Consider the following 57,671-nt stretch of genomic DNA (forward strand, 5'->3'; position numbering starts at 1 on the left):
CATTCCGAACCCGGAAGTTAAGCCTCACAGCGCCGATGGTACTGCACGGGGAGCCGTGTGGGAGACTAGGACGTCGCCGGTCATACACATTTCAAGGTCGACCCCCAATTTTGCGGGGTCGACCTTGAAATGTTTTTGCGTTCCTTTGGGGAAACGCTCCCTGAGCCTGTCGAAGGGCAAAGCCTGAATGTGGCCTTGCCCTTCGACAAGCTCAGGGAGCGTTCTGGTTTATGGCGTATCAGGCTGCGGTCTGCGGGAAGTTGCGGTGCAGCAGATCCACATAGCGCTCACCGAGTTCGCCGGCCGCTTTGACCTCGGTCGAGTCTGGCTCGTGCTGGCCGAGGACGGGAACCTCCCACTCGGGCCATTCACCGGTCGACGCCCAGGCGGCCTGGCGGGCGGCTCCCACGGCGACGCTCTCGAACGGCTCGGTGAAGGCGATGGGCAGGCCGAACACGGCCGGCGCGATGGCGCGTACCGCGGCCGACTGGGCGGCTCCACCGGTCAGGGTGATCCGGCCGATGTCGCCGGCCTCCCGCCGCAGCACCTCGATCCCGTACGCGAGGCTCCACAGGACGCCCTCGACGGTGGCGCGGGCCAGGTTCGCGGGTGTGAGGTTCTTCAGCGTGAGGCCGAGCAGCTGGCCGGTGGCATCCGGCAGCGGGGGAGTCCGTTCCCCTTCCAGGTAAGGAAGGTAGCTGACTCCCTCGCTTCCGGGCGGCGCGCTCTGGGCGAGCTTGTCGAACTCGGCCAGTTCGACGCCGAGCAGTTCGGCAGTGGCGACCAGGTTGCGGGCGCCGTTCAGCGTGCAGACGAGCGGCAGAAAGGCGCCGGTGGCATCGGCGAACCCAGCGACGGTGCCGGTCTCCTCGTGGGTCTGCCGGTCGGACCGGACGTAGGCGGTGCCACTGGTGCCGAGCGAGACCACGGCCTCGCCAGGGCGGAGACCCAGCCCGAGCGCCGCGGCCATGTTGTCACCGGTGCCGGGCGCGATCACCGCGCCCCAGGGCGTCTCGCCGACCACCTCGTTGGGCGCGGCGACCCGCGGCAACTCCAGGTCCCGTCCCATGGCCATTCGGACCAGGTCCTGCCGGTACTCGTTGCCGGTCGGGTCGAAGTAGAGCGTGCCTGAGGCGTCGCCGCGGTCCGTGACGGGCGCGAAGCTCCGATCACCGAGCTGCCAGGTCAGCCAGTCGTGCGGCAAAACGACGCTGTGGGTGCGAGCAGCGTTGTCCGGCTCGTTACGGGCCAGCCAGCGCACCTTCGACACGGTCATCGACGCCACCGGTACGGAACCGGTGGCCTCGGCCCAGGCGTGCGCCCCGCCGAGCTCGGCGATCAGGTCGACGGCGTCGCCGCCGGACCGGTTGTCGTTCCAGAGCAGGGCATCGCGGACCAGTTCGCCGTCCTCGTCCAGGGTCACCATCCCGTGTTGCTGACCGGCGACGGCGATCGCCTCGACCCCGTCCAGCAGGCCCGGATCCGCGGTGGCTGTTCGGTACGCGTCCAGCCAGGCCTGCGCCGACACTTCGGTGCCGTCCGGATGGGGCGCGCGGGCCGTGCGGACCACGTCGCCGGTGTCGGCATCGCAGACCACGATCTTGACCGATTGGGTGGACGAGTCGACGCCGGCGACGAGTCGCATGTGAGCTCCCGGGCACATAGAGGGATCAGGGGTTCAGCCAGAACGCTCCCTGAGCCTGTCGAAGGGCAGACCACCTGATCTGGCTGGCACTCTCGACAGGCTCAGCGCACGCTACTTCAGGCTCCGACGATAGCGCCCGCGCCCGCGTCGTCGGCGGCCTGGTCGGCCGTCGGACGCGGGGTGATGATCTTGATCCCGGCCTCGCGGTACGGACGCAGGGCCCGCTCGGGTACGGCGCCGGCGACCGCCAGCGCGTCCACTGCCTCCAGCGAGGCGAACCGGACCAGCGCTGTGCTGCCCAACGATTCCGGAGCCGTGAGAGCGACCACCGCGGTCCCGGCCGCCACCTCCGCCTCCGACACCGCCGCGGCGGCCGGCGTCTGCTGAGTCAGCCCGTGATCAGGGTGGAGACCGGCCGGGCAGATCACGCTGACGTCGGTGTGCAGCCGGCGCAGCTCGGTGAGCGCCCAGTCGCCCTCCTGGGCCCGGGTGCGGGCCGAGACCGTACCGCCGAGGTTGTAGACCGACAGCCCGGGGGCACGGGACAGTACCAGCGCGGCGTCCAGCGAGTTCGTGACGATCGTCAGCTCGGTCAGGTCGTCGGCCTCGGTGACGATCAGTTTGGCCAGGGTCAGCGTCGGCTCACCGGTGCCCAGCAGCACGGTGCCGGTCCGCGGCAGCAGGGCCCAGACGTCGGCCGCCCAGTCCAGATCTGCCGGGTCCACCGTGGCCGGCCGGCCGAGCGCGGCGATCGGGTCTGAGTCGGCGGTCACCGCCCCGCCGTGGACCCGGCGCAGCAGCCCGGAACGTTCCATGACGCGCAGGTCCCGCCGGATCGTCTCCGGCGCGACGCCGAGCCGGTCGGCAGCGGTGATCACGTCGATCCTGCCTTCGGCCGCCAGCCATTCGGCCAGCGTGGACTGCCGGTCCTCCGCCCGCATCGGATCGCCCGCCTCGCCCGGACTCACGATACGGCGGCCGGGGCGGGGTCGGTCAGCTCGATCGTCCGGTCCAGCGCCGGCCGCAGCTGCAGCTTCCGTCCGGTGCCGGCGCGGAACGTGTCCAGCGCGGGCCCGTACTCGGTGAGCGGGAAGGCGTGGCTCACCATCGGTGCCGCGTTGAGCACTCCGGCGGCGAACAACTCGACCGCACGCTCGTACGAGTTCAGTACCGCCATCGATCCGACCACGGTGATCTCGTCGTTGTAGACGCGGAACGGCGAGAAGCCGGCCCGGGCGTCCGTCGGCGCGACCCCGAACTGCTGGAAGGTGCCTCCCCGGCGCACCCTCCCGAGTCCGTCCTCGATCGCGCCGACGACCCCCGTACAGTCGATCACCACGTCCCAGCCGCCGGGCCGCTCGACCTGGTCGGCCGCCTCGGCCACTCGCTCGATGCCGACCTCCCGGGCCACCTGCAGCCGGTCCGGGTTGCGGTCGATCACCGTCACCGAGGCGGCTCCGGCTCGCGGCGCCAGTTGGGCCATCATCAACCCCATGGTTCCGGCGCCGTACACGAGATAGTGCTCGCCGAGCCGGCGGGGCAGCAGGTCGTAGCCGTGGATGGCGCAGGACAGCGGTTCGATCAGCGCCGCCAGCTCGAGGTCGACCCCGTCCGGCAGCCGGTAGACGTTGCGCACCGGCGCGACCATGAAGTCGGCCGCTGAGCCGTTGGTCCGGGCGACGCCGGCGCCGTCCCAGCGCTGGCACAGGTTCGGCCGCCCGTTCCGGCAGTACGTGCACTCGCCGCAGGTCAGCGTCGGATCGACCGACACCCGGTCGCCGGGGGAGAACTCGGACACCTCGGAGCCGACCGCGACCACGATGCCGGACGTCTCGTGTCCTGGCGTGATCGGGAAGACCGTCGGTTCGAACTCGCCGTCGAGGACGTGCACGTCGGTCCCGCAGATCCCGACCGCGGACACCTCGACGACGACCTCGCGCGGACCGGGGCTCGGGTCCGGCACCTCGACGAGCTCGAACGCGCCGGGCCCGGTGAAGACGATCGCCCGCATTACTTGACCGCCCCCATCGCCAACCCCCGGACCAGTCGCTTCTGGGCGATCCAGCCGGCCGCGATCACCGGAAGGACGGCGATCGTCGCGGCCGCCGACAGCACCGCCACGAACTGCCCACGGCCGTCGACGAAGCTGCCCAGGAACGGCGGCGTCGTGCGGGCCACCACCGCGGTCAGCAGGTTGGACAGGAAGTACTCGTTCCAGGCGAAGATGAAGCAGATCAGGGCCGCCGCGGCCGCGCCGGGCGCGACGATCGGCAGCGAGATCCGCCACAGTTCCCGGGAGTACGAGGCGCCGTCCACCTGGGCCGCCTCGACGACCGCCCGCGGCACCTCGGCGAAGAAGGACCGCATCATCCAGATCGCCAGCGGCAGGTTGATCCCGAGATAGAGGGCACCGAGCCACCACAGGTTGTCCAGGCCGCCGACGATCCGCAGCAGCAGGAACACCGGGATGATCGACGCGGCGACCGGCATGAACCGGGTGGAGATGAAGAAGAACAGCGCGTCCTGCCACTTCCCGATCGGCCGCACCGACAGGGCGTACGCGGCCGGGATGGCGAGCGCCATCACCACGACAGTGGACAGGATCGAGACCGCCGCGGAGTTGGCCAGATAGAGGCCCATTCCGCGCTCGAACACCTGGCCGTACCGGTCGAAGCTGAAGTCGGCGACGATCTGGGGCGGGAACGCCGCCGCGCCGGCCTCGGACTTGAAGCTGTTCAGCACCATCCAGAGCACCGGGAAGAAGAACAGGAAGACCAGCACCCAGGTGATGCCGGTGACGATCACGCCGCCGACCTTCCGCCGGGTGAACCGGCTGCCGCCGCGCGGGACCGCGGCCCGGGGTTCGGCGGCCTGCGGCGCGGTTGCCGTCGCGGTGGCCATTAGCGTGCCTCCTCGGTGAAGACGCGGAACAGGGTCCGCAGCGCGATCGTGGTGACGATGATCGTCAGGATGACCGTGACGACGCCGTACGCGGCGGCCTCGCCGATCTCCTGGCCGATGAAGGCCCGTTCGTAGAGCAGGTACGGCAGCGTCTTGGTGCCGCCGGTGCCCTTGGTCATGATGTTCACCGGGTCGAACACCTGGATCATCATCACCGTGCCGAGCAGGGTGGCCAGCTCCGCGTACGTCCTCAGGTGCGGCAGCGTCATGTAGCGGAAGGTCTGCAGCGGACCGGCGCCGTCGACGTCGGCCGCCTCCAGCACCTCACCGGACTGGGACTGCAGGCCGGCCAGCAAGATCAACATCATGAACGGCGTGTACTGCCAGGTCAGCGTGAAGATGATCGTCAGCATCGGGAAGTTCGTGTTCCAGGCCACCGGATCGACGCCGAAGAAGGACAGCCCGTAGTTGATCATGCCGGTACCGACGTCCAGCATCGAGTACTTCCAGATCAGCGCGGCCGCGGCCGGCATCACCAGGAACGGTGTGATCAACAGCGTCCGAGCGATCGCCTGCCCCTTGAACTTGCGGTCCAGCAGGACGGCGAAGACCAGGCCGAGGATCAGCGACAGGATCACCGAGCCGCCGACGATCAGCACCGTGGCCAGGGCCGAGGGGAGGAAGGCGCCATTGGCGACGACGGCGATGTAGTTGTCGAAGCCGGCGAAGCCGCGCTGCTCGGGCCGGGCCAGGTTCCAGTCGGCGAACGAGTAGACGATGGTGGCGATGAACGGGACCTGGGTGATCACGATCGCCACGACCAACGCGGGCAGGATCAGCTTGCGCGCGAAGATCCGCTCGGCGAGATCCTGACCGGTCAGTTTGATCTTGACCTTGGCCGGCTTGGCCGGCTTCGGACCGGTCGCGGCCGGGACCCGGTCTGCTGCTGTAGTGGTCATCGCGCCCTCACTGGTTCTTCTGCTTGTCGCCGGCTCGCTGGGCGATCGCCTGGCCGTCCCGGAGCGCGCCGTCGAGGTCGCGCCGGCCGGCGATCACGTCCGCGATCAGCTGCGAGGTCTGGTTCCCGACGTCCTGGAACTCGGGGATCGTCACGTACTGGATGCCGATCCACGGTTGCGGTGCGACGCCCGGCTGCTTCGGGTTGACCTCGCTCATGATCTCCGCGGTGAGTGGGGCGAACTCCTCGCCCGAGGCCACGTAGTCGGGGATCTCGAACGTCGAGGCCCTGGTCCCGGAGGGTACGCGCGGCCAGCCCATCCGCTCGCCGGCGAGCTGGACGTACTCCTTCGACGTGGCCCACTTGACGAACTCCCAGGCCGCCGCCTGCTTCTCCGGATCGTCCTTCACGCTGGCGTTGATGCCGAGGTTCCACGACCACAGCCAGCCGGAGTCCTTGGTCTGTTCGACCGGGGCGCGGACGTAGCCGAACTTGCCCTTGTTCGGTCCCGATTCGAGCGAGCCGGCCGCCGAGGTGGCGTCGTACCACATGGCCGCGTTGCCGCCGCCGACCAGGTTCAGGCATTCGGTGAACCCGTAGGAGACCGGGTCGGCCTCGCCGCCGGCCTTGAGCGTGTCGAGGTAGAACTGGATCGCGTTGCGGAAGCCGGGCGCGTCGACCTGGGCCTGCCAGTTCTCGTCGTACCACTGCCCACCGAACGTGTTCACGATCGTCGTCAGCGGCGCGAACATCTCGCCCCAGCCGGGCTTGCCGCGGAGGCAGATGCCGGCCCGGTCATCGGTCTTGAGCTGCTTGGCGAAGTCGGCCACCTGCTGCCAGGTCGGACGCTCCGGCATCTCCAGCCCGGCCTGCTCGAACAGATCCTTGCGGTACATGAGGAAGGAGGACTCGCCGTAGAACGGCATCGCGTAGTACCGGTCCTGATAGGAGACGCCGTCCAGCACCGGGGTGAAGATGTCGTCGACGTCGTAGCTCGGGTCCTGCTTCGCCTGATCGGTCAGGTCGACCAGCCAGCCGTTCTGACCCCAGATCGGCACCTCGTAGAGGCCGACCGTCATCACGTCGTACTGCCCGCCCTCGGTGGCGACGTCCTTGGTCGCGGCGTTGCGAAGATCGTTCTCCTCCATCATCAAGGTGTTGATCTTGATGTTGGGATGGGCCTTCTCGAACTCGGGGATGAGCTGGGCCAGGTCCTGCATCTGCGGGTTGTTGACGCTGGCGAAGGTCACCGTCGTCACGCCCGGTTGATTGCCGATGTTGCCGAAGCCGGCACAGCCGGTCACCGTCAGGCCCAAAAGGCTCAAACTCAGCCCCGCGAGTTGCACCGGTGCTGTGCGCCTGGCTCTGGAGCGCTTGGTCGTGGTCATCGAAGGCCGGCCTCCCTGCCGCTTGATCGCCGTGGCCAGCCTCCGCATTCGGCTGCCCGTTTGTGACCATAACCCATCAAAGCGTGCCCGGTCCAGACCGAAATGGACCTGTAGTGGTACAAATGGTGCCCGAATGTGTGTTGAAACGATCCGTTCGTGTTTGAATGGGCGTCGTGGGCAGCGCTGACACCTTGCCGATGTATCCGCCGCAGCGGCAGCAGGCGATCGCGGAGTTCCTGCTGACCGTGCCGGGACGGGACGTGAGCGTCGCCGAGATCGGTCGCCGGCTGGGGGTCGCCGCCGAGACCGTACGCAGGGATCTGGAGGTGCTGGCCCGGCGCGGAACGGTGCGCCGGGTGCGCGGGGGCGCTCGGCTGGTCGACTCGACGCCGTTCGAGCAGGCCCTGGCGGCGCGGCACGCGGAGCAGCGGGCGGAGAAGCTCGCGATCGCCGACCGGGTCGCCGAGGAGTTGCCGGCCGACGGCGTGATCATGCTCGACTCGGGCTCGCTGACGTTCAGCTGTGCGCAGGCCATGGCGCGGGACGGTGGCGCGGCGGTGGTCACCAACAACCTGCCGGCGGCGCAGTATCTGGCTCAAGCCACGACGCTGACCGTGCTCACGCTGCCCGGGTTGATCCGCGGCCTGACCTCGGCGGCGGTGGACGCCGCGACCAGCCGGCGGTTGGAGAGCCTTGCCGTCGACGTCGCGATCATCGGTGTCAACGGCCTGACGGCCGCTCGCGGGCTGACCACGACCAATCCCGAGGAGGCTGCGGTGAAGCGGGCCATGCTGCTGTCGGCCCGGCGGCGGATCGTGCCGGTGATCTCCGGCAAGGTCGGCCGGGACTCCTTCTGCGCCTTCGGTACGTTGAGCGAGGTCGACCTGATCATCACCGACTCGGGCGCCGATCGCGAGCTGCTGGCCGAGCTGACCGCCGCGGGTCCGGAAGTGATCATCGTCGAGCCGTGATCCCCGGATCGTCCACGTGCCCTGAGCCTGTCGAAGGGCCAGGGCTGATGTGGCTGCCCTTCGACTGGCTCGGCGAGCGTTGGTGGCTCAGGGCGGCATGATCAGTCTGGATACCGCGGCAGCTCGATGTCGTTGGCGTAGTCGTCGGTCAGCTTCATCATCAGGCCGAGCAGGAACCTGTTGGCGAACGTCAGGTCGCGCAACCTGATCTTGAGGTTCGAGGTCGGCGCCAGGAACGGCCCGGCGTTGCCCTTCCGGGCGATCTTCGCGTAGCGATACATGATCGACGTGTAGCGGTCGAAGGCCACCCGATGATCACCCTTGGCCGAGGCCAGCTCGCCTGCCAGCACGTAGCCGCCGACGAGCGCCAGCCCGGTGCCGAAGCCGCCGAGGGTGTTCGCGTAGGCCGCGTCGCCGACCAGGGCGAACCGCCCGGTGGTGTAGCGGTCGGTGACCACCTTGCTGATCGAGTCGAGGTAGAAGTCCTGCTGGTCGGGCAGGGCGGCCAGCAGTCGTGGGGTGCGCCAGCCGGCGCCGCGGAATGCGTCGGTGAGAATTCCCTTCTGGGCCAGGACATTCGAGCGATCGTAGTCGAGCAGGGGAGAGGCGAACACGTACAGTTGGGGAGCCTTCGACCCGCCGTCGGTGATCATGCGTCCTGGCTCGTTGTACATCGCACCGACCGAGCGGCCCGGCTCCGCGCCGCCGGCCCGGATGGGTGAGCCGCCGACCACCGCGTAGTAGTAGCCGAGGTGCCGGACGTAGTCGCGCTCAGAGCCGAAGGCGAGTCGGCGGACACCGGAGTGGACGCCGTCGGCGCCGATCACGAGGTCGTACCGCTCCGCGTCGTGGTGGGCGAACGTCGCCTCGACGCCGTCCGCGGTCTCGGTCAGTGCGGTCAGGTGATCACCGAACAGGTAGCGGCAGGAGTCCTGGGTGCGCTCGTGCAGCAGTGTGGCCAGGTCGCCACGCAGGATCTCCACGTCGCCGCCGGAGAACTCGCCCGGGATCACCGCCTTGACCCGATCATGATCATCGACGAGCTGAAGATCGGTCCGCCCGGTCTGGCGATCATGAATCGCGTCCCACAGATCCATCCGCTCCAGCACGATGCGATGCGTGGTCCCCTTGAAGTCCACCGCCTGCCCGCCACCGCGCAGCTCCGGCGCGCGCTCGACGATCGTGACGTCGTAGCCGTAACGGGCCAGCCACCACGCCGTCGCCGGCCCGGCGATGCTGGCACCCGAGATCAGAACCTTGCGAACGGACATCCGTACCCCCTGAGCATTAATTGTGTCCAATGGACACAGAAACCGTATGGTAGACACTGGGCCGGGTCAAGCCAGTAGGGGAGGTGTGATGGATCACCGCGAGGCGTTCGCCCTGCTGTGGCCCGAGGAGCAGCGGCCCAAGCGCGGGCCGAAGCCGCGGATCAGCCTGGATCAGATCATCGAGACCGCGATCGGGCTGGCTGACGCCGACGGCCTCGATGCCGTGACGATGCAGCGAATTGCCGACCGGCTCGGCGTCACGAAGATGTCCCTCTACCGCTACGCGCCCGGGAAGGATGAACTGTTCGCCCTGATGCTCGACCGCGGACTCGGTGTCCCTCCCGAGATCGGCGACGAACTGGACTGGCGAGCCGGCCTACAAGCCTGGGCACTCGCCCTGCACGCCGAGATGATTCGCCACCCGTGGACCCTGACGCTCTCGGTCGGCATCCGCCCCTTCGGCCCGAACGAACTCGCCTGGACCGAAGCCGGCCTGCGCGCCCTCCGTACGACCTCCCTTGGCGGAGCCGCTCGCCTGGACGCCATCGCAATGATCGTCTGGCACGTGCGCGGAGCCGTCCAGCAGGCGGTGGGGGACCCCTCCGTCGATGTGGAAACGGGAGTCGCCCAGCTGATGGCCGGTGTCCTGACCAAGCACGCCGACCGCTACCCGGAAACCGCCGCCGCCTTCACCGCTGCGGCAACCTCCGGAGGCCAGAACGAAGCCCTCGTCTTCGGCCTCGACCGCCTCCTCGACGGGCTCGCGCACCACGCCGAACCGCAAGATCATCAGTGATCAGGTTCCATGATCGTTTGGCTGTGGGGCTGCAGTCCAATCATATAACGGAAAGATAACGATCCGTACGTTTCAGGGTTTTCCTTTCGATCCCGGCTGAAAGTTATGCCACTCAGCGGCGACGGGGCTGCTTCATCTGCGGGTCGGAGGCGTGCGGGTGTTTACTCGGGGTTGTCATTTTTCGGTTTTCCTGGTGTTGGTGTGCCTGATTGCTACGGCCGCGGTGACGCCTGCGTACGCGGATCCGGACGGGCGTCCGCCGGACGGCGGGTCGGACTTTCAGGACGTTCCTCCTGAATCGGGAGAGCTGACCGAGGCACAAGCCATGGCCAAGGCGATGGCGGAGAATCGACCGGTCGAGGTGTCTTCGCTGACCACCGAGACGCAGCGGGTCGTCGCCGATCCTGAATCAGGGAATCTGCTGGCAGAGATCTCCGCGATTCCGGTCCGAGTCGAGCGCGCCGGACGCTGGGAGCCGCTCGACACTAGGTTGGTCAGCGGTGGAGACGGCAAAGTGGTCGCTGCGGCCACCACGGTCGACACCGTTGTCGATCATGGCTCCCGGCCGTTCATCACCGTCCGCGATGGCACGCGATCGATGAGCCTGAGCTGGCGGGAGGAACTCCCCGAGCCGAAGCTGGACGGCAATCTGGCAATCTGGCCGGAGGTCGCGCCGGGAATTGATCTTGCCGTTCAGGTCACTCCGACCGGAGCCCGACAGTTCCTCGTCGTCCGAACCCCCGCTGCGGCGACGGATCCGCTTCTATCGGAGCTACGTCTCGGATTCGACGCCGAGGGACTGGTTGTATCGGAGCGTAACGGCGGGCTGGTCGCCGAGTCCTCTGACGGGGCAGCCGTGTTCTCCTCGTCCCAGCTACGGATGTGGGAGTCGCCTGTCACCGACGAGGGCACTGCGGCCGAGACCTCAGCGGCCGCGATTCGGCTGCCGGAGCAGCAAGGGTCCCGGTCGAGCGTGGTCGGTCTTCGGGTCACCGATGACCAGTTGGTGCTGACGCCGGACCAGGCCTTCCTGTCCGATCCCACGACGCGCTTCCCGGTCGTCATCGACCCTGCGATCTCTCGCGAACGATCGGCATGGTCGATGGTCTGGTCGGACGGACAGGAATTCTGGGACGACGGTTCGGAGCACGCTCGGGTCGGATACGACGGCTGGGAGGGCGACAAGAAGTCCAGAGTCTTCTATCGTTTCGACGCCTCGGCGTTCCGAAATACCACCATTCTCAGCGCGACGCTGTCACACAAACAGATCCATTCGGCTCGGGGCTGTGGTGTGAACACGGATGTGCCGGGCGTTGAGGCGTGGTACACGGGTGGGATCTCCTCGTCGACGACCTGGACGAATCAACCCGAATGGCGATCGAAGCTGGACACCAGTTACGTCGCGCACGGCAATAGCACGCAGTGCCCGGGATTCACGCCGACCGAATGGAACGTGAAGAACGGTGCGCAGATCGTCGCTGACGAAGGGTGGACGACCTACACGATCGGGCTCAGATCGGCCAACGAGTCCGAGAAACTCGGTTGGCGCCAGTTCGACAACGACGGCACGTATCCGTTCATCTCGGTCACGTTCAACCGTGCGCCCAACCCGCCGTCGACGCCATCGGCGCTGGAGTGGGTCGACTATGCGGGAACGAAGTACGTTTCCGACTCGACACCGACGCTGCGGACGTCGGTGTCGGACCCCGATGGCGACCGGCTCGACGTTCGTTTCACGGTCGATCCCGCGGCGACCGGATCGGCCTCGTTCACCCTCGACGCCGACGGCGTTCCCAGCGGGCAGGTCGCCCAGGCAGCGGTGCCCTCAGGACGACTTGCCCACGGTAACCGCTACCTGATCTCGGCTCGTTCCTACGACAGCCGGGTCTGGTCACCCACTAGCCCCACGGCCGATTTCTGGGTGGACACCGATGCTCCGACACCACCGACCGTGACGACTCCGGCCACGAACCCCAAGGTCGGCGATCCGATGTCGTTCACGATCACCGGGACGATCAGGGACTCGGCCTACTACGTCTGGGGACTGAACACCGACACCCCGTCCCAACGAGCCGAGCCGTCGACGTTGGGTGGCGTGGCCACCGTCGGCGGCATCGTCGTGCCCCAGTTCGGACCAAACTTCATCACCGCGTACGCCGTTGATCGGGCCGGCAACCGGAGCACGACCAGTCGCACCGTCTTCAAGGTCGACGGAACTCTTCCGTCGCACCGGTTCCGCCTGGACGGCAACGGCACTGACACCAGAACCGACACCGCACCGGACGGCATCTGGTCGGCCGATCTGACCGTTCCCGCGGGCACGTCGTTCACCGAAGGACGGTTCTATCGCAACCCGCAGGGCGGGATCCTCGACTGCACGGACAAGGCGTTGGGGGTGGCGCCGACCAGCGGGGTTCGGAACCTCACCTCGAGCGCCGATCCCGGCGACACCTCGAAGCAGTACGCGATCTCCGCCTGGGTCAAGCCCACCGGCCTGGCCGCGGTGGAGACCGGCTCGGGGTTCGAAGCGGCAGCAGTGTCGACCTTCACCGGAAGTGCGTCGGCGTTCATGATCGGCTACCGGAAGACGACTGCCGACGGAACAGCGAACTGGTTTCTCACCCTCGACGACGACGGCGCCTACGGCGGTCGATCGTTCATGAACACCACGGTCCCCGTGGCGGTCAACGCCTGGACGCATTTGACCGCGGTGTGGAATCCCACGACGAAGTCAGCAGCGCTCTATGTCAACGGCCAGCTAGCCGTACAACGCAACCTGACGACCGGAGTGTTCAACTCCGATCGACTGATGGTCGGCGGAGCCCCGAGCGGTGGCTTCGGGACCGTCGGTTGGCAGGGCGTGATCGACGAGGTGCTGCTCTATCAAGGCGTTCTCGACGCCAATCAGGTTGAAGCGATCAGTCAAGCGGGCCGGCCCAGCACCGGATGCTGAAAGGAAGACTGCGATGAGGAAGCGGTTGATCATTTCGGCGGCAGCTGCACTGACCGCGGCCGTCATGCTGTCGATCGCCGGCTTCGAGCCGGCGATCGCAGATCCGCACCAGCCAGCCGATCCGCGGAGGCGGCCTCCGGTGAAGCCCTTGGTGCCGGTATCCGGCGAGGGTGTGAAGACCCGCGACTCGACGACCGACAGGCTGTCCGCCGAGATGGACCTTTGGCGGCCGGGGCCGATCGTCTGGCCAGACGGCAAGGCCACTGGGATTCCAACTGACCCCGCGAGCGCTGGTTCGTCCCGGTCGGTAAGAGGCGGAATGATCAAGGCCGGAGATCTTCCGGTGTGGGTGGGCCGCGGTGCGTCGGAGGCTGCCAAGAAGGCACGACTCACGCCACGCACGGAGGAAGCTTTCGGTGCGGTGGACGTGCAAGCCCACGATCGGCGCACGGCCGAACGGTTGGGCGTCTCCGGAGTTGTGCTGGAGGTCAAGCAGCTCGACCCGCGAGCGGCGAAGGCCGCAGCGGAGCTCGCGGTGGAAGTCGACTATTCGGGCTTCGCCCCGGCAGGCGGTGACTGGGCGCACCGGGCACGCCTGGTCAGCCTTCCCGACTGCGCAGTGACCACTCCGGAGCGGGCGGAATGCCGAACCCAGACGGAACTGAGCCAGGCGAACGATCCGGATCAGTCCAAGATCATCGGGCTGGCGGCCTCGGACCAGTCGACGCTGCTGGCGGTGACCGCCGGGGCGTCGGGATCCGCAGGTTCCTTCGCCGTTACGAATCTGGCGGCAACCGGATCGTGGTCAGCCGGTGGACCCAGCGGCGACTTCGCCTGGTCCCATCCGTTCCGGGTGCCGAGTGTCGCCGGTGATCTGATGCCGGATCTCGCCGTGTCGTATTCATCCCAATCGGTTGACGGGCGTACGAGCTCCGCCAACAATCAACCGTCCTGGATCGGCGAGGGCTGGGACCTGTCTCCCGGCTACATCGAACGCCAGTATCAGCCGTGTTCCGACGACATGGGCACGGGCGCCAACAACACCGAGAAGACCGGTGATCTTTGCTGGCCGGGGGAGCGCTACCTGGTGTCGTTCGGCGCACAATCGGGCGAACTCATCCGGGTGGGCACCACGAATGAGTACCGGCTGCGCCGCGACGACGGAACTCGGTTCGAGAAGGTCACCTCGGCCTGGGCCAACGGCGACAATGATCGCGAGTCCTGGAAAGTCACGATGCCGGACGGAACGCAGTTCTCGTTCGGCCGCGGCAGAGCGCAGGCGAGCAGCCCGGAAACGGCGTCGACGTGGACCGTTCCGGTCGCGGGCAACCACAGTTCCGAGCCCTGCAACGGATCCTCGTTCGCGAGTTCATTCTGCGACCAGGCCTGGCGCTGGAACCTCGACTACGTCGTGGACCTGCACGGCAACTCGATGACCTACTACTACGTGAAGGAGACCAACAACTACGGACGGAACCTGAACACCGCGGTCTCGAGCTACGTCCGGGGCGGCTACCTCACTCGGATCGACTACGGCCAGCGATCCGGGGCGGAGGATCCGGCGACGGCGCCGGCACGGGTCGTGTTCACCACGGCCGAGCGTTGCCTGCCAACCTCGACCCAGAACTGTTCTGTCCTGGATGCCGCGAATGCCTCGGCCTGGCCGGACGTTCCCCAAGATCAGATCTGCACCTCGACGACCTCCTGCGCCGGACGACACGCACCCACCTTCTTCACGCGCAAGCGGCTGACGCAGGTGAGGACGGAGCGACTGGCCGGAACGACGTTCAGCGAGGTGGAGCGATGGACTCTTGATCATCGCTTCCCCAGCACGACCGACGGGACGACCTCGGCCCTGTGGTTGCAAACGATCACCCATGCGGCCGCCGCCGGCGCTTCTCCGATGCCGGTCGTGCAGTTCGGCGGTACGCGACTGGCGAACCGGATCGACGGTGTCGAAGACACGATCGGCAACATCGCTCCGCCGCTGAACAAGTTCCGGATCGCTTCGGTCAAGTCGGAGTCCGGTCGCGAGACCTTGATCAAATACAGCGCGAAGGATTGCACGCTGGAGTCGTTGCCTTCGGCGCCAGAGAGCAACAACCGCCGGTGCTTCCCGGTCTGGTGGGTGCCGCCGGGACGCTACGACCTGTCCCGCCACTACTTCCACAAGTACGTCGTGCAGACGGTCAACGAGTTCGATCTTTCGGGCTTGTCGACGTACCAGGTCCGCAAGACGTTCACGTACCTGGGAACGCCCGCCTGGCGTTACGACAGCAATCCGTGGTCGAGCAAACGGACCTGGAGCGAGTGGGCAGGCTATTCGCAGGTCAGGACGGTGACGGGAGACCCCGCATCGTCGACGGCCTTGCGGAGCGAGACGCTGTACTTCCGAGGCCTCGATGGGGATCGCGCCGCACCGTCCGGCGGCACCAAGTCGGTCGACGTGACCGATTCCGAAGACGTGGCCGTCGCCGATGACTGGCGTCTGGCCGGTCAGGCCCGCGAAACGATCACCTACCTGGGGCCCTCGGGCGGCGAGGTGACCGGCACGATCCTCGACTACGCCACGCTGGCGGAGACCGCCGGCGGCGGCACGAAGGCCACGTTGGTCGGAGTCGCGAAGAGTCGGACCCGGACGGCCTTGGCCGCCGGCGGCTACCGTCGGTCGGAGTTCCGCACCGCCTACGACGATCATGGCTACGCCACTCAGGTCGACGACGTCGGAGACGTTGGGGTCACCGGAGACGAGACCTGCACGCGCTACACGTACGCACGGAATCTGACGAACTGGATCCTCGGTGCCGAGGCGACCCTCAGGACTCGCGCGACCACGTGCGCCTCCTGGCCCGACGCGCCGACGGACGCGCAGGTGCTGGGCGACTCACGCACGTACTACGACGGGCTGCCGCTCGGCGAAGTGAGCAAGGGGCTGCCGACCAAGTCCGAGGAGCTGACGCAGCTTCCCGGCACGTACTCGGTGACGGCAGAGTCGAGCTACGACGCGATCGGCCGTCCGAAGTCCGTGACCAACGCGCTCGGGCACACGACGTCGACCAGCTACAGCCCTTCCGGTGCAGGCATTCTGAGCTCGTTGACCACGACCTCAGCCGACCCGGACGGCACCGGTCCGCTGACTGCGCACGTCTCGACGACGAGTTACGACGCGCGCTGGGGTGCACCGACCAAGGTGGTCGCGCCCGACGGGGCCGTCACCGAGACCGCCTACGACCACTACGGCAGAGCGACCTCGGTATGGCTCCCCGGCCGACCAAGATCATCGAATCCGTCAGCGCCGTCGGTGAAGTACGCCTACACCAGCTCGGCGACCGGACCGACCGCCGTCACGACGGACACGCTGAAGTGGGATGGCGGCTATCTGCGCGGGATCCAGCTCTACGACGGCCTGCTCCGGCCGCGGCAGACGCAGACCCAGAACACCGACCAGGGCGTCGACGAGCTGGGTCAGGTGATCGAGACGACCGGCCGGCTGGTGTCGGAGCTGACCTACGACGACCGCGGACTGGTGATCACCGAGGAGGGGCCGACGTTTGCCAGCGGTGCACCCAGCACCGCGTACCTGAGTGTCATCGACGCCCAGATCCCGCAGGTCGTGTCGGCCACCTATGACGGTGCCAGTCGCCTCACAAAGTCGACCTTGATCGCGTTCGGCCAGACCAAGTGGTCGACCTCGCAGTCCTATGGCGGCGACCGGGTCAACATCACTCCGCCGGCTGGGGCGACTCCGACCACGCAACTCCTGGACGTGCAGGGTCGGACGACCGCCCTGCGCCAATATCAGGCGACCACGCCGACCGGCACCTACGACGAGTCTGTCTACCGCTACGCGCCCGACGGGCAGCTCGCGTCGATGACCGACGCGGCCGGGAACAAGTGGACCTACGAGTACGACCTGCTCGGGAATTTGATCAAGACCGTCGACTCGGACGCCGGGACGAGTTCGAAGACGTACGACATCGGTGGGCAGGTGATCACGAGCACCGATGCCCGTGGCGAAACGCTGGCCTACACCTACGACAACCTCGGCCGCCAGACCACCATGCGCGACGACACCCCGACCGGGGCCAAGCGCGCGGAGTGGAGCTACGACACGGTCCGGAAGGGCTACCTGTCGGCCGCCACCCGCTACATCGGCGGTGGTGCGATCACGTCCCGGAACGTCACCTTCGACGCCGCCGGGAATCCGACCAAGACCGAGGTCGTGGTGCCGGCGATCACCGGGTGGATCGAGCCGGCTCTGGCCGCCACCTATCAGTCGACGCACACCTACTTCCCCGACGGGACGATCGAGAAGACGATCTTGCCGACGATGGGCAATCTGCCGGCCGAGGAGTTCGATCGTGACTACGACTCGATGGGTCGGCTCAAGAACCTTGGCGGGTACGGTTCATACGCGCTTGGGGCGATCTATTCGGCCTACGGGCCGATGCTCCAGTACGCGACCGGTGACGCGTCGCCGCGGATGTCCTGGACGACCGACACCTACGATCAAGGCACGGGCCGGCTGACCTCGACCCGCTTCGATCGGGAGACGTTCCCGAAGGCTGATTACGAACTCTTCTACTCGTACAACAACGCGGGCGCGCTGACGAAGCTTCGGGCGACCCATCCGCAGTCCGGTGCTGCCGCAGACACGCAGTGCTTCTCGATGGACTATCTGCAGCGTCTGACGAAGGCGTGGACGCCGGCGTCGGGTGACTGTGCGGTCGCGCCGTCGGTGAGTGGGCTGGGTGGTCCGTCGCCGTACTTCCGGGAATGGGCCTTCGACAAGGCCTCGAACCGGACCTCGCAGAAGGTCCATGCGGCGGCCGGGGTCACGACATCGACCTGGACCTATCCGGGTGGCGGGCAGCCGAAGCCGCATCAGGCGACGGCTGTCACGGTGACGCCCCCGGGACAGGCCGCGGTGACATCGCCGGTGAAGTACGACGCTGGCGGGAACGTGACCGAGCGGACCGTGACGGCCGGCGCCGTCACCGGCGGTCCGGCCGGTGTCGAAACCTTGTCCTGGAACCCGGAGGGTCGACTGTCGACCGCCTCGCGGGGGAGCGACTCGGTGGCGTTTGTCGACGATCCGTCGGGGAATCGGTTGATTCGGCGGGATGCCACGACGACGACCCTGTATCTGGGTGAAACCGAGATCACCTTGACGCGATCGACGGGTGCGTTCAAGACGAATCGGTACATCTCGTTCGTCGGCCGGACGGTTGCGGTGCGGACGGGACCGGCGAATGGCGACGTGTTCACGTTGTGGTCGGATCTGAACAACACGGCGACGTGGCAGCTGAGCCGGGCGACGAATGCGATCCAGACTCGGCGGTCGTTGCCGTACGGGGAGCCGCGGACCGGGAACACGTCGTTCTCGGGTTCGCACGGGTTCGTGGACGGGCTCGAGGACAAGTCGTTGGGTCTGGTCCGGCTGGGGGCGCGGGAGTATGACCCGGCGTCGGGGAAGTTCTTGTCGCCCGACCCGGTGCTGAATCTGTCTGATCCGCGGCAGTGGGGGCCGTATACCTACGGCGGCGGCAATCCGGTGATCCATCCGGATCCGTCGGGACTGGCCTATATGCCGGACAACCCGGTGGGCATGGGACCGATGCCGGACACCTCGGTCGGTCAGTCGGTGAACCATTCGTGGCGTCCGCGGCACAGCTATCGGCCGAAACCGGGCCGGTCGTGGTCGGGCGGGTCCCGCAGCTCCGGCCCGAGCCGGCAGTCCCGGGGTTATACGCCTCGTCCGTCGGGTGACACGAGCTATGTGGCTCCGCCGCGCGCGAAACCGCCGGCCGACCAGTCAGGCGTTTGGTGGGAACTCTCACGGACCGCGACCGATGGTCAGACCGGTCAGGACAACACGGGGTCCGGACCCTCGGCGGCGGTCGGCTACGGAGGCTCGCTTGGAGACGGTTCCGGTAGCGGTGAGGCCGCTCCGGAGATCGCGTTCGGAGCGGTGCCGACGACTGGGTTCGGTCAGGTCGGCAAGGAGGTCGGCAATCAGGTCTTCGTGCCCGGACTAGGCAACCCGTGGGTGACGCTCTTCGACTCTCTCCGATGCACGATGTCGTTTGCGGAGGACACGCAGGTGCTGCTTGCTGATGGCACGAGAAAAGCGATCGCTGGCATTGAGGTCGGTGACAGGGTCTTAGCAACTGACCCCGACAATGGTGAGACGACGATTCAAATTGTCACGCGTGTTTGGGTTCACGATGACGCTCTCTACAACCTCCGCCTAAGCAGCGGTGAAGTTATTCAAGTCACTGAAGACCATCCAATCTATAACAAGCAAGATGAGACGTGGCAGCAGGCGAGGGATCTATCTCCGGGTGCGTATCTACTTAGTGCGCATGGGGCCAAAATCCGAGCGGACGGGCTTGCAGCAGAACCGTATGCCTTCGGTACAGCCTATAATCTGTCGGTGACCGGGCCGCACACTTATCACGTCGGCGATGGTGCAGTTCTCGTCCACAATTGCGGCGGTGGGGGCGGTGGCAGCGGCGGCGGAATCGTCTCCCGTGGCGGTGGTACGAATGTCCCAAAGGACCTACAAGGACCTCTTGAAAAGTCGGGGAGGTGGGGATGGCCTTCCAATCGCGGCTTTCTAGGTAATCCGATACCCACCACGCTCAAACCCGGAACACGGATAGATCGATACGGCCCCGAAGAAGGACAGTTCGTCGCTCCGCAGGGAACTCCCTTCTCTCAGCGTGGCCTGCCGAGCACCCATGCTGGAAGGACGTACACTACCTATGAAGTCGTACGAGATATCAAGGTTCGCGGGGGGATCGCTGCACCCGCGTTTGGCTATCCTGGTGGGGGCATTCAGTACGAGCTTCCGCGATCCGTGGGGGAACTGATACGCGAAGGTGTTTTGCGGCCGGTCCGATAGGAGGTTGGTGTGAACATCGAGTCCTTGCAGGCGGAACTCGAATCTCAGAACGTGGATCCGCTCTCGTATTCTCTCAGTGGAGGATTTGCTTCAGATGCATTTGTTCTTGAACGTCAAGATTCGCGATGGGTAGTCTACTACACCGAGCGTGGACTTCGTGCGAACGAATTAGAATTCCCTGACGAAGATTCTGCTTGTAGAAATCTGCTTGATAGAATTCTTCGTGACCAAGCGACTCGCCGACCAGAATAGATGTGTCCAATAAATGGAAAATTGATCCGTGTTTTTGCTTGGACTTGGATCGTTCGAAATTCCGCAGCGGCGGTGTCTTGTTTGATCTGCTAGGACCCTCTGTGTACGAGAACTATCCGATCGGACGGCTCGAGTGGTTCTTCCTATCGTGAAGGGGACGTGTGAAGCCTCCGTGCGCGGGGCGGTTCGCGCCCACGGTGATAGACAGTCGTGACGCTGGTGGCACCGAGGGCGGCAGACACTGGAGCGTTGCCATGGAACTGGACTCCGCTGTCGCTACCGGCGATGGGACGTCGGTGGAGTTCCGATTCTTCGCGCCAGAGCTGACGGCGGAGCTGTCGAGGCCGGGGACGAGGCTTGCGATCATGGATGGGCCGCATCAGATCGGGTGGCTCACCGTGGTTCGTCGAATCGAGACGTCGGGCTGACCGATGGTCCGAACCCCTTGGACTACCTGCCGCCGTGCTGATGGTCGAAGGTGACGGCGAGTTGCGTCCGCTGTCGAGATCATGGGTTGAGGGCAGCGGCGTGTCCGCTTAGCCGACGGTGCGCCGGCGAACCACGGTGGGCCCCCGGGATCGTTGCCCGCGACCTCATTCAGCCTTGTGTAGAGAGAGCGTGAGATCGAGGTCTTCGAAGTGGTGCCAGTCTGCGGCGGGCTCGGCTTCGGTGAACTCGATGGCGAGGACCTCGTCGGCAACCAGGGTCGCGTGTTCGCGGAGGGCTTCGGTGAGTTCGGGGCCGGCGGACCAGGTGAGGTTGATCCGGTCGGTGACCTCGAGGCCCGTGTCCTTGCGGGTCTCCTGGATTAGCCGGATCGCCTCGCGGGCGAGGCCTGCCTTGATCAGGTCCGGGGTCAGTTCGAGGTCGAGGGCGATGGTTTCGCCCTGGTCGTTGATCACCGACCAGCCTTCCTTCGGGCGCTCGGAGATGATCACTTCGTCGGCCGTGACCTCGGTGCCACCGTCGTGGTCGACGGTGGCGGTTCCCTTGCTGGACAGGGATTCGGCGAGCACGGCGGCGTCGGCGGCGGCGATCGCGGCGGCGACCTGGGGGGTCTGCTTGCCGAAGCGCTTGCCGAGGGCGCGGAAGTTGCCCTTGGCGGTGTATTCGACCAGGTCGCCGGCGCCGGTGAACGACTCGACCGCGGTCAGGTTCAACTCGGCGGCGATCTCGGCGCGGAGTTCCGGGCCGAGGCGATCGTGGCTGGCGGTCGGGATCAGGGCGCGGCCCAGGGGCTGGCGGATCTTGATCTTGGCCTCGGAGCGGGCGGCGCGGCCGAGTTCGACCAGGCGCTGGGCCAGTTGCATCGAGGCGTCCAGGTCGGCGTCGCGTACGGTCTCGTCGGCGGTCGGCCAGCTGGCCAGGTGGACCGAGTCGGGGCCGTCCGGATCCGTACCGGCGAAGAGGTCCTGCCAGACTCGCTCGGTGAGGAACGGGGCGACCGGGGCCATCAGCCGGGTCAGCACGTTGAGCGTCTCGTGCAGCGTGCTCAGGGCGCCGCGGTCGCCGGCCCAGAAACGCCGGCGGGAGCGGCGGACGTACCAGTTGGAGAGATCGTCGACGAAGGTGGTGATCAACTGGCCGACGCGCTGCAGATCGAAGTTCTCGTACGCCTCGGTGGTCTCGGTGATCAACTTCTGCGTGATCGAGGTGAGCCAGCGGTCGAGGACGTGGGTGGGTTCCGCGTGATCAAGGGGAGACCAGTGATTGGCGTTCGCGTAGAGGGCCTGGAAGGCGACCACGTTCCAGTACGTCAGCAGGACCTTGCGGACGGTCTCGGTGATCGTGGTGTGGCCGACCCGGCGGGAGGCCCACGGTGAGCCGCCGGCCGCCATGAACCAGCGGATCGCGTCGGCGCCGTGGGAGTCCATCAGCTCGATCGGATCGAGCACGTTGCCGAGGTGCTTCGACATCTTCCGGCCGTCCTCGGCCAGGATGTGGCCGAGGCACACGACGTTCTTGTACGAGGACTCGTCGAACACCAACGTGCCGACGGTCATCAGGGTGTAGAACCAGCCGCGGGTCTGGTCGATCGCCTCGCAGATGAAGTCCGCCGGATAGGCCTGCTCGAACTGCTCGACCGAACCCTCCAGATGCGGAAAGCCCCATTGCGCAAACGGCATCGAGCCACTGTCGAACCAGGCGTCGATCACCTCCGGCACCCGCCGGTAGGTCCCCTCCTCGCCCGGCCGTGTGAACGTCACCTCGTCGATGAACGGGCGGTGCGGATCAAGATCGGCGAGGTCGGTGCCGGTCAGCTCGGACAGCTCGGCCAGCGACCCGACGCAGACGAGCTTGGTCGGGTCGGCGTCGTTGCGCCACACCGGCAGGGGAGTACCCCAGTAGCGGGACCGGGACAGCGCCCAGTCGATGTTGTTGTTCAGCCAGTCGCCGTAGCGGCCCCACTTGATCGTCTCCGGATACCAGGTGGTCCGCTCGTTCTCCCGGAGCAGAGCTTCCTTGATCTTGGTGGTCCGGATGTACCAGGACGGCAGCGCGTAGTACATCAAGGCGCTGTGGCAGCGCCAGCAGTGCGGGTACGAGTGCTCGAAGTCGATCCGGCGGAACAGCCGGCCGCGCGCGGCCAGGTCCTCCATCAGAGCCTCGTTCGCGTCGCGGAAGTAGACGCCGCCGACCAGGTCCAGCCCCTCGTCGAACCGGCCCTGGGTGTTGATCGGGTTGATCAACTCGACCCCGTTGCGGCGCACCGAGTCGAAGTCGTCGGCACCGAAGACCGTGGCCTGGTGGACCAGACCGGTGCCGTCGGTCGTCGTGACGTAGTCCTCGGTCACCACGAAATGGCCGCGGCCCGGCCAGTCGACGATCGTGAACGGACGGTCGTACGTCCAGCCCACCATGTCCGCGCCGGTGAAGGTCGCCGTCGCCCGCCAGCCCTCGCCGAGGGCGGTGTCGATCAGCGACTCGGCCACCACGACGGGCCGTTTCTGATCATGGACGGCGACCGCGTACGTCACGTCCGCCTTGACCGCGACCAACGCGTTGGACGGCAGGGTCCACGGCGTCGTGGTCCAGATCAGCAGATCCGCCTCGCCGGCGTGCGGGCCCGAGGTGAGCGGCAGCCTTACGTAGACGGAGGGGTCGACGATGTTCTCGTACCCCTGCGCGAGCTCATGATCGGAAAGGCCGGTGCCGCAGCGGGGGCAGTAGGGCGCGACCCGGAAGTCCTCCGTCAACAGGCCGGCGTCGAAGATCTTCTTCAGCGCCCACCAGACCGACTCGACGTAGGTCGGGTTCATCGTCTCGTACGCCTCGTCGAGATTGACCCAGTAGCCCATCCGCTCGGTCAGCTCGCGGAACGCGTCGACGTGGCGGCGCACCGACTCCCGGCACTTGGCGTTGAACGCCTCCACCCCGTACCGCTCGATGTCGGGCTTGCCGTTCAGGCCCAGCTCGGTCTCCACCGCCAACTCGACCGGCAGCCCGTGACAGTCCCAGCCGGCCTTGCGGTCGACCCGGTAGCCGCGCATCGTCCGGAACCGCGGGAACACGTCCTTGAAGACGCGCGTCTCGATGTGGTGCGTGCCCGGCTTGCCGTTCGCCGTCGGCGGACCTTCGTAGAACGTCCACGGCTCGCCGTCGGCGGTCTGCTCGAGGGAACGGTCGAAGGTACGGTTCCGCTGCCACAGGGCCAGAATCTCGTGCTCCATCGCCGGCAGATCGATCTGCGGCGGTACGGAGGCGTAGCCGGTGGCGGGTCGGGAATCACGGGTGAGCTGCTCAGTCATGGCGCGACGATGATATCGGCCGATGCCCCGTGTGAGCACCGCTTCCGGAGGGCGCTGCTGTCCCGTGTCAAGAGTCGGGGCGAAAGTGGTGCAGGATTGTCGGGTGAATCAGGACCGGGGCAAGGGCCCATCGAGGCCGGAACCAGAGCGGCGCGCGGACGACCGGCGCGGCCGCGGTCGACGCGCGGAGCCGGGCGGGCAGGACCGGTCCGACCGACCCGGGACCGGGCGCGGCGATCGGCAGAGTAGCGATCGGCAGGGCGGAGGTGACCGGCCCTGGCGGGACCGGCCGCAGCGGGACCGGCCGGCGGGTGACCGGGGCAAGGGCTCGAGCCAGGGCGGCGGCTTCCGGGGGGATCGGCCGACGCGGTCCGGCGGCGATGAGTGGGGCCGTCGCGATCGCGACGACAACAAGGACCGCGACCGTTCGGATCGGGATCGCTCGGGCGACCGTTTCGACCGTACGGATCGGGGCGGTGCCGGTCGCGGCGGTTCGGATCGCGGGCGTTCGGACTGGAGTGGTTCCGATCGCGGTGGCTCGGGCCGGGGTGGTTCGGACCGCGGCGGTTCGGGTCGTGGGAATTCGAGTTGGAGCGGTTCGGATCGGGGCGGTGCCGGTCGCGGCGGATCGGATCGCGGGCGTTCAGGTTGGAGCGGGTCCGATCGGGGTCGTTCGGATCGCGGTGGTTCGGATCGCGGTGGTTCGGACCGAGGCGGTTCGGATCGCGGGCGTTCGGGTTGGAGCGGTTCGGACCGTGGAGGTCCGGAGCGTGGGCGTTCGGACTGGAGTCGTTCGGACCGGGGTGGTGCGGACCGTGGCGGTTCAGAGCGCGGACGTTCGGATTGGAACCGTTCCGATCGAGGCGGCTCCGGCCGAGCAGGCTCGGACCGGGGCTCGGATCGCGGGCGTTCGGACTGGGGCCGTTCCGACCGGGGTTCGGACCGGGGGCGCTCGGACTGGGGCCGTTCCGACCGGGGTTCGGACCGAGGCGGTTCGGATCGCGGGCGCTCGGACTGGAGCCGTTCGGACCGGGGTGGTTCGGACCGAGGCGGCTCGGGTCGTGGACGGTCGGACTGGAGCCGTTCGGATCGGGGTGGCTCGGATCGCGACCGGACGGACCGTCGGGGCGGCGAGGGGCGCCGAGAAGGCCGTGCCGCGCCGCCGGGGCTCAGCCGTCCGCCACGGGAGCCCAAGGTGCCGGCCGACGTCAGCCAGGCGGAGTTGCCGCGCCAGGTTCGGGCCGAGCTGCGGGGTCTGCCCAAGGACCTGGCCGAGCAGGTCGGCGGCTTTCTGATCATGGCCGGCCGGCTGATCGAGGAGGACCCCGAACAGGCGTACGAGTTCGCCGAGGCCGCCCGGCGGCGGGCCGCGCGGCTGCCGATCGTCCGTGAGGCTGCGGCCGAGACGGCGTACGCGGCCGGGAAGTACGAGGTCGCGCTGTCGGAGTTCCGGGCCATCCGGAGGATGTCCGGCAACCACGACGTGCTGCCCGCGATGGCCGACTGCGAGCGCGCCCTCGGCAAGCCGCAGGCGGCGCTCAAGCTGAGCCGCGAGGCCAAGGATCTGCCGCTCGACCCGGCTCAGCAGATCGAGATGATCATCGTCGAGGCCGGCGCCCGGCGTGACCTCGGCCAGGACGCCGAGGCGGCCCGGCTGCTGCGCGCGGCCGTGGACGATCTGCGACTGACCGAGCCCGGCCGGAACGCCGCGGCCCGGCTGCGCTACGCCTATGCCGACGTGCTGGCGTACCGCGGCGACGAGTCGGCCGCCCGGGACTGGTTCGCGGCCGCGGCCGAGCTCGACCGGGAACAGTTGACCGACGCCGCCGAACGGCGGGACGCCCTGGACGGGGTGACGATCGACTTCGACCTGGACGAGGACGATGATCACGACGAGCTCGATGATCACGACGGCGATGATCATGACGAGTCCGACCAAGGTCATGAGCTCGACGATGATCACGACGCGTACGACGGCGACGCTGGTGATGACGACGCCGGCGATCACGATGACGACGCCGGCGAGGAGGCCGACGATGCCGGCGACGAGCCCGCGGCGGGCGAGGACGAGGGCGCTGCCACCGCGGCGAGCGAGGACGGCGGCTCGGCCGATGATCACGAAGCGGTCGACGGTCCCGACGGCGCTCGTTGATCATGGACGCATTGATCGATGCCTATGATGCCGCCCTGTTCGATCTGGACGGGGTGGTCTACCTCGGGCCGGAGCCGGTCCCCGGCGCGCCCGGTGGGCTGAAGCGGCTCCGGGAGCGGGGCGTCCGGATCGGGTACGTGACCAACAACGCGGCCCGGACCCCCGAAGTGGTCGCGGAGCACCTGCGGGAGCTGGGCATCGAGGCGACGACGGACGACGTGGTGACATCGGCCCAGGCCGGCGCCCGGCTGCTCGCCGAACGCTTCGGTGCCGGAGCCCGGATCCTGGTGGTCGGCGGCACGGGCGTGGATGCGGCGCTGGCCGAGGCCGGTCTGGTCGCGGTCCGGTCCGCCGACGACGAGCCGATCGCGGTGATCCAGGGGTACGGGACCGACCTGACCTGGGCCCAGCTCAACGAGGCGGCGATCGCGATCCAGCGCGGCGCCTACTGGCTGGCCACGAACACGGACCCGACCCGGCCGACCGACCGGGGCATCGTGCCGGGCAACGGCGCTGCCGTCGCCGCGGTACGGACCGCCGTCGGCATCGAGCCCGAGGTGGCCGGGAAGCCGTACCCGCCGTTGATCACCGAGACCCTGCGCCGGCTCGGCGCCGAGCGGGCGATCTTCGTCGGCGACCGGTTCGACACCGACATCGCGGGGGCCGAGGCGGTCGGGCTGGACAGCCTGTTCGTGCTGAGCGGCTCCTGTGGACCGGCCGACCTGCTCGCCGCCGGTCCGGGGGAGCGGCCGACCCACGTCGGGCTCGACCTGGCGGCCCTGCTGGACCCGCCGCGGCCCGTACAGCGGGACGGTGAACAAGCCACCCGCGGACGGAGCACGGCCCGGCTGCGAGACGGCCGGCTCACCCTCGCCGAAGCACCGGAGGACCAGGTCAGCGCCCTGGACGCGCTCGTCGCGGCGGCGGATCTTGCCTGGTCGGCGGCCGATCGCGGGCTCCCGGCGGATCCGGCCGATGTGCTCGCGGCCCTGGGCAGGCTGCCCGTCTTGTGAGTACGGTAGGGCTGACGAACGACCTCGGGGGACTCTACCGAGGGAGGAGAACTGTGGTCGTCGACACGAAACACAACTACTTGGAGACGGTGGGCGGCATCGGTCGCAGCACCCGGGCGAAGGCCCGGGCGGCGGCGCGATCGCTGCAACACACGATCACGGCCGAGATGGAGAAGGCCTCCGGTCGGCTGGGCCTGGTCCGGTCCGACGACCTCGACGAGGTGCGGTCCGAACTGATCGGGATCCGGTCCGAACTGGCCGAGACCCGGACGGCGCTGGCGGAGGCTCGATCCGAACTGGCCGGCACCCGGTCGGAGCTGGCCGAGGCCCGGACCGGGCTGACCGAGGCGCGGGCCGAGCTCGCCGGGGTCACCTCCGGACTGGCCGACGCACGCGCCGAGCTGGCCGCACTGCGGGACCGGGCGACCGACCCCGAACCGACGGCTGTGGCGGAACCGGCTCCGCCGGCGGTACGGAAGACGGCCGCGGCGACCAAGACGGTCCGGACCGCGGTGGCCAAGAAGGCCGTCGCGAAGCCGGCCCCGGCCCGCAAGACCGCGGCGAAGAAGGCTCCGGCCAAGAAGGCTGCGGCGCGCAGCACCACGGCGAAGAAAGCAGAGAAGGCGACCGAGTGACCGAACCCGACCATGATCAGAACGTACGGCCGCGAACCGGCGTCGACGAGATCGACGCCGCGCTGACCGAGCTGGACGGGCTGGCCGGCCAGCCGGTCGCCGAGCACCACGACCGGCTGTCCCGGGTGCACGAAGCGCTGCACACGGCGCTGCACCAGCCGTCCGACGGCTCCGCCGACACTCCGTCCTGATCCACGGTCGGCACGAATCGCCGTGGTCCGTCTGGATCGCGCGCTGGTGGACCGCGGCCTGGCCCGGTCCCGCGGCCAGGCGCGCGAGTTGATCATCGCCGGCCGGGTCCGGGTCGCCGACCGGGCGGCCGGGAAGCCGTCCCTCGAGGTCGACGACGCGACCCCGATCACGGTCGAGGCCGGTGATCACTACGTCTCCCGCGGCGCGCACAAGTTGCTCGGCGCGCTGGCGGACTGCGACCTGCAGCCGTACGGGCGGGCCGTCGACGCCGGTGCCAGCACCGGCGGGTTCACCCAGGTGCTGCTGGAGGCCGGCTGCGAACGGGTGTACGCGATCGACGTCGGTCATGATCAACTCAGCGGCGTGATCCGGGCCGACCAGCGGGTCGTGGTGTGGGAACGGACCAACCTGCGCGAGCTCGATCTCGGGCACGTCGACCGACGCCCGGTCAACCTCCTGGTCGCCGATGTGTCGTTCATCTCGTTGCGCCTGCTGGTCGCCCCGTTCGACCGAGTGCTGCGCGACGATGCGGACATGCTGATCATGATCAAACCGCAGTTCGAGGTGGGCCGGGCCGACCTCGGCAAGGGCGGCGTGGTGACCGATCCCGAGCTGCGCCGGGCGGCGGTCGACGGCGTTCTCCGTACCGCTGCGGAGCAGGGCTGGGCGGCGGTCCGGGTGGTGCCGAGCCGGGTGCCGGGCAACAGCGGTAACCAAGAGTTCTTCGCCCACCTGCGGCGTGCGACGGGATTGTCAGTGCCCCCGACCTATGCTTCTGTCTCGTGAGTCAGGCCGAGCAGGTGCGCCGCCGGGTGGCGGTGCTCACCCATCCGCAGCGGGACGAGGCGATCACGGCTGCCTCACGCCTGGTCACCGGGCTGAGCCGGCACGGGATCATCTCCGTGCTGCCCGACGACGACGCCGCTGTGCGGTCAGGCCGGCTGACAATGGACGTCGAGGTCGTCTCGGCCGACGCCGCGGACCCGATCGCGGACTGTGAACTGATGATCGTGCTCGGTGGCGACGGCACCATCCTGCGCGGTGGCGAGTGGGTGGTGAACGCCGACATTCCCTTGCTGGGCGTGAACCTCGGCCACGTCGGCTTCCTCGCCGAGGCCGAGTCCTCGGAGATCGACGCGATCGTCGACCACATCGTCGAGCGGTCGTACACGGTGGAGGAACGGTCCACGATCGACGTCTCCGTGCAGGACGGCGCCGAGGCCTGGACGTCGTTCGCGATCAACGAGGTGTCGATCGAGAAGGCCGCCCGGGAGCGGATGCTCGAGGTCCTGGTCGAGATCGACGGCCGGCCGTTGTCCCGCTGGGCCTGCGACGGCCTGGTCGTGTCGACCCCGACCGGTTCGACCGCGTACGCGTTCTCGGCGGGCGGGCCGGTGATCTGGCCGGAGGTCGAGGCGCTGCTGCTGGTGCCGCTCAGCGCGCACGCCCTGTTCGCCCGGCCGTTGGTGCTGGGCCCGTCGTCCCGGGTCGTGGTCCAGGTGCTGGACGGCTCGCAGACCCATGCCGTGGTCTGGTGCGACGGGCACCGTACGACGGACGTCCGATCGGCGGTACGGATCGAGATCTGCCAGGGCCGGCACCGGTTGCGGCTGGCCCGGCTCTCCCAGTCTCCGTTCACCGACCGCCTGGTGAACAAGTTCGGGCTCAAGGTCGAGGGCTGGCGTGGCGTGCGCCGGCCGGTGAACTCCAGCACACCCGGCGAGTAGAGGATCTGACCATGATCAGCGAGCTGCGGATCACCAATCTCGGTGTGATCAACTCGGCGACGATCGAGTTGGACCCAGGACTGACCGTGGTCACCGGCGAGACCGGCGCGGGCAAGACCATGATCGTCACCGGCATGGGGCTGCTGCTCGGCGCCCGGTCGGATCCGAAGGCGGTCCGGACCGGCGCCGGCCAGGCCCGCGTGGAGGGCGTCTTCACCGCCCCGGACCGGACCACCCGCTCCCGGGTCGACGAGCTGGGCGGCGAACTCGACGGCGACGAACTGCTGGTGGCCCGGCAGGTGACCTCGGCCGGCCGGTCCCGCAGTTGGGTCGGCGGCGCCCAGGTGCCGGTGAGTTCCGGCAGCGCCGTGGTCGAGGAGTTGATCACCATCCACGGCCAGTCCGAGCAGCTCCGGCTGACCAGTCCGGACCGGCAGCGCGAACTGCTCGACGCCTATGCCGGGGACACCGTCGCGGGATCCCTGGACGGCTATCGGGAGCGGTACGCGGAGCGACAGCAGGCCCGGGGCGAGCTGGCCGAGCTGACCGAGCAGGCGCAGAGCCGGGCCCGCGAGATCGACCTGCTGCGGTTCGGCCTGGCCGAGATCGAGAAGATCGACCCGCAGCCGGGCGAGGACGTCGAGCTCGCGGCCGAGGCGACCCGGCTGCAGCGCAGCGACGACCTGCGCCAGTCGGCCGCCGCCGCGATGGAGGCGCTCGCCGGCGGCGAGGACGAGGCCGGCGGGGCGATGAGCGCGATCGCCGCCGCCCGCAAGGAGATCGAGACGCTCGCCGCCGCCGATCCGGACGCCGAGAAGCTGCGCAGCCGGGTGCAGGACCTGTCGTACGCACTGACCGAACTGACCTCGTCCGCCGCGGACTATCTGGACGCTCTGGACGCCGAGCCCGGCCGGCTGGAGCAGATCGCCGAACGGCGGTCCGAGCTGGCCACCCTGACCCGCAAGTACGGCAGCGACTGCGACGAGGTGCTGGCCTGGGCGGCCGAGGCCGCCGGCCGGCTCGGCGGGCTGGAGTCCGGGGACGAGCGGATCGAGGAGCTGACCGCCCGGATCGCCGTGCTGGACTCGGAGCTCGCGGAGCTGGCCGGTCGCATCAGTGCCGCCCGGCGGGAGGCAGCGGCGACCTTTGCGACCCTGGTCGAGGCCGAACTGGCCGCGCTGGCCATGCCGCACGCCCGGCTCAGCTTCGCGGTCACCGAGACCGAGCTCGGGCCGCACGGCGCCGACGCGGTCGAGCTGCTGTTCAGCGCCAATCCCGGCTCCGAGCCGCGCGGGCTCGGCAAGGTGGCGTCCGGCGGTGAGCTGTCCCGGGTCCGGCTGGCGATCGAGGTGATCCTGGCCGCCGAATCGGGCAACCGGGGCACGTTCGTCTTCGACGAGGTGGATGCCGGCGTCGGCGGCAAGGTCGCGGTGGAGATCGGCCGCCGGCTGTCCGCGCTGGCCCGGCGGGCCCAGGTCGTCGTGGTCACCCACCTCGCCCAGGTCGCGGCCTTCGGCGACCGGCACTACGTGGTGGTCAAGGCCGACGACGGCCAGGTCACCACCAGCGGCGTGCAGCGGGTCGCCGATGATCAACGCGCCGCCGAGCTGGCCCGGATGATGGCCGGCCTCGACACGACCGACTCGGCCCTGGCCCACGCCCGCGAGTTGATCGAGACGGCGGACCGGGCCCGCTCCGCGAAGCCGACCCGGACCCGGCGCAAGAAGGCCGCCAAGACCGGCTGAACGATGTCGAAACCGCTCGGCCGGCTCCGTTTCACCGAAGAAAGGGAGGTTCGATCATGAACGACATCGCACGACCGCCGATCGTCTCGGCGGAGGAGTGGCAACGTGAGCGGGACGCCCTGCTCGTCGCCGAGAAGGAAGCGACCCGGGCCCTGGACGCGATCGCCGCCCGGCGGCGCCGGCTGCCGATGGTCGCGCTCACCGAGGACTACGTCTTCCAGGGCGCCGACGGACCGGTGACGCTGCTCGACCTGTTCGACGGCCGGGATCAGCTGGTCGTCTACCAGTTCATGGACAACGGGCCGGATCACTTCTGCCCGGGGTGCACCGGGTTCAGCGACAACGTTCCACCGGGCGCGCTGACCCGGCTGGCCGACAGCGGCGTCAGCTGGGCCACCGTCTCCGACATGCCGTACGCACAGCTGGCGGGCTACCGGGATCAGCGCGGCTGGACCATGCCGATCGCGTCCTCGCGGGGCACCACGTTCGCAGCCGACAGCGGCGCCGGCGGCGGGTTCCTGCTGAGTGCGTACCTGCGGGACGGCGAGCGGATCTTCCGCACCTACAGCACCACCCAGCGCGGGGTGGACCGGCTGCTCTTCCAGCACGGCATCCTCGATCTCACCGTGTACGGGAGGCAGCAGGACTGGGAGGACTCGCCGGCGGGCTGGCCGCAGCACCCGACCTACGGCTGAGCCCGCGGGGCGAGCTTGATCAACTCCGCCCGGGAACTGATCTGCAACTTCTGGAACACCTTGCGCAGGTGGTAGTCCACGGTGCGCGGGCTGAGGAAGAGTTGCGCCGCGATCTCGCGGTTGGTCTGGCCCTCGCCGACGCCGATCGCGATCCGCAGCTCCTGCGGCGACAGCCCGTCGAGCGCCGGCGCCGGGTTGTCCTCGGTCGTGCCGGGGGAGCCGGCGCTGCCGCCGGCGGCCCGGAGTTCGATGGCGGCCCGCTCGGCCCAGCCGGGCGCGCCCAGCCGGCGGAACGCGTCGGCGGCGGCGCGGAGCTCGGCCCGGGCGTCGGAGGGACGGCGGTCCCGGCGGAGTTGTTCGCCGTAGAGCAGGCGGGTGCGGGCCTGCTCGAACGGCTGGCCGCCGTCGGCGTGCTGGGCCAACGCGTCGCGGTAGGCGGCCAGGGCAGACTCGCCGTCGGTGAGCAGGGCCCGGGCCCGGGTGCCCAGCGCACGCAGTTCCGGGGCAGCGCCGGCCTCGATCCAGGTCAGGAAGCGCTGGTACGTCGCGCGGGCCCGGTCCGGCTCGCCGGCTCGTACCGCCGCCTCGACCAGGTCGGCGAAGCTGAACAGGCGGATCCCGGGATGGCCGGCGTCGCCGCGGTCCAGCGCGGACAGCTGGCGCAGCGCGTCGGCGGGCCGGCCTGCGGCCAGGTGCAGCAGGCCGAGGGCGCGTCGTGCCACCGCGGCGGCGCCCGCCAGCCGGTGCCGTTCGGCCGCGCCGAGGGCCGCCTCGGCCAGCTCGGTGGCGTCGGTCTCCCGGCCACGAAGAGAGGCCACCAGGGCCAGCCAGGCCAGGTGCCGGCAGGCCGTGGTCGGCTGGCCGGTCTCCTCGGCGAAGCTCCGGCCCTCCTCGGCGTACGCCTCGGCCAGGTCGTAGCGGCAGTCGCCCACCTCGTCGACCACCACGTAGTCCAGCACCCACGCCAGGGCCCCGACCGCGCCGAGATCTCGGGCCCGCTGCATCGCGGCCCGCCGCAGCCGCCGCCCGGCACCCGGGTCGCCGAGGCCCCAGAGCAGACCCCCGGCCCAGCACAGCCGGTACGGGTCGTCCAGCTCGGCGAGCCGGTCCGGATCGTCCGGCCGAAGTCCGGGCGCCGCTCCGGTACGGGCCCGGCAGGAGCCGCGCAGCATCCGCAGCAGCACGCCCGCCGGCCCGGCCAGATCGTCCAGCGGCAGACGCTCCAGCTCATCGGCGAGCCGGGCGTACGGCTCGGCGCGGTTGGCCTGGAACGCCGCCTCCCCGTACACCATGACCAACCGCACCACCCGGTCCGGATCACGGGCCAGCGCCTCGGCGGTCAGGCCGGTGGCGAGCACCGGCTCGAGCAGATCGAGCGCGTCGGCCGGCTGGCCGCGGCGCAGCTCGATCAGGCCGCGCAGCCGGGCGGACTCGACCGGGTCGCCCTGCCGGGTCCCGGCCAGCAGCCCGATCGCTCGTTCCTGATCGCCGACCTGGACCGCGGCGTCGGCGGCCGCGATCAACCGCCGGTCCCGCGACGCGTCGTCCGGGCTGAGTTCGGCGGCCCGGAGCAGCAGTGTCTGGGCGGTACCCGGCCCGGCCCGGTGCAGCGCGGCGGTGCCGGCCCGTTCCAGCTCGTCGGCCGCGTCCGGGGCGATGCCGGTGACCGAGCGGCCGAGGTGCCAGGCGCGCCGGTCCGCGGCATCGGCGTCGGAGGCCATGGCGTAGGCGTCGGCGAGGGCCGCGTGCACCGCGCGCCGCCGGCCCGGATCGGCGTCGCCGTAGCAGGCCGACCTGATCAGCGGATGGCGACAGGTCAGCTCGCCGGCGTCATCCTTGATCAACTCGGCGAGCGCCGCCGGGTTCGCCGGCACGCCCAGCCGGTCGGCAGCCGCCGCCAGCGCGTTCGCGGAGATCGAGCCGGCCGCCGCCACCAGCAACAGCACCGTCCGGTCGTCGGCGGAGCAGCGCTGCAGTCGGTCCAGGAACGCGCGCTGCAACTCGTCGCCGAGCGGGACCGGTTCGCCGGACCGGACCCGGGGCAGGTCGGCCAACGGCAATTCGGTCAGCGCCAGCGGGTTGCCGCCGGTGGCGCGCAGCACCGCGTCCTGTTCGGCCGCGGTCCAGCCGCCGGGCTCGGCCGCCGCCCGGGCCGTCAGCAACTCGACCGCGGCGGCCCGGTCCAGCCCGGACAGCGGCAGGACCGGCAGCCCGGCCAGCGCGTCGTCGCCGGCCTCGGCCCGTTCGGCGAAGATCAACGCGACCGGCTCCGCCTCGATCCGCCGGGCGACGAACCCGAGCGCCTCGCGGGTCGGTCCGTCCAGCCAGTGGGCGTCGTCGATCACGCAGAGCAGCGGGCCGCGCCGAGCCGGATCGGCCGTCGCCTCCGACAGCAGCGTGAGCACGCCGAGCCCGACCAGGAACCGGTCCGGACCCGGCCCGTCCTGCAACCCGAGCACCGTCCGCAGCGCGACCTGCTGCGGGGCGGGCAGCAAGGTGATCAACTCCTGCACGGGCCGCAGCAGTCGGTGCAGCCCGGCATAGCCGAGTTCCGTCTCCGGGGCTGTGCCCGCCGTCCGCAGCACCCGCATCGCGCCGGCCTCGGCCGCGGTCTGCTCGGCGTACCGGAGCAGGAAGGACTTCCCGATCCCGGCCTCACCGCGCACCACCAGCGAGCCGCCCCGTCCCGCCGTCGCCTCGCCCATCAGCCGATCAAGCTGCGCGCGCTCCCGGACCCGGCCCACCACGCGCTCAGCCTAGTGCTGCGCCGGTCGGCTCGTGGCAGGATCGACGGATGGAGCTCGGCCCGGTCATCGAGTTGATCAACGGTCTCGGTTTCGCGGTGGCCGATCCCGAGCTGCGCCGGGACGGCACCGTCCCGGTGGTGCGGACGGCGGACCTCGCCGTGAAGCTGTTCCCGCCCGCCGACCGGCTTGATCTTGACACCGAATTCGCCGCCTACCGGATGCTCGGATCGGACGATCGACTGCCGGTTCCCGAACTGTTGGCGCACGGTCACCTCGGTGATCATGACTATCTGGTGCTGAGCCGCTCACCTGGCCGGCCGGTCCTCGAGGCAGCTTTGTCGGAGCGTCAGCGACTGGACCTTGCTCGTCGGCTCGGGCCGGTGATCAAGAACGTGCACGCTCTGGCGCCGATCGATCCCGCGGGTCGGCTGGCGCGGGACTGGTTGCGTGATCATGGCGGCGACGCCGCCCGGCGCCCCCGCGCCTGGGGAAGCCTGCCGGAACACCTGATCGCCCAGATCGACGACCATCTGGTCACACCGGTCGGACGTGCCTTCGTCCACGCGGACCTGTGTGTTGATCATGTCTTCGTCGACGATGCCGGGCTGGCCGGCCTCATCGACTGGGGCGGCGCCGAGGCGACCGACCCGCACTACGAACTCCCGGTCCTGCACCTCGGCCTGTTCCACGCCGACAAGCGGTTGCTGCGGGCATTCCTGGACGGTTACGGCTGGCCCGCGGACGAGTTCGTCCGCCGCCCCATGAGCGCCACGCTGAGCCTGGAGTTCGACTCCTTCGAGCTGCTCAGCTACGTGCGACCTGACCTGAACCTTGCGTGCTACCCGACCCTCGCCGACCTCGCCGATGACCTCTGGCAACTGTGACTTCTCTACCGGATCCCACAAGGCGCGCTCGTCAGATTCCGGCCAAGTGGCACTGATTCGACGCGCAACTCGGTCTGCAATCGGTTTCTCGTCTTGGGTGGCACGTTCCGCGTCAGATCCGCGCCACATGGCGAGCTCAGAGCGAAGTTGCTCGGTCGACGACTCCGAAGCCTGCAATGCGCCTCGGATTCAAGCGCAATGGAGTCGTGGGACCTATGCGAACTGGCAGCGGTGAGCGCCGATCGACGTCATGATCCGGGCATGTCGAACCTGGGTTGGCTGCCGGCGGCTCTCGTGCCAGTGATCGGCGCCATCGTTACGATCATTCAAGCCACTTCGTGGAGCCTCGATGCACTCACATCTTTGGAACGGCGCCGCCAAGGGCGCGTTGACCAAGCTGGTCGACAAGGAGACTGAGGTTCTGGCTGCGCGGCGAATGAAGCGCCTTGGGCGTCAGATCAACCAAGGGACGATCGCCACCATGGTCGTGATCTTGGTGATGGCCGTTCCTCTTGTCGCGGGACTGTGGGTCCTCGGCGGGCAGTCGGCCGCTCCAGTCTGGGTGTCGGTCGGTCTACGAATCGACGATGCTGATCCGAACACTGCCTGAGTGGTTCTTGATAGGCGAAACGCGAGGTCTGTCCCAGGGGACAGACCTCGCGGTTCCCGGGCTGGTCGATGCTTGGCGTGATCCGGTGCTCGAGGTCGTGGATCTCGGCGACCAGTTCGCCGGCGGTCTCGTACAGGGAGAGGCGAGCGAGCCAGGCATCGATGTGGCAGGCCATGGCGGCGACGATGTCGCGCGGCACTCGGCCGCGGAATCCTCCAAAGATCACTGCAGGGTCGTGACCAGGGCTCGGACGATGGCCTGGTGGCCGGCCAGGGAGACGTGGACGCCGTCCGGGCCCTGCAGGTCCGGGTCGCCGGGCACGCCGAAGACTTCGACCAGATCGACCAGCGGGCCGGGCAGGTCGCGCATCGCCTCGGCCAGGGCGACGAGGTCGGCGTTGTCCCAGGTCGACTCGCCGAACCGGAAGCCGGGGTTGGCGGCGACCCGGTCGGGAACGACCGGGACGGGGGTCAGCCAGACCCAGTCGGCCACGCCCTTCAGCCCGGCGATCCGGTGCAGCTCGGCCAAGTTGATCATCGTCTCGGCCAGGCTGACCTGGGTCTTCGCGGCGTCCGGACCGACCCGGGTGACATCGTTGCCGCCGAGCAGGCAGAGCACCCAGTCCGGCTTGGTCGCGGTCAGGGTGGCCGGCCAGCGACGCTGCACCATCGCCGTCGTATGCGCTGACAGGCCACCGTTGATCACGGTGACGCCCGGCTTGCGCAGCTCCAGCAGGAAGCGCAGGATCTCCGCCCAGGACTGGCTGTCGTCGGTGAGGCTGTCGCCGGCGGCATACACGGTCTGGCCGTCCCGGAACGGCAGCGCGTCCACGGCGGCCGCGAACTCGTCGTCGGCCAGCAGTTCCTCGGCGGCGCCGCGGGCGGCGGCCGCGAAGTTCTCGATGATCTTGGTGTACGACTCCGGGTCCAGCCCGAAGATCGCCGGCTGCGCCTCGGCCATTCCGGGCAGGTAGCCGTACAGCTTCTCCAGGTGGGTGAACTGCACCCACTGTTCGGTCGTCTTCATGATCATTTCTCCTGGTTCGTTCGGGCGAAGGGCGGCATGCCGGCGAGCAGGCCGCCGTCGATCGGAAGGGTGACGCCGGTGATGAACCGGGCCTGGTCGGAGGCCAGCCAGACGACCGCGTCGGCCACCTCGGCCGGGGCGCCGATCCGGCGGACCGGCAGCCGGGCCGCGACGTGTCGCTGGGCCTGCTCGCCGGCCTGCTCCAGTTGCTCGGTGAGGATCGGGCCGGGGGCGAGGGCGTTCACCCGCAGCCCGGCGGCGGCGTAGTCGAGGGCGGCGGTACGGGTCAGCCCGATCACCCCGGCCTTGGCCGACACGTAGCCGGCCAGGCCGGCCGGCGGATGCTCGGCCGCGGTCGAGGACACGTTGATGATCACCCCGCCGCCGGAGTCGATCATGGCCGGGATCTCGTACTTCATGGCCAGGAACACACCACGCAGGCTGATCGCCAGCGCGGCGTCGAACGCGGCCACCGGAAGCTCGGCCAGCGGGGTCGGCCGATGATCACCGGCCGCCGCGTTGTTCACCGCCACGTCGAGCCGGCCGAACGCGCCGACGGTCTGCTCGACCAGCCGGAGCACCGAGGCCGGGTCGCCGACATCGGTCGGCACGGCCAGCGCCCGGCCGCCCTCGGCGGTGAGCTCGTCGGCCAAGGAGGTCAGGGCCGACTCGGTCCGGGCGGCCAGGGCCACCGCCGCGCCCGCCCGGACCAGGGCCCGGGCGGTCGCGGCCCCGATGCCCCGGCTCGCTCCTGTGACCAGGGCGACCCGGCCGGCCAGTGGCGTGCTCATCGCTGACCACCGGCGGGGGCGCCGGGGATCGGCGGGGCGCCTGGCGTGCCGGCGATGAAGCTGTGTTGGATCCCGGCCAACTGCAGGCCTTGGTCGCCGCCGGCCAGCAGGATCGTGACCCGGGTGGCGCCGGGCACCGGCACCGACGGCGCCTGCGGCGGGGCGGCCGGGTCCCGGTAGCTGCCGGTGCCGCTCTGCCGGGCCACGACGACGGTCACGTCGCCGTACTGCCGGGTCAGGAGCTCGGACAGCTCGAAGCTCTCGTACGTCAGCGCCCCGGAGGCATGTCGGTCCAGCCAGTCCTGCCGGGTCAGCTGGAAGCCGAGCGGTCCGACGGCCAGGAAGTCCTCGGCCAGATAGCGGTCCAGCGCGGCCACGTCGCCGGCGACCTCGGCCGCGCACCAGGCGTCCAGGAACTCGGCGGTCCGGGTGGTTTCGGTGGTGTTCATCGTGGTCTCCTTCAGGTGATTTCCGTGCTTCGACGGTACGAATCCGGGCACCCGCCGCGGTATCCGTGAAATCGCCAGTCGTGGCGTTCGTCGAAACCGGCCCGGGCGGGCTAGGGTGGAAGCCCGTGGGACATCGCGCACGCATCACGAAGCATCTGTTCGTCACCGGCGGTGTCGCCTCCTCATTGGGCAAGGGACTGACCGCCTCGTCACTCGGCAACCTGCTGGTGGCCCGAGGCCTGCGGGTCACCATGCAGAAGCTGGACCCCTACCTCAATGTGGATCCCGGCACCATGAACCCCTTCCAGCACGGCGAGGTCTTCGTCACCGAGGACGGCGCGGAGACCGACCTGGACATCGGGCACTACGAGCGGTTCCTCGACGTCAACCTGTCCGGCGAGGCCAACGTCACGACCGGCAAGGTCTACTCGTCGGTGATCGCCAAGGAACGCCGCGGCGACTACCTGGGCGACACCGTCCAGGTGATCCCGCACATCACCAACGAGATCAAGGAATCGATGCTCGCCATGGGCGGCGACGACGTCGATGTCGTGATCCACGAGGTGGGCGGCACCGTCGGCGACATCGAGTCGCTCCCGTTCCTCGAGGCGGCCCGGCAGGTCCGGCACGACGTGGGGCGGGACAACGTGTTCTTCCTGCACGTGTCGCTGCTGCCCTACATCGGGCCGAGCGGCGAGCTGAAGACCAAGCCGACCCAGCACTCCGTCGCCGCGCTGCGCCAGGTCGGCATTCAGCCGGACGCCATCGTCTGTCGCTGCGACCGGGAGATCCCGGACTCGGTGAAGCGGAAGATCTCGCTGATGTGCGACGTCGACGACTCGGCCGTGATCTCCAACCTCGACGTGCCGAGCATCTACGACCTGCCGGCCAATCTGCACGCCCAGGACCTCGACGGGTACGTGGTGCGGCGGCTCGGCCTGGAGCACCGCGCGGTCGACTGGACCCGCTGGAACGACCTGCTGGACCGGGTGCACAACCCGACCGAGGAGGTGACCATCGGGCTGGTCGGCAAATACATCGACCTCCCCGACGCCTACCTCTCGGTGGTCGAGGCGCTGCGGGCCGGCGGCTTCGCCAACCGGGCCAAGGTCAACGTGGTCTGGGTCCCGTCGGACGACTGCGCCACCCCGGAGGGCGCGGCCAAGGTGCTGTCCACGGTGGACGGCATCTGCGTACCCGGAGGCTTCGGAATCCGTGGTGTGGAAGGGAAAGTCGGCGCCATCCGGTACGCCCGGGAGAACCAGATCCCGATCCTGGGGCTGTGCCTCGGCCTGCAGTGCATGGTGATCGAGGTCGCTCGTGATCTTGCCGGACTGGAGGGCGCGGACTCCTCGGAGTTCAACCCCGGCACCGAGCACCCGGTGATCGCCACGATGGCCGAACAGGTCGCGATCGTGTCCGGTGAGGGCGACCTCGGCGGCTCGATGCGGCTGGGCTCGTACCCGGCCACGTTGGCCGAGGGATCCCTGGTGGCCAAGCGGTACGGCAGCACCGAGGTGGCCGAGCGGCACCGGCACCGGTACGAGGTGAACAACGCCTACCGGGACAAGCTGGAGGCGGCCGGGCTGGTGATCAGTGGCACCTCGCCGGACGGCCGGCTGGTCGAGTTCGTCGAGCTGTCCACCGACCTGCACCCGTACTTCGTCGCCACCCAGGCCCACCCGGAGCTGAAGTCGCGGCCGACCAACCCGCACCCGCTGTTCGCCGGCCTGATCGAGGCGGCGCTGGAGCGCAAGCTTTCCGCGCGGCTGCCGATGGAGTCCGCTCAGTGACCGAAACCGATCATGGTCCGCTGGCCGGTACGCCGATCCTCGATGATCTTGCCCTGCTGGACGATCCGCAGGCCTGGACCGTCGAGGCCACGGACGAGCTGGCGGCCGGGCGGAAGACGTCCTACCGCTCCGATCGGGTACGGACGCCGGACGGCGAGTTGATCAATCGGGAGTACCTGAACCATCCCGGGGCGGTCGGCGTGATCGCCCTCGATGATCATGATCGGGTGGTGCTGGTGCGGCAGTACCGGCACCCGGTGCGGCACCGGCTGATCGAGCCGCCGGCCGGCCTGCTCGACAACGGCGACGAGGACTACCTGGTCGGCGTCCAGCGGGAACTGGCCGAGGAGGTCGGGCTGGCCGCGCGGGACTGGCGGGTGCTGGTCGACCTCTTCACGTCGCCGGGCATCAGCAGCGAGTCGCTGCGGGTCTACCTGGCCCGCGGGCTGACCGAGGCGCCGCTGCCGGACGGGTTCGTCCCGCACGCCGAGGAGGCGCACATGGACGTGGTCCGGGCCGGCCTGGACGACCTGGTCCAGGCCGTGCTGGAGGGACGGCTGCACAATCCGACCCTGGTCGCCGGCGTACTGGCCGCCTGGGCGGCGCGGACCCGGGACGGCTTCGACGCCCTGCGGCCGGCCGACGCACCATGGCCGGCCCGGGAGGCGTCGCACCACTGATCAAGACCGGGGGACCGGCTAACGTTCGGGCCATGAAGCTGCGACGCGGTTCGATCCTGCTGGCCCTGACCGTGGCCCTGTTCGCGGGGGCGTGCTCGAGCAATCCACCGGCCCAGCCCGGCGACTCGGGAGCCCCCTCGGCACCGGCCTCGTCGGCCGCGCCCAGTTCGGCGGCGCCCTCGTCGGAGGCGCCCAGCTCCTCGGCACCGCCGTCGGCCTCGAGCGATCCCAGCGGCACCGCCCAGACCAGCAAGGACGGCGTGTTCAGCTGGACCATGCCGTGTGCCAAGCCGCAGACGCAGGAGATCACCGGCAACGACATGGAGGAGCTCGGGATCGAGTCGTCCTTCGTCCACTCCTGCGGCAAGCTCGGCGACGCGTCGATCACCGGCGCGCTGCTCGCGACCCTGAAGAAGGAACCGTCGGCGGCCGAGGCCAAGCAGCTCGCCGAGTACGCGATCGGCCAGCTCGCCGGTAGCAAGCCGGAGCTGACCGAGGCCGAACTCGCCGGTCATCCGGGCTGGTCCGCCGAGGTGGAGCGTAACGGCCGGAAGATCGCGCTGCAGGCCGTCTGGTCGGGCACCGGCGTCGGCCTGTTCTTCACCACGCCGCCGGACCGGCTGCCCGGGTTCCTGCAGACCGTTCAGGTCAAGGGCTGAGCGTTCGGCGGACCCGGTCGAGCAGCCACCAGCCGTGCTGCTCGTATCCGGAATCACCGTGTTCACGGGCCCAGATCACGGTGCCCATGCCCTGCAACGCGCCGCGGTACGTGAGCAGGGCGGTCTCGTCGTCGGTGAGCCGACGGCCGTAGCCGTCGAAGAAGGCGTCGGCCAGTTCGGGCCGGTCGACCCACTCGGCGAACACCATCCGCTCGATGTCGTGCAGGTAGAGATCGACCTTGGCCCGCGCGAAGTCGATCATGGCCAGCCGGCCGTCGGGGGAGACGATCCAGTTCCGCGGCTGGTTGTCGTCGTGGATCGAGCCCGCCTCCGGATCGGGGAGCTCGCCGGCCGCCTCGGCGCAGGACCGGACCAGGTCGACGTCGGCCGGCGCGAACAGCCCCGGCGCCCGGCGGAGCCATTGATCGATCCTGCGCAGCAGCCGGCCCGCCTGGTCCGGCTGCGTCCCGGCCGGCTCGATCCCGTGCAGCAGCGCGGTGAGCCGGCCGGCCTGCTGGAATGCGTCCGGTGATGCGGCCGTGCCGGCCGAGCCGGGCAACCGGTCGGTGATCATGATCCCGGCCTCGTCGTCCGCGGCGACCAGGGTCGGTGCCCGCCCGGCCCCGAGCCGTGGCGCCCAGTCGCGCAGCGCTCGGACCTCGCGGTCGTACGCACTCGCGGTCAGATGGTGCTTGACGATCAACGGCCCGGCCCTCGGATCGTCGTACGCGAGGACGACCGCTTCGCCGTTCGGCCAGGACAGGTCGGCGCGCTCGACCGAGCCCGGCCTGGTACGCCGGACGAAGTCACGGGTACGGCCTCGGGCGGCGTCCAGCTCGGTGGGCTCGGTCATCGCCGAGCATCGTACGAGGGACGGTGACAGCGTTCAGCGCCCTGGGGTGAATCCGTCACCGGGTCCGGTGACCGGTCGGACTGCGATCCCCGGGTTCGGCGGCCGAGACTCGAACCATGACTCTTGCCACGGACGTTTCCGCAGTTCCGGCCGCGGGCGCAGCCGCGCCCGTCAACTATCTGCGTTCGCTCCGCGACGGTGCCCGCTGGTGGAAGGTGCTGGTGATCATCGCGGCCGTCGTGCTGACGTACCTGCTGATCAACCTTCCGCTGTCGCTGGCCGCGTTCGCGATCGAAGCAGCGCAGCGCGGAATCGGCATGGGCGAGTTGATGAGCTCGCCGACGCCGATGACGCCGGTGATCTTCGCCTCGGCGCTGCTCTCGCTGGCCGCCCTGCTGCCGGTCAGCCTGTTGCTGCACCGGTTGCTGTTCCCGCGGCAGCCGCTCGGCACACTGTTCTCGGTCGCCGGGCGGTTCCGCTGGCGCTGGGCCGGCCGGGCGCTGCTGATCTCGTTGATCATGATCGGCGGGATCAGCGCCGCGATCCTCGCGGTCGAGCCGCGGGTGTTGCTCACCGCGGCCGGCCCGTCGCCGAATCCGCTGCCCTGGCTGATCGTCGCGCTCACGCTGATGCCGCTGCAGGCCGCCGCCGAGGAGATCACCTTCCGCGGCCTGTTCGGTCGCAGCGTGGGCGGGCTGTTCGCCCGGGCCGGTGTCGGCACCGTGATCGCCCTGGTGGTCTCCTCGGCCGCGTTCGGCTCGGCCCACCTGGCCGGTGACCCGTGGTTGATCGCGTACTACTTCCTGTTCGGCCTGCTGATGGGGATCGTCGCCTGGCGGACCGGCGGGATCGAGGCCTCGGTCGTGCTGCACGTCGTCAACAACGTGATCACCGGCGTGATCGGTTCGGTGCTGGACCGCTCGATCGAGTCCGGCATCGACCGCAGCGCCGGCGCCGGCAGCCCGTTGATCTTGATCCACCTCGGCACGCTGGTGCTGACCGCGGTCGTGATCATGGTCCTGGCGCCGGGCCGCCGGCGATCGATCAGGGCGTGAGCACGGCCCACAGCTGTTCGCAGGGGAGCGGGCGCAGATCGTCGCTGACCTCGTGGTCGACGGTGACCTCGAGGCCGGCGAAGCGCCGCCCGATCGACTCGGCGTACCGCTCGGCGGCAGTGGCCTCGGCCAGGTAGTCGTGCAGCAGGTGCTGGCCGAACCAGACCCGCACCCGCCGCTGTTCCACGGGTCGGCCGTTCATCGGCGGTCCTGGTGGCCGGCGGGCTCGAACAGGAAGCCGGGCGGGCAGCGGAGGGCCTGTTCGATGGCCAGCGCGGTCCTGGACGAGCAGGTGTCGCGGTGGCCCTGGACCAGGAAGTTGGCCGTACCCGGGAGAATGCCGGCCCGCTTCGCGAGCGCGTACCCGGTGTTGATCTTGTAGAACGTCATGTAGTCCCGCAGAGCTTGATGGGAACGGAGCTTCATCCTTGTGCCTCCGGTGGGTTCGCAGTGATCACATTCAACAAGCAAAGTCGAAGATCGTCAACGACTTTCGACGCCGATCGATGATCGACGTACGGCGAAATCGGCACATGTGCCGGTATGGCCCGGATCACCGCGGGGCGGCGCTGTAACTTGTGCCTATGCACCTCACCAGGTCGACGGCGCGCGGGCGGTTCGGCGACGGGCTGCCCCGCTCGTGAGCGCCCTGTCGGACCGGTTGGTGGAGGCCAAGGGCGAGCGCAGCATCGACGACATCGTGGCCCGGGCGGGGGAGCGGGGTCATCGGATCGACCGGTCCGCGGTGGCCCGCTACCTGAAGGGCGAGCACGGTCCGCGGCCGCGCCAGGAGACGCTGGCCGCACTCGCCGCCGGCTTCGACCTCGACGCCAGGGAGTTGCGGGCGCTGGCCGGCCGGCCGCCGGGCGAACTCGGCCCGTACGTGCCGACGTCGGAGTCCGCCTCGCTCACCGCCGAGCAGCGGGACGCGCTGGACCAGTTGATCCGGGCGATCACGCGGGGCACCGGCGAGCAGCGCGGCGCCCTCCACCGGATCGATCGCTCCGTCGACCGGGAGTTGTCAGAGGAGCCTCGTACGCTGATCGACACCGAGCGGCGGGTCGCCAGCCGGCGGCAGGTGAAGTCGGGCGACGAGGACGTGGACAAGGAGTAGGACGGTGGCGGTCGCACACCCGTGGCGGGCGCTCCGGAGCCTGCCGGGCGTGCGGGTGGAGTGGTCGAAGGACGATGCGCTGCTGCAGGGCGCCGATGCCTGGTGGTATCCGGATCAGGACGTGATCTTGATGGACGCCCGGGCGAAGCAGGTCGTCAAGCGCTGCGCGCTGGCCCACGAGCTGGCGCATCGCGAGCACCGCGACGTCCCGTGCGGCGGCCGGGCCGGGCGTCGGCAGGAGTTGGCGGCCGATCGCTGGGCGGCGCGCTGGTTGATCGGGATCGAGTCGCTTGCCGAGATCCTGCGCTGGACCTCCTGCGAGGTCGAGGCCGCGACCGAACTCTGGGTCACCCTGCACCTGCTCCGGATCCGGCTGGCCCACCTGGACCCCGCGGAGCGCCGCTACCTGGCCCGCCGCCTGCCCACCCCCTGATCCTGCCCAGCGGCGAGCCTCGTCCCGCTCCACTCGGCAGGTGTGCGACCCCGGACCGCGCGGATTCGAGGACGGGTCGGGGTCAGGGGAGGTCGAAGGCCTGGCGGAGGTCGGCGAGCAGGGCCTCCTCGCCCTCCAGGCCGATCGACAGCCGCAGGGTGCCGGGCTGGATGCCGGCGGCCAGCCGCTCCTCGTCGGTCATGTTGAAGTGCGACGAGTTGAACGGGGTGCTGACCAGGGTCTCCACGCCGCCGAGGCTGGTCGCCTCGACGCCGACCCGGAGGCCGCGCAGCACCGCCCCGGCGCGCTCGTCACCGCCGTGCAGCACCACCGTGAGCATGGCGCCGCCGGCGCCCGGCATCACCCGGCGGACCACCGCGCTGTCGGGATGATCATCGCGGCCCGGGTAGATCACGTCGCGGACCGCGGGCTCCTTGGCCAGCAGGTCGGCCAGCGCGGCAGCGGTCCGGCAGCTCTCGGCGAGCCGCACCCGGAACGTCCGCATGCCCCGCCAGAGCAGGAAAGCGGCGTGCGGATCGGCGCAGCCGCCGAACGTGATCAACCGGCGCTGAATCTCCTCGAGCAGCGCCGGATCGCGCGTGGTCGCCGCTCCCGCGACCACGTCGGAGTGACCGGCCAGGAACTTCGTCGCCGACTCCACGACGACGTCCGCGCCGAGTTCCAGCGGTCGCGTGCAGTACGGCGTCGCGAACGTGTTGTCCACCACGAAGCAGGCCCCGGCCTGGTGCGCCGCCTCGGCGACCGCGGGCAGGTCGACCAGCCGCAGTTGCGGATTGGACAGGGTCTCGCCGTAGACCAGGGCCGGCCGGTGTTCGGCGATCATGGTCCGCCAGGCATCGGTGTCGTGCGCGTCCACCCGGACCACGGTGACGCCGAGCGCCGGAAGATCGCGGCGGAGCAGGTCGTCCGTGTCGCCGTACGTCTGCCGCGAGGCCACCACCGTGTCGCCGGCCTTGACCAGACTGACCAGCGTGGTGGCGATCGCCGCCATCCCGCTGGCGAAGATCAAGGAGCGAACGCCCTCGTCGTCACCACCCGCATGCAGTCGGGCCACCTCGGCGGCCGCCGCGTCGACGGTCGGGTTGTTGAACCGGGTGTACCAGGTCTCGTGCAGGCCGCCCTCGCCCTGGATGTCGGCGTACGCGCGATCGTCCAGCTCGAACGTCGTGGTCTGGTAGATCGGCGGGATCACCGGATAGGTGCGCGAGGTGTGGGCCCGGCCGGGACGGTAGCGGTTCTGGTCCATCACGGCACCGTACGCCGGGCACAACGCTTTCCGCGAAACCCGTGTGACCGAGGTCTATGCTCGGCCCCGTACCGCCGGGTGTTCGGGCGGTGCCCCGCCGGCTGCGGCGTCGCGGGAGTTGATCTTGAGGAGGTACGGATGCGGATCGGTGTTCCGACCGAGGTGAAGAACAACGAGTACCGCGTGGCGATCACCCCGTCGGGCGTGCACGAACTGGTCGGACACGGGCACAGCGTCGCCGTGCAGTCCGGCGCCGGCACCGGCTCGTCGATCACCGACGAGGAGTACGGCGCGGCCGGTGCCGTGATCATCGACGACCCCGACCAGGTCTGGGCCGACGCCGAGATGATCTTGAAGGTCAAGGAGCCGGTGCCGAGCGAGTATCCGCGGCTGCGGCCGGACCTGATCCTGTTCACCTACCTGCATCTGGCGGCCAGCCTGGACTGCACCCGGGCCCTGCTGGACCGGCGGGTGACCGGGATCGCGTACGAGACGGTGCAGCTGCCCGACCGGTCGCTGCCGCTGCTCGCCCCGATGAGCGAGGTGGCCGGTCGGCTGGCCCCTCAGGTCGGCGCCTTCCACCTGATGCGGCCGGGCGGCGGCCGTGGCGTGCTGATGGGCGGGGTGTCCGGCGTCTACGCGGCCAAGGTCGTGGTGATCGGTGCCGGCGTGTCCGGGATGAACGCGGCCGCGATCGCCCTGGGGATGCAGGCCGAGGTGCTGTTGCTGGACAACAACATCGACAAGCTGCGCCAGGCGGACCGGATCTATCAGGGGCACCTGCAGACGGTCGCGTCGAACGCCTACGAGGTGGAGCGGGCCGTGCTGGACGCGGACCTGGTGATCGGCGCGGTGCTGGTGCCGGGCGCGAAGGCGCCGACCTTGATCAGCAACGAGCTGGTGTCCCGGATGCTGCCCGGCAGCGTGCTGGTCGACGTCGCGATCGACCAGGGCGGCTGCTTCGAGGACTCCCGGCCCACCACGCATGCCGAGCCGACCTACCGGGTGCACGATTCCGTCTTCTACTGCGTGGCCAACATGCCGGGCGCGGTGCCCAACACCTCGACCTATGCGCTGACCAACGTGACGCTGCCGTACGCGGTGGCGCTGGCCGACCGCGGCTGGCGGGACGCGGCCCGGAACGATCCGGCGCTGGCTCTGGGCCTGAACACGCACGCCGGTGAGTTGATCAACGAGCCGGTCGCGCAGGCGCACCAGCTGCCACACCGCCCGCTCGCCGAGCTGCTCGCCTGAACCGCGGAGGACCGTACCCGATGACGATGATGATCAAGGACCTGGTCACCACCTATCTTGATCATCTCCTGGTCGAGCGCGGATTGTCGGCGAACACGGTCGCGGCCTACCGGCGTGACCTTGACCGCTACGTACGGCAGCTGGCCGACACCGGGGTGGACCGGCTCGAGGCGGTGACCCCGGCCATGATCACCGAGTACGCCAGCCGGCTGGCCGAGGGAGTCCGGGACGAGGCCGATCCTGAGCGCTGGCGGCACCCGCCGCTGGCCCGGGCCAGCGTCGCCCGGGCCGTGGTCGCGGTCCGCAACCTGCACCGGTTCGCCGTCGAGGAGCGGCACACCGAGCACAACCCGGCCGCCGAGGTGCAGCCGCCGGCCCCGGCCCGGCGGCTGCCGAAGGCGCTGCCGCTGGACGCCGTACAGCGGCTGCTGGAGACGCCGGCGCCGGACACGCCGCTCGGCCTGCGCGACCGGGCCCTGCTGGAGCTCCTGTACGGCACCGGCACCCGGATCGGCGAGCTGGTCGCGCTCGACGTCGACGACGTCAGCCGGGCGCTGGACCTGCCGGCGGAGCAGACCGCGGCGATCCGGGTGCTGGGCAAGGGCGGCAAGGAACGGCTGGTGCCGCTCGGCCGCTATGCCCGGGCGGCGACGTCGGCGTACCTGACCCGGGCCCGGCCGGAGCTGGCCCGGCGCGGCCGCGGGACGCCGGCGCTGCTGGTCAACGCCCACGGCGGCCGGCTGTCCCGGCAGAGCGCCTGGACCATCCTGCGCGCGGTCGCGGAGCGGGCCGGGATCAGCACCGAGGTCTCGCCGCACACGCTGCGGCACTCGTTCGCGACGCACCTGCTGGACGGCGGGGCGGACGTCAGGGTGGTCCAGGAGTTGCTCGGTCATGCCTCCGTGACGACGACCCAGATCTACACGCTTGTTACGGTGGACCATCTTCGCGAGGTGTATCTGACCGCTCATCCCCGGGCGCGTTAGCCGGGCCTGAGCGGAGATGATCTTGCATCCGTCGGCGACGCGCGTCGTGATCGGCGCTATCGATGGCTCACCAGGGCCGGGGGCACTAAGCTGCGCGGAAGCACGCGGACGCAGGGGGCGTGCACGCCAGGCAGGATCCGATCACGGGGCGGAAGGATGAACGTGGACGAATCCACCGAGTTCGGTGGCCGCCAACGGCCGACGGTCGAGCTCTACGACCCCAGCGATTCCTCTGCCGAGGAGCTGTTCACGGTCCCGGACCAGGGCACGCAGGAGCCGGACACCCCGGTCGCCGCGCCGCCCGCCGGAGAGGACGAGCCGGTCCGCGAGTACGAGCCCGACGGCCGGCTCGACAAGCCCGTCGGCAAGGGGTCGGCCGACAAGCCCGGCTCGATCGGACCCACCGGTCGGCCGTTCCCCGAGTTGCCGCCGATCTCGGACTGGCCGCACACCCGGCCGGCGATGATCATCGCGATGTGCAACCAGAAGGGCGGCGTCGGCAAGACCACCAGCACGATCAACCTCGGCGCCGCGCTGGCCGAGGCGGGCATCAAGACGTTGCTGGTCGACTTCGATCCGCAGGGTTCGCTGTCGGTCGGGCTCGGTGTGAACCCGCACACGCTGGAACTCAGCATCTACAACCTGCTGCTCGGCCGGGACACCGAGATCGACGAGGTCATCTCGCCGACGAACGTCGAGGGGCTGGACGTCCTGCCCAGCAACATCGACCTGTCCGCCGCCGAGGTGCAGCTGGTCTCCGAGGTGGCCCGGGAGCAGACCCTGCTCAGGGTGCTGGAGAAGATCCGCGGCGACTACGACGTGATCTTGATCGACTGCGCGCCGTCGCTCGGTCTGCTCACCGTCAACGCGCTGACCGCCGCCGACAAGGTGATCATGCCGCTGGAGTGCGAGTTCTTCGCGCTGCGCGGGATCGCCCTGCTCACCGACACCATCGCCAAGGTCCAGGACCGGCTCAACCCGAAGCTGGAGATCCTCGGCATCCTCGGCACCATGTTCGACCCGCGGACGTTGCACAGCCGCGAGGTGCTGGAGCGGGTGGTCCAGGCGTTCGGTGAGACCGTCTTCCACACCGTGATCCGGCGCACCGTGAAGTTCCCGGAGACGACGGTCGCCGGCGAGCCGATCACGACGTACGCCTCGAGTTCGCCCGGCGCGGCCGCGTACCGCTCGCTGGCGCGGGAGGTGCTGGCTCGATGCCACGGCGGGTGAGCCTGCCCGGGGCGTCGGAACTGTTCCGGCCGACCCGGACGGAGGAGCCCGTACGGCCGGTCCAGCGGGAACAACCGGCCGAGACGCGGCGTCCCGACCCGGCGCCGTCGTCCCCACACGACCAGCCGGCCCAGGCCGAGCGGGACGGTGCCCGGGCGGACGAGGGGACTCGGGCCGAGTCCTCCGGCCAGGCCCGACGGGCCGCCGAGGACGGGGTCGCGGGCCGCGCGGTCCGTGGCTCCGGACGGGTCCGGCACGAGGAGAAGATCACCGTGTACGTCAGCTCGGAGGAGCTGCTGGCGCTGGAACAGGCCCGGCTCACCCTGCGGGCGAAGCACGGGATGGCGGTCGACCGCGGCCGGATCGTCCGGGAGGCGATCGCGGCGGCGCTGGCCGGACTGGAGCAGCACGGCGAGCAGTCCGACCTCATCCGGAGGCTCAGCCAGTGAGGATCACCCCAGAATGAGCTCGGCCCGGGAGGAACTGCAGGACTCGGCGTCGGACGCGGAAGGTGCGGGACGCACCTCGTTCAGCGTCCGGCTGGAGAACTTCGAGGGCCCGTTCGACCTGCTGCTGCAGTTGATCTCGAAGCACAAGCTGGACATCACCGAGGTCGCGCTGTCCAAGGTGACCGACGAGTTCATCGCCCACATCAAGGCCGCCGGCGACAGCTGGGACCTGGAGCAGACCAGCTCGTTCCTGGTCGTCGCGGCCACCCTGCTCGATCTGAAGGCTGCCCGGCTGCTGCCGTCCGGTGAGGTCGACGACCCGGAGGACCTGGCGCTGCTGGAGGCCCGGGACCTGCTCTTCGCCCGGCTGCTGCAGTACCGCGCGTTCAAGATCGTTTCCGGCTGGATCGCCGAGGTGCTGTCCGAGCAGGGCCGGCGCCATCCGCGGCAGGTCGGGATGGAGCAGCACTTCACCCAGCTGATGCCCGAGGTGACGATCGGGATCAGTCCGGACCGGTTCGCCGAGCTGGCCGCGAAGGCGATGACGCCGAAGCAGGCCGACGTCGTCTCGCTGGCCCACCTGCATGCGCCGGCGGTGAACGTCCGGGACGAGGCCGTGGTCCTGGTGGACCGGCTGCGGCGGTCCGGGGCACTGACCTTCCGCGCGCTGACCGCGGACGCGACCGACCGGGTGGTCGTGGTCTGCCGGTTCCTGGCGCTGCTGGAGTTGTTCCGGGAGGCCGCGGTGGCCTTTGAGCAGCTCACCCCGCTCGGCGAGCTGACCGTACGCTGGACCGGTTCGGCCGAGGGGGACCTGACCATCTCCGACGAGTTCGACGCGCCGCCGAAGCCTGCGGATGAGGAAGCCGGCCCGGACGCCGACGACGAGGAACCCGCTCAGCCCGACCAAGATCAGGAAGGCGATCGTGACTGATCAGACCGCCAAGACGTCGCCGGCCGAGGAGTTCGACGGTACGACCGCGCCCGCCGACCCCGGCCCGGCCGAGGAGCGTCCCGCCGAGGAGCGCCCGGCCGAGGACGTACAAACCGACGAGGCGACCCCGGACGAGGCTGCGACCGACGACGATCCGACGGCGGCCGAACCGGGGCCGGAGCAGCAGGACACGCTGATCGAGGTACCGAAGACCGACGACATCCCGGGCGCGCTGGAGGCGCTGCTGTTGCTGGCCGAGGAACCCATGAGCGAGACCGTGCTGGCCCAGGCGGTCGGTGCGCCGGTGCACGTGGTGTCCGAGGCGCTGGCGGAGCTGGTCGCGTTCTACGACGAGACCGGGCGCGGCTTCGAGCTGCGCCAGCTCGGTGGCGGCTGGCGCTACTACACGAGGGCCGAGCACGCGGACCTGATCGCCGGGCACGTCCTGGACGGGGCCCAGTCGCGGCTCTCCCAGGCTGCGCTGGAGACCCTGGCCGTGATCGCGTACCTGCAGCCGATCTCGCGGTCCCGGGTCTCGGCGATCCGCGGCGTGAACGTGGACGGCGTGATCCGTACCCTGCTGGCGCGGGGACTGATCGTCGAGGCGGGCGCCGACGCCGAGAGCGGTGCCGTGGTGTTCGCGACCACCGACTACTTCCTGGAACGGATGGGCCTCTCGTCGCTCGAGCAGCTGCCCGAGCTGGCGCCGCACCTGCCCGAGGCGAGCGAGCTGGAGGCCGAGCTGTCCCAGTTCGCGACGATCAGCCAGACCGCCGACGCGGATGGGGCCGTACCGCTGGCCGACGAGAGCCCCGAACCGGCCTCGTCCGCGTCGTCCCCGGAATCACCGGCGTCCGCCGACTCGCCGGATTCGCCGGACTCGCCCGATTCGCCGGATTCGCCCGCGTCGCCGTCCTCGCCGGACACGCCCACCGAGCCGGAGGGCACGGACGAGCCGAGCTCCACCGAGCCGGATTCGGACGAGTCGGAGTCGGACGGGTCGGAGGCGGAGGACCGAGAGGGCGCGGACCGGACCTTCGACCCGGCGGACTCCGACGGTCCGGAGGCTGAGCCGGCGGCCGACGCCGAAGCGCTCTCCGCTGATGATCAGGAGCCGGACGACGGCGGGGCCGACGCCCCGAACCACGGCGGGCCCGACGCTGACGCAGCCGAAGCAGCCGAGCCCGCGTCGGAAGCATCCGTACCGACAGAGCCCACTGGAGCCGACGCAGCCGGGGGGAGCGAGTTCGCTCCGGCTCCAGAAGCCGGGTCCGCCGAGCCTGGTCCGGGCCATGCTGCCGATCCGGTACCGGCCTCCGATTCCGGCTCCGTCCCGCTGGCCGGTTCCGATCCGGCTCCCGTCGCCGGCCCCGATGCCGTCCCGACCACCGACCCCGATCCGACGTCGGCCTCCGATGCCGATTCCCCGGCCGGCGATGCCGACTCCCCGGCTTCGGAATCCGGCCCGGCGCGCGCCGCCGATTCGCCGGTGCCGGGTGACCCCGCGACTGGGCAGGATGCGCCCGATGAATGATGAGGGCATCCGGCTGCAGAAGGTGCTCGCGGCGGCCGGGATCGCGTCCCGGCGGGCCAGTGAGAACCTGATCATGGCGGGCCGGGTCGAGGTGAACGGGGCGGTGGTGACCGAGCTCGGCACCCGCGTCGATCCGGAGACCGACCTGATCCGGGTCGACGGTGCCCGGATCCCGCCGCCGCGCCGGCACGCGTACGTTGTGATCAACAAGCCCCGCGGCGTGGTGTCGACGATGGACGACCCGGAGCAGCGGCGCACCCTGTCCGACTACCTCGAGGACCGGACGGACCGGCTGTTCCACGTCGGCCGGCTGGACACCGACACCGAGGGCCTGCTGATCCTGACCAACGACGGCGACTTCGCGCACAAGCTGGCGCACCCGTCGTTCCGGGTCCCGAAGACCTACCTGGCCGAGGTCGCCGGGGTGGTCACGCGGGAGACGCTGCACCGGCTGCGGGAGGGCGTCACCCTCGACGACGGCCCGGTCAAGCCCGATTCGATCAAGCTCGTGTCCACCGCCGAGGACCGAAGTCTGGTCCGATTGACGTTGCACGAGGGCAGAAACCGGATCGTCCGCCGTACCATGGATCATGTCGGGCACCCGGTCCGTCGGCTCAGCCGGATCGCGATCGGCCCGGTCCGGCTGGGACAGCTGAAGGTTGGTGAGCTGCGCGACCTGACCACGGCCGAGTTGGGTGAACTGCTCGATTTGATCAGCAGGGGAGACTGAATCTCCGAACCCGGTGAGGAGTGCTGATGGATCGCAGGATCTTCGGTCTGGAAACCGAGTACGGCGTGGCCTGCACCTCCGGCGGGACCAGGCGGCTGACGCCCGACGAGGTGGCCCGCTACCTGTTCCGGCGCGTCGTCACCTGGGGCCGGTCCAGCAATGTCTTTCTGCGCAACGGATCCCGGATCTACCTCGACGTCGGTTCCCATCCCGAGTACGCGACCGCCGAGTGCGACGACCTGATCCAGCTGATCGATCATGACTCCGCCGGGATGCGGATCCTGGAGGACCTGATCATCGACGCCGAGCAGCGCCTGCTCAGCGAGGGCATCTCCGGCGACATCTACCTGTTCAAGAACAACACCGACAGCCACGGCAACTCCTACGGCTGCCACGAGAACTACCTGATCTCCCGGATCGGCGACTTCTCCAAGATCACCGACGTGCTGGTGCCGTTCCTGGTCTCCCGGCAGCTGATCTGCGGCGCCGGCAAGGTGCTCTACACCGCGCGCGGCGCCGAGTACAGCGTCAGCCAGCGGGCCGAGCACATCTGGGAGAGCGTGTCCTCGGCCACCACGCGCAGCCGGCCGATCATCAACACCCGCGACGAACCGCATGCCGACCCGGAGCGCTACCGCCGGCTGCACGTGATCGTCGGCGACTCCAACATGAGTGAGACGACGACCCTGCTCAAGGTCGGCAGTACGGAACTCGTGCTGCGGTTGATCGAGGCCGGGATCGGGATGCGCGACTTCACCCTGGAGAACCCGATCCGGGCGATCCGCGACATCGCCCGGGACAAGACCGGCCGGACCAAGGTGATGTGCGCCAACGGTCGGCTCATCTCGGCCCTGGAACTGCAGAACGAGTACTTCGAGAAGGTGTCCGAGTTCGTCCGCCGGGACGGCCTGGCCACGCCGGCGATCGACCGGGTGCTGGACCTCTGGGAGCGCACCCTGCGCGCCGTCGCCGAGGACAAGCTGGCCCTGATCGACACCGAGATCGACTGGGCGATCAAGTACCAGTTGCTGGATCGTTACTCGGCCAAGCACGGCCTCGACCTGGCCGACCCGCGGATCGCCCAGTTGGACCTCGCGTACCACGACATCCGGCGGGACCGCGGCATCTTCACCCTGATGGAACGGCGCGGCACGGTCGCCCGGGTCACCACCGATCCGCGGATCTTCCGGGCCAAGTCGGTGCCGCCGCAGACCACCCGGGCCCGGCTCCGCGGCGACTTCATCGCGGCCGCCCAGCAGTCCCGCAGCGACTACACGGTCGACTGGGTGCACCTGAAGCTGAACGACCAGGCCCAGCGGACCGTACTCTGCAAGGACCCGTTCGTGGCCGTCGACGAGCGCGTCGACCGCCTGATCGCCTCGATGCGCCGCCCCTGACGGTCCCTGTCGGTTTTTCACGTTGCGTGAAAAACCGGCGCTTTACCAGAGAGGTTTCTGTGGTGAAGCGGCAAGAATCCTGGTGAAGCGGAGGCCTGCGGGTGTCGGCGGGCGGGCCGACAGGTTGCCCACATCGAATCCGGGTAGGGTTTGCGGGTGCGTCTCTCGACCAAGTCTGCGTTCGCCGCCGCTGCGGCCCTGTCCGTGTTCGCGCTGGCCGCCTGCGGAACCCCCGATCCGAGTTCGACCGCGTCCCCGTCGGGCAGCTCGAGTGCGGTGCCGAGCAGTTCGGCCAGCCCGTCGGCGAGCCCCACGCCGAAGCCCGTCGAGCCGTCAAAGGACCTGTCGGCGATCAAGGCTTCGGGCGCGTACGGCAAGGAGCCCAAGGTCGAGTTCAAGGCCCCGTGGGGGATCAACGAGACGCAGACCAAGGTGCTGGTCGAGGGCAAGGGCGCCAAGGTCGCCGCGGCCGGCCCGGTCGAGGTCAGCTACTACGGCGTCAACGGCCGCACCGGCAAGATGTTCGACGAGTCGTTCAGCAGCGGCAAGCCGATCGCGTTCGACGTCGACCAGGTGATCGCCGGCTTCAAGAAGGGCCTGGTCGGCCAGAAGCAGGGCAGCCGGGTGCTGATCGCGATGCCGGGCAAGGACGGGTACGACGCTTCCGGCGGCACCCAGGACGGCAGCATCCAGGTCGGCGACACGTTGATCTTCGTGGTCGACATCGTGAGCATCCCGCTGACCGGCCCCGAGGGCAAGGACGTCAAGCCCGCCGCGGGCCTGCCGACCGTCGCGGACAAGGACGGCAAGCCGGAGATCACGATCCCGAAGTCCGATCCGCCCAAGGAGCTCAAGTCCCAGGTCCTGATCGAGGGCAGCGGCAAGAAGATCGCCGAGACCGACCAGGTGACGATCAACTACCGCTGGGTCGCCTGGAAGGACGGGCGCCTGCTCGAGGAGACGTACGGCGACAAGCCGGCCACCACCGCCCTGTCCGGGCTGCTGCCCGGCATGGTCAAGGGCTTGACCGGCAAGACCGTCGGCAGCCGGGTGCTGCTGGTGATCCCGCCGGACCAGGGCTACCCGGACGGCAACGACAAGCCCAAGATCGAGAAGGGCGAGACGCTCGTCCTGGTGGTGGATCTGCTGTTCAGCCAGGCAGGCCAGTAACGATCCACGGCTCGCGGGGCAGCCGGGCCGGGTCGAACCGGTCCAGTAGCAGTTCCGCCGTGACCGGTTCGCCGGGTCGGGCCAGGCCGAGCGAGACGGCGATCATGGTCAGGACCCCCGCGGCCCCGAGGCCGTGCTCGGCCAGCGCGTTCAGAGTCACCGCTCCGTCCCGCTTGGCCAACCGGACGCCGTCGGCGTTCAGGGCCAGCGGTACGTGGGCGTAGACCGGCACCGGCACCCCGAGCAGGCGCGCGATCCGGGTCTGTGCCGGGGTCGCGTCGAGCAGGTCGTCGCCACGGACCACCTGGTCGACGCAGGCGTCGGCATCGTCGACCACGACCGCCAGCTGGTAGGCGGTGCCGCCGTCGTTGCGCCGCAGCACCACGTCGTCGACCTCGCCGGTGATCGTGCCGTGCAGCAGGTCGGTCGCGGTCTCGGAGCCGCCGCCGCGGAGCCGGATCGCCGGCGCCCGGTCCTTCCGCCGGTCGGCGCGTTCCGCGTCGGTGAGGTCCCGGCAGGTGCCCGGGTAGCGGCCCGGCATCCCGTGCGGCGCGGAGACCGCCTCGGCGATCTCGCGGCGGGTGCAGAAACACTCGAAGGTGTACGGCAGCAGGGCGGTCAACGCCTCCGTGTAGCGCTCCTGGCGAGCGGACTGGACGACCGGTTCGCCGTCGAAGGTGAGTCCCAACGCGGCAAGATCATGGGCCTGCTGCTCCGCGTACCCGGGCCGGACCCGGCTCCGGTCCAGATCCTCGAACCGGAGCAGGAACCGGCGCCCGGTGGACCGGGCGAACAGCCAGGCCAGCACCGCTGTGCGGAGATTACCCAGGTGCAGTTCGCCCGTCGGGCTGGGAGCATAACGACCGGCGGACACCCCGCCGACTCTAGGACGAGGACGAATGCAGGTCGAACCGCAGGTGCTGCGCGAGCTCGGTCTCGATCATGGTGCACGCCTGGAGTCGATCCGGGACCGTCCCGGCCATCGGGTCTTCCGGGTTCATGATCGGCAACGTTCGTACGTCCTCAAGGTCTGGCCACAACGTCCCCTGAGCTTGTCGAAGGGCGAGGCCCCGATGTGCCGTCCTTCGACAGGCTCAGGACACGGTGGTCCGGTCCTTCGACAGGCTCAGGACGCCGGGGCCGGGTCGGTGCCGGAGATCGCCAACTACCGGCTGCTGGCGGAGCTCGGCGTGCCGACGGTACGGGTGATCGCGGCGACCAGTTCGGCGCTGCTGCTCGAGGATCTCGATGCGGCGGGGGACCGGCGGCTCGCCCGCGAGGACGATCTTGCCGATCCGGCGGTGATCACCGCCCTGGCCCACTGGTACCGCACCCTGCACGATGCCGGGCCGGGCAACGCCGACGTGCCCTGGGAGTACGAGCACTTGACCCCGGACGCCCTGCACCGGACCGGCCGACGGCTCGGTCTTGATCATGAACCGGCCTGGATCCGGGCCACCGACAAGCTGGACGGGTTGCTGGCCGCCTCGCGCCGGCTCCCGCAAACCCTGGTCCACAACGACTTCCACGTGACCAACCTGGCCATCGGGCCGGGCGAGGCGATCATGATCGACTTCGAGCTGCTGCGCACCGGCACCCGGGCCGGCGACCTGAGGAACGTGATCAGCCAGTTGGAGCCGTCCGTCGGCGAGACGTTCCTGGCAACCTACGGTCCG

47 protein-coding genes and 1 rRNA gene (1 of these 48 running past the window's edge) are annotated in these 57,671 nt (G+C 69.5%); 31 read left to right on the forward strand and 17 right to left on the reverse strand.

Annotated features, from left to right (window positions below; genetic code table 11):
• Positions 1–82, forward strand: a 5S ribosomal RNA gene (rrf, locus tag AC6CCG_RS15200); the annotation flags it as partial.
• Between the two features lie 156 nt (positions 83–238).
• Here rrf and xylB read toward each other — a convergent pair.
• From xylB to AC6CCG_RS15230, 6 genes are all read right to left on the reverse strand, one after another.
• Positions 239–1,645, reverse strand: a complete 1,407-nt coding sequence (gene xylB / locus AC6CCG_RS15205; RefSeq protein ID WP_496655414.1) for a xylulokinase — start codon at positions 1,643–1,645, stop codon at positions 239–241.
• Between the two features lie 116 nt (positions 1,646–1,761).
• Entirely contained in the window at positions 1,762–2,586 is an 825-nt protein-coding gene (locus AC6CCG_RS15210) for a DeoR/GlpR family DNA-binding transcription regulator (RefSeq protein WP_496655415.1), read from the reverse strand.
• 23 nt (positions 2,587–2,609) lie between these two features.
• Positions 2,610–3,656 (reverse strand): zinc-dependent alcohol dehydrogenase family protein, encoded by a 1,047-nt coding sequence (locus AC6CCG_RS15215; RefSeq protein WP_496655416.1) that lies wholly within the window; start codon positions 3,654–3,656, stop codon positions 2,610–2,612.
• Positions 3,656–4,546, reverse strand: coding sequence for a carbohydrate ABC transporter permease (locus tag AC6CCG_RS15220; protein WP_496655417.1), 891 nt, complete (start codon positions 4,544–4,546; stop codon positions 3,656–3,658). The genes AC6CCG_RS15215 and AC6CCG_RS15220 overlap by 1 nt, the downstream gene beginning before the upstream one ends.
• Entirely contained in the window at positions 4,546–5,505 is a 960-nt protein-coding gene (locus tag AC6CCG_RS15225; protein ID WP_496655418.1) for a carbohydrate ABC transporter permease, read from the reverse strand. Before AC6CCG_RS15225 ends, AC6CCG_RS15220 begins: the two co-directional genes overlap by 1 nt.
• A 7-nt stretch (positions 5,506–5,512) precedes the next feature.
• On the reverse strand, positions 5,513–6,820 hold the full coding sequence (locus tag AC6CCG_RS15230) for an ABC transporter substrate-binding protein (RefSeq protein WP_496655419.1): 1,308 nt from the start codon (positions 6,818–6,820) through the stop codon (positions 5,513–5,515).
• Positions 6,821–7,065: 245 nt separating this feature from the next.
• Here AC6CCG_RS15230 and AC6CCG_RS15235 point away from each other — a divergent pair, with 245 nt between their 5' ends.
• Positions 7,066–7,863 (forward strand): DeoR/GlpR family DNA-binding transcription regulator, encoded by a 798-nt coding sequence (locus AC6CCG_RS15235; RefSeq protein ID WP_496655420.1) that lies wholly within the window; start codon positions 7,066–7,068, stop codon positions 7,861–7,863.
• Between the two features lie 101 nt (positions 7,864–7,964).
• Here AC6CCG_RS15235 and AC6CCG_RS15240 read toward each other — a convergent pair whose 3' ends face one another.
• Positions 7,965–9,134, reverse strand: a complete 1,170-nt coding sequence (locus AC6CCG_RS15240; protein ID WP_496655421.1) for an FAD-dependent monooxygenase — start codon at positions 9,132–9,134, stop codon at positions 7,965–7,967.
• Between the two features lie 88 nt (positions 9,135–9,222).
• Between AC6CCG_RS15240 and AC6CCG_RS15245 the strand changes: the two genes are divergently transcribed.
• The 3 genes from AC6CCG_RS15245 to AC6CCG_RS15255 all read left to right on the forward strand — a co-directional run bounded on the left by AC6CCG_RS15245 (position 9,223) and on the right by AC6CCG_RS15255 (position 19,790).
• Positions 9,223–9,930, forward strand: a complete 708-nt coding sequence (locus AC6CCG_RS15245) for a TetR/AcrR family transcriptional regulator (RefSeq protein WP_496655422.1) — start codon at positions 9,223–9,225, stop codon at positions 9,928–9,930.
• 193 nt (positions 9,931–10,123) lie between these two features.
• Positions 10,124–12,883, forward strand: coding sequence for a LamG-like jellyroll fold domain-containing protein (locus AC6CCG_RS15250; RefSeq protein WP_496655423.1), 2,760 nt, complete (start codon positions 10,124–10,126; stop codon positions 12,881–12,883).
• 13 nt (positions 12,884–12,896) lie between these two features.
• The gene (locus tag AC6CCG_RS15255) at positions 12,897–19,790 is read left to right on the forward strand and encodes a glycohydrolase toxin TNT-related protein (protein ID WP_496655424.1); all 6,894 of its coding nucleotides are present in this window, start codon (positions 12,897–12,899) and stop codon (positions 19,788–19,790) included.
• Positions 19,791–20,635: 845 nt separating this feature from the next.
• On the opposite strand, the gene ileS is transcribed toward AC6CCG_RS15255, so the two are convergent.
• Complete coding sequence (ileS, locus tag AC6CCG_RS15260; protein ID WP_496655425.1) at positions 20,636–23,791, reverse strand: isoleucine--tRNA ligase; 3,156 nt, start codon at positions 23,789–23,791, stop codon at positions 20,636–20,638.
• A gap of 1,195 nt (positions 23,792–24,986) precedes the next feature.
• Here ileS and AC6CCG_RS15265 point away from each other — a divergent pair.
• Genes AC6CCG_RS15265 through AC6CCG_RS15300 form a run of 8 tightly spaced genes read left to right on the forward strand, consistent with a single transcriptional unit; the run spans position 24,987 to position 31,950 of the window.
• Positions 24,987–25,943, forward strand: a complete 957-nt coding sequence (locus AC6CCG_RS15265) for a hypothetical protein (RefSeq protein WP_496655426.1) — start codon at positions 24,987–24,989, stop codon at positions 25,941–25,943.
• Positions 25,943–26,956, forward strand: a complete 1,014-nt coding sequence (locus AC6CCG_RS15270; protein ID WP_496656267.1) for an HAD-IIA family hydrolase — start codon at positions 25,943–25,945, stop codon at positions 26,954–26,956. Before AC6CCG_RS15265 ends, AC6CCG_RS15270 begins: the two co-directional genes overlap by 1 nt.
• 53 nt (positions 26,957–27,009) lie before the next feature.
• Positions 27,010–27,591, forward strand: a complete 582-nt coding sequence (locus AC6CCG_RS15275; protein ID WP_496655427.1) for a hypothetical protein — start codon at positions 27,010–27,012, stop codon at positions 27,589–27,591.
• Entirely contained in the window at positions 27,588–27,782 is a 195-nt protein-coding gene (locus tag AC6CCG_RS15280) for a hypothetical protein (protein ID WP_496655428.1), read from the forward strand. Before AC6CCG_RS15275 ends, AC6CCG_RS15280 begins: the two co-directional genes overlap by 4 nt.
• A 22-nt stretch (positions 27,783–27,804) precedes the next feature.
• Entirely contained in the window at positions 27,805–28,569 is a 765-nt protein-coding gene (locus tag AC6CCG_RS15285; protein ID WP_496655429.1) for a TlyA family RNA methyltransferase, read from the forward strand.
• Complete coding sequence (locus tag AC6CCG_RS15290) at positions 28,566–29,510, forward strand: NAD kinase (RefSeq protein ID WP_496655430.1); 945 nt, start codon at positions 28,566–28,568, stop codon at positions 29,508–29,510. Before AC6CCG_RS15285 ends, AC6CCG_RS15290 begins: the two co-directional genes overlap by 4 nt.
• An 11-nt stretch (positions 29,511–29,521) precedes the next feature.
• Positions 29,522–31,255 carry a DNA repair protein RecN gene (gene recN, locus AC6CCG_RS15295; RefSeq protein ID WP_496655431.1) on the forward strand — a complete coding sequence of 578 codons (1,734 nt, stop codon included), beginning with the start codon at positions 29,522–29,524 and terminating at the stop codon, positions 31,253–31,255.
• Between the two features lie 56 nt (positions 31,256–31,311).
• The gene (locus tag AC6CCG_RS15300; RefSeq protein ID WP_496655433.1) at positions 31,312–31,950 is read left to right on the forward strand and encodes a DUF899 family protein; all 639 of its coding nucleotides are present in this window, start codon (positions 31,312–31,314) and stop codon (positions 31,948–31,950) included.
• Here AC6CCG_RS15300 and AC6CCG_RS15305 read toward each other — a convergent pair.
• Positions 31,941–34,697: a helix-turn-helix transcriptional regulator gene (locus AC6CCG_RS15305; protein WP_496655434.1), complete on the reverse strand. Its 2,757-nt coding sequence runs from the start codon at positions 34,695–34,697 to the stop codon at positions 31,941–31,943. The two genes, AC6CCG_RS15300 and AC6CCG_RS15305, sit on opposite strands and share 10 nt — an antisense overlap.
• A gap of 47 nt (positions 34,698–34,744) precedes the next feature.
• On the opposite strand from AC6CCG_RS15305, the gene AC6CCG_RS15310 reads away from it, so the two are divergent.
• On the forward strand, positions 34,745–35,581 hold the full coding sequence (locus AC6CCG_RS15310; RefSeq protein ID WP_496655435.1) for a phosphotransferase family protein: 837 nt from the start codon (positions 34,745–34,747) through the stop codon (positions 35,579–35,581).
• A gap of 349 nt (positions 35,582–35,930) precedes the next feature.
• The gene (locus AC6CCG_RS15315) at positions 35,931–36,191 is read left to right on the forward strand and encodes a hypothetical protein (protein ID WP_496655436.1); all 261 of its coding nucleotides are present in this window, start codon (positions 35,931–35,933) and stop codon (positions 36,189–36,191) included.
• A gap of 222 nt (positions 36,192–36,413) precedes the next feature.
• On the opposite strand, the gene AC6CCG_RS15320 is transcribed toward AC6CCG_RS15315, so the two are convergent.
• The 3 genes from AC6CCG_RS15320 to AC6CCG_RS15330 are packed head-to-tail and all read right to left on the reverse strand — an operon-like array spanning position 36,414 to position 38,457.
• Positions 36,414–37,217: an SGNH/GDSL hydrolase family protein gene (locus AC6CCG_RS15320; RefSeq protein ID WP_496655437.1), complete on the reverse strand. Its 804-nt coding sequence runs from the start codon at positions 37,215–37,217 to the stop codon at positions 36,414–36,416.
• 2 nt (positions 37,218–37,219) lie between these two features.
• Positions 37,220–38,008 (reverse strand): SDR family NAD(P)-dependent oxidoreductase, encoded by a 789-nt coding sequence (locus AC6CCG_RS15325; RefSeq protein WP_496655438.1) that lies wholly within the window; start codon positions 38,006–38,008, stop codon positions 37,220–37,222.
• On the reverse strand, positions 38,005–38,457 hold the full coding sequence (locus AC6CCG_RS15330; RefSeq protein ID WP_496655440.1) for a nuclear transport factor 2 family protein: 453 nt from the start codon (positions 38,455–38,457) through the stop codon (positions 38,005–38,007). Before AC6CCG_RS15330 ends, AC6CCG_RS15325 begins: the two co-directional genes overlap by 4 nt.
• Positions 38,458–38,582: 125 nt before the next feature.
• Here AC6CCG_RS15330 and pyrG point away from each other — a divergent pair, with 125 nt between their 5' ends.
• From pyrG to AC6CCG_RS15345, 3 genes are read left to right on the forward strand one after another with little or no spacing between them, the layout of a single operon-like run.
• The gene (pyrG, locus tag AC6CCG_RS15335; protein WP_496655442.1) at positions 38,583–40,250 is read left to right on the forward strand and encodes a CTP synthase; all 1,668 of its coding nucleotides are present in this window, start codon (positions 38,583–38,585) and stop codon (positions 40,248–40,250) included.
• A gap of 53 nt (positions 40,251–40,303) precedes the next feature.
• A complete protein-coding gene (locus AC6CCG_RS15340; RefSeq protein ID WP_496656268.1) occupies positions 40,304–40,930 on the forward strand; it encodes an NUDIX domain-containing protein in 627 nt (208 codons plus the stop codon).
• A gap of 32 nt (positions 40,931–40,962) precedes the next feature.
• Entirely contained in the window at positions 40,963–41,589 is a 627-nt protein-coding gene (locus AC6CCG_RS15345) for a hypothetical protein (RefSeq protein WP_496655443.1), read from the forward strand.
• Here AC6CCG_RS15345 and AC6CCG_RS15350 read toward each other — a convergent pair.
• Positions 41,579–42,442, reverse strand: a complete 864-nt coding sequence (locus AC6CCG_RS15350; RefSeq protein ID WP_496655444.1) for a phosphotransferase — start codon at positions 42,440–42,442, stop codon at positions 41,579–41,581. The two genes, AC6CCG_RS15345 and AC6CCG_RS15350, sit on opposite strands and share 11 nt — an antisense overlap.
• Positions 42,443–42,558: 116 nt before the next feature.
• Between AC6CCG_RS15350 and AC6CCG_RS15355 the strand changes: the two genes are divergently transcribed.
• Positions 42,559–43,497: a CPBP family intramembrane glutamic endopeptidase gene (locus tag AC6CCG_RS15355; RefSeq protein WP_496655445.1), complete on the forward strand. Its 939-nt coding sequence runs from the start codon at positions 42,559–42,561 to the stop codon at positions 43,495–43,497.
• On the opposite strand, the gene AC6CCG_RS15360 is transcribed toward AC6CCG_RS15355, so the two are convergent.
• Positions 43,487–43,699, reverse strand: a complete 213-nt coding sequence (locus AC6CCG_RS15360; protein WP_496655446.1) for a hypothetical protein — start codon at positions 43,697–43,699, stop codon at positions 43,487–43,489. The genes AC6CCG_RS15355 and AC6CCG_RS15360 overlap by 11 nt on opposite strands.
• Complete coding sequence (locus tag AC6CCG_RS15365; RefSeq protein WP_496655447.1) at positions 43,696–43,923, reverse strand: helix-turn-helix domain-containing protein; 228 nt, start codon at positions 43,921–43,923, stop codon at positions 43,696–43,698. Before AC6CCG_RS15365 ends, AC6CCG_RS15360 begins: the two co-directional genes overlap by 4 nt.
• A gap of 214 nt (positions 43,924–44,137) precedes the next feature.
• Between AC6CCG_RS15365 and AC6CCG_RS15370 the strand changes: the two genes are divergently transcribed.
• Complete coding sequence (locus AC6CCG_RS15370; protein ID WP_496655448.1) at positions 44,138–44,611, forward strand: hypothetical protein; 474 nt, start codon at positions 44,138–44,140, stop codon at positions 44,609–44,611.
• Between the two features lie 4 nt (positions 44,612–44,615).
• Positions 44,616–45,044, forward strand: coding sequence for an ImmA/IrrE family metallo-endopeptidase (locus tag AC6CCG_RS15375; protein ID WP_496655449.1), 429 nt, complete (start codon positions 44,616–44,618; stop codon positions 45,042–45,044).
• Between the two features lie 82 nt (positions 45,045–45,126).
• Here the strand turns inward: AC6CCG_RS15375 and AC6CCG_RS15380 are convergent, their stop codons facing one another.
• Positions 45,127–46,311, reverse strand: coding sequence for a trans-sulfuration enzyme family protein (locus AC6CCG_RS15380; protein ID WP_496655450.1), 1,185 nt, complete (start codon positions 46,309–46,311; stop codon positions 45,127–45,129).
• Positions 46,312–46,449: 138 nt separating this feature from the next.
• Here AC6CCG_RS15380 and ald point away from each other — a divergent pair, with 138 nt between their 5' ends.
• The 9 genes from ald to AC6CCG_RS15425 all read left to right on the forward strand — a co-directional run bounded on the left by ald (position 46,450) and on the right by AC6CCG_RS15425 (position 55,995).
• Positions 46,450–47,565, forward strand: coding sequence for an alanine dehydrogenase (ald, locus tag AC6CCG_RS15385; RefSeq protein WP_496655451.1), 1,116 nt, complete (start codon positions 46,450–46,452; stop codon positions 47,563–47,565).
• Between the two features lie 20 nt (positions 47,566–47,585).
• Positions 47,586–48,551, forward strand: a complete 966-nt coding sequence (gene xerD / locus AC6CCG_RS15390; RefSeq protein WP_496655452.1) for a site-specific tyrosine recombinase XerD — start codon at positions 47,586–47,588, stop codon at positions 48,549–48,551.
• 243 nt (positions 48,552–48,794) lie between these two features.
• Complete coding sequence (locus tag AC6CCG_RS15395) at positions 48,795–49,781, forward strand: ParA family protein (protein WP_496656269.1); 987 nt, start codon at positions 48,795–48,797, stop codon at positions 49,779–49,781.
• Positions 49,766–50,230: a hypothetical protein gene (locus tag AC6CCG_RS15400; protein WP_496655453.1), complete on the forward strand. Its 465-nt coding sequence runs from the start codon at positions 49,766–49,768 to the stop codon at positions 50,228–50,230. Before AC6CCG_RS15395 ends, AC6CCG_RS15400 begins: the two co-directional genes overlap by 16 nt.
• A 13-nt stretch (positions 50,231–50,243) precedes the next feature.
• Positions 50,244–51,164, forward strand: a complete 921-nt coding sequence (locus AC6CCG_RS15405; RefSeq protein ID WP_496655454.1) for a segregation and condensation protein A — start codon at positions 50,244–50,246, stop codon at positions 51,162–51,164.
• On the forward strand, positions 51,157–52,698 hold the full coding sequence (gene scpB / locus AC6CCG_RS15410; protein ID WP_496655455.1) for an SMC-Scp complex subunit ScpB: 1,542 nt from the start codon (positions 51,157–51,159) through the stop codon (positions 52,696–52,698). The genes AC6CCG_RS15405 and scpB overlap by 8 nt, the downstream gene beginning before the upstream one ends.
• Positions 52,691–53,428, forward strand: coding sequence for a pseudouridine synthase (locus tag AC6CCG_RS15415; protein WP_496655456.1), 738 nt, complete (start codon positions 52,691–52,693; stop codon positions 53,426–53,428). The genes scpB and AC6CCG_RS15415 overlap by 8 nt, the downstream gene beginning before the upstream one ends.
• Positions 53,429–53,454: 26 nt before the next feature.
• Positions 53,455–54,825, forward strand: coding sequence for a Pup--protein ligase (gene pafA / locus AC6CCG_RS15420; protein WP_179748491.1), 1,371 nt, complete (start codon positions 53,455–53,457; stop codon positions 54,823–54,825).
• A gap of 156 nt (positions 54,826–54,981) precedes the next feature.
• Entirely contained in the window at positions 54,982–55,995 is a 1,014-nt protein-coding gene (locus AC6CCG_RS15425) for an FKBP-type peptidyl-prolyl cis-trans isomerase (RefSeq protein WP_496655457.1), read from the forward strand.
• Here the strand turns inward: AC6CCG_RS15425 and gluQRS are convergent.
• Positions 55,976–56,869 (reverse strand): tRNA glutamyl-Q(34) synthetase GluQRS, encoded by an 894-nt coding sequence (gene gluQRS, locus AC6CCG_RS15430; protein ID WP_496655458.1) that lies wholly within the window; start codon positions 56,867–56,869, stop codon positions 55,976–55,978. The genes AC6CCG_RS15425 and gluQRS overlap by 20 nt on opposite strands.
• 25 nt (positions 56,870–56,894) lie before the next feature.
• On the opposite strand from gluQRS, the gene AC6CCG_RS15435 reads away from it, so the two are divergent.
• Positions 56,895–57,671, forward strand: partial view of an aminoglycoside phosphotransferase family protein gene (locus AC6CCG_RS15435; protein ID WP_496655459.1) — the 5' portion only. 213 nt of this gene lie beyond the right edge of the window; 777 of the gene's 990 nt are visible here — the first part of the coding sequence; its start codon is at positions 56,895–56,897; the stop codon falls past the right edge of the window.

This window comes from Microlunatus sp. YIM B11417, from assembly GCF_059617205.1.

Coding starts and splice junctions, on each gene's coding strand:
- xylB (WP_496655414.1), bottom strand. CDS start 1,645: ATGCGACTCGTCGCCGGCGTCGACTCGTCCACCCAATCGGTCAAGATC.
- AC6CCG_RS15210 (WP_496655415.1), bottom strand. CDS start 2,586: ATGCGGGCGGAGGACCGGCAGTCCACGCTGGCCGAATGGCTGGCGGCC.
- AC6CCG_RS15215 (WP_496655416.1), bottom strand. CDS start 3,656: ATGCGGGCGATCGTCTTCACCGGGCCCGGCGCGTTCGAGCTCGTCGAG.
- AC6CCG_RS15220 (WP_496655417.1), bottom strand. CDS start 4,546: ATGGCCACCGCGACGGCAACCGCGCCGCAGGCCGCCGAACCCCGGGCC.
- AC6CCG_RS15225 (WP_496655418.1), bottom strand. CDS start 5,505: ATGACCACTACAGCAGCAGACCGGGTCCCGGCCGCGACCGGTCCGAAG.
- AC6CCG_RS15240 (WP_496655421.1), bottom strand. CDS start 9,134: ATGTCCGTTCGCAAGGTTCTGATCTCGGGTGCCAGCATCGCCGGGCCG.
- AC6CCG_RS15245 (WP_496655422.1), top strand. CDS start 9,223: ATGGATCACCGCGAGGCGTTCGCCCTGCTGTGGCCCGAGGAGCAGCGG.
- AC6CCG_RS15255 (WP_496655424.1), top strand. CDS start 12,897: ATGAGGAAGCGGTTGATCATTTCGGCGGCAGCTGCACTGACCGCGGCC.
- ileS (WP_496655425.1), bottom strand. CDS start 23,791: ATGACTGAGCAGCTCACCCGTGATTCCCGACCCGCCACCGGCTACGCC.
- recN (WP_496655431.1), top strand. CDS start 29,522: ATGATCAGCGAGCTGCGGATCACCAATCTCGGTGTGATCAACTCGGCG.
- AC6CCG_RS15300 (WP_496655433.1), top strand. CDS start 31,312: ATGAACGACATCGCACGACCGCCGATCGTCTCGGCGGAGGAGTGGCAA.
- AC6CCG_RS15310 (WP_496655435.1), top strand. CDS start 34,745: ATGGAGCTCGGCCCGGTCATCGAGTTGATCAACGGTCTCGGTTTCGCG.
- AC6CCG_RS15315 (WP_496655436.1), top strand. CDS start 35,931: ATGCACTCACATCTTTGGAACGGCGCCGCCAAGGGCGCGTTGACCAAG.
- AC6CCG_RS15320 (WP_496655437.1), bottom strand. CDS start 37,217: ATGAAGACGACCGAACAGTGGGTGCAGTTCACCCACCTGGAGAAGCTG.
- AC6CCG_RS15325 (WP_496655438.1), bottom strand. CDS start 38,008: ATGAGCACGCCACTGGCCGGCCGGGTCGCCCTGGTCACAGGAGCGAGC.
- AC6CCG_RS15330 (WP_496655440.1), bottom strand. CDS start 38,457: ATGAACACCACCGAAACCACCCGGACCGCCGAGTTCCTGGACGCCTGG.
- AC6CCG_RS15345 (WP_496655443.1), top strand. CDS start 40,963: ATGAAGCTGCGACGCGGTTCGATCCTGCTGGCCCTGACCGTGGCCCTG.
- AC6CCG_RS15350 (WP_496655444.1), bottom strand. CDS start 42,442: ATGACCGAGCCCACCGAGCTGGACGCCGCCCGAGGCCGTACCCGTGAC.
- AC6CCG_RS15355 (WP_496655445.1), top strand. CDS start 42,559: ATGACTCTTGCCACGGACGTTTCCGCAGTTCCGGCCGCGGGCGCAGCC.
- AC6CCG_RS15360 (WP_496655446.1), bottom strand. CDS start 43,699: ATGAACGGCCGACCCGTGGAACAGCGGCGGGTGCGGGTCTGGTTCGGC.
- AC6CCG_RS15365 (WP_496655447.1), bottom strand. CDS start 43,923: ATGAAGCTCCGTTCCCATCAAGCTCTGCGGGACTACATGACGTTCTAC.
- AC6CCG_RS15380 (WP_496655450.1), bottom strand. CDS start 46,311: ATGGACCAGAACCGCTACCGTCCCGGCCGGGCCCACACCTCGCGCACC.
- ald (WP_496655451.1), top strand. CDS start 46,450: ATGCGGATCGGTGTTCCGACCGAGGTGAAGAACAACGAGTACCGCGTG.
- xerD (WP_496655452.1), top strand. CDS start 47,586: ATGACGATGATGATCAAGGACCTGGTCACCACCTATCTTGATCATCTC.
- AC6CCG_RS15400 (WP_496655453.1), top strand. CDS start 49,766: ATGCCACGGCGGGTGAGCCTGCCCGGGGCGTCGGAACTGTTCCGGCCG.
- AC6CCG_RS15405 (WP_496655454.1), top strand. CDS start 50,244: ATGAGCTCGGCCCGGGAGGAACTGCAGGACTCGGCGTCGGACGCGGAA.
- AC6CCG_RS15415 (WP_496655456.1), top strand. CDS start 52,691: ATGAATGATGAGGGCATCCGGCTGCAGAAGGTGCTCGCGGCGGCCGGG.
- pafA (WP_179748491.1), top strand. CDS start 53,455: ATGGATCGCAGGATCTTCGGTCTGGAAACCGAGTACGGCGTGGCCTGC.